This window comes from Pseudarthrobacter polychromogenes (assembly GCF_014644495.1).
In the GTDB taxonomy this organism is placed as follows: Bacteria; Actinomycetota; Actinomycetes; order Actinomycetales; family Micrococcaceae; genus Arthrobacter; species Arthrobacter polychromogenes.
The window spans coordinates 54,724-110,829 of record NZ_BMKU01000007.1 but is presented as its reverse complement, the minus strand read 5'-3'; the positions used below and the strand labels follow the sequence as shown (position 1 = coordinate 110,829).

Sequence of the window (56,106 nt, the reverse complement as noted above, 5' to 3'; positions counted from 1 at the left end):
CGAAGCCGGGCCACTGGCGCAGCGGAATCCAGAGCAGAAGCACCAGGAAACTCACGATGATGACCACCACGCCGATGCTGAGCCCTGTCCTGCCGGCCACGCCCTGGTGGAAGACGTCCCAGGGGTCCAGGCCCAGTCCTGCACGGATGAACATGGCCAGCGAGACGCCGTACATGGCGAGGCCGGTAAAGAGCTGGAGGAGTCTGCGGGTCAACATGAAGACGACTCTGGCAGAAAACTGGCCTTGAATTACATAGCCAGTTTGAGATACTGGCCTGATGTCATCCCTCACCGCCTCCGGTCTTTCCCGTCTCCTGGGCGAATGGAACGCCGGCGCAACGCCCGGCTACCGCGAGCTGGCCGACGTCGTACGCCTGCTGGTGCTCGACGGCCGGGTGGCCCTGGACACTGCGCTGCCCAGCGAGCGCGCCCTGTCCGAAGCCCTGGGCGTCAGCCGGACCATGGTGACTGCCGCCTATGGGCTGCTCCGCGAGCAGGGCTTCCTGACCGGCGGCCAGGGCAGCAGGAGCCGGACGCGGATCCCGCGCCTCACCCCGGCTGGCACCACGCTCTTCACGGGACCGGCGCGGAACGATCCGGCGCTGACCGCCCCCGGGCTCGCCGCTCCGGAAGGACTGATCGACCTCGCGTACGCCTCGCTTCCTGCCAGCGGCGAGGTGGTGCACCGTGCGTTCGCCGCCGCCCTCACCGAGCTGCCTGCTCTGCTCCCCGGCTTCGGCTACGACGCCTTGGGCCTGCTCCCGCTCCGGGAGGCAGTTGCGGCGCGCTACACGGCGGCCGGGGCGCCCACTACCGCCGGCCAGATCATGGTGACATCGGGGGCGCAGCACGCCCTGAACATCATCCTCCGCTCCCTGGCCGGCAGGCAGGACCGCGTACTGGTGGAGCATCCCAGCTACCCCAACGCCCTCGACGCGATCCGGGCTGCCGGCTGCAGGCCGGTCCCGGTGGCATTCTCCGCCGGTCCCGGGACAGGCACCCGCGGCGCCCGTGCGCACGGCGCCCTGGCCGGGGCTGCGCAGGCGTGGGACATGGCCGCCCTGCAGGCCGTCCTGCAGCAGCAGCGGCCCCGGCTGGCCTACGTGGTGCCCGATTTCCACAATCCGACAGGCCAGCTGATGCCCGACCTCCAGCGCCGCCACCTGGTCCGGGCAGCTGCTGCCGCGGGAACGGTTCTGGTGGTGGACGAGACGCTGCGCGAGCTTAACCTCGATGGCGTGGAGACCGCTCCCGTCGCGGCGTTCAGTCCGGCAGTGGTGACCATCGGTTCGCTCAGCAAGTCCCATTGGGGCGGGCTGCGCACCGGTTGGATCAGGGCCTCGGAGGACCTGGTCCAACGGTTTGCCGCGGCCCGGACCTCACTTGATCTCGGCGGCCCCCTCATGGAACAGCTGGCCGCAGCGCACCTGGTCCGAGCCCTGGACGAGCCGCTGCCGGCACGGATTGCCGCCCTCCGGGACAGCCGCGCTGCCCTCCTGGAACTCCTTGCCGGCCACCTGCCGGAGTGGGAGGCGACCTATCCTTCCGGCGGTCTGTCCGCATGGTGCCGGCTGCCCGCTCCCATCAGCACTGCGCTGACCGTCATCGCCCCCGACTTCGGGATCCGGCTGGCGGCAGGCCCGCGCTTCGGGATAGGCGGCGCCTTCGAGCGCTACCTCCGGGTGCCCTTCACCCTGCCGCCGGACAAGCTCGAGGCCGCGGTCCTGGCCCTGCGTTCAGCGCAGGACCGGCTCGAGGCCGCCCCGCAGCTCCGCCGGACCCTGAAGAGCGCACCAGCCGTGGCCATCGCATGACCGGCGGGAGAACATGCCCTGCCGGCCACCACGCCCCGGACTCCTACGCGTAGGCCTTTTCCAGGAAGCCGCCCCAGGCCTTGGCCGTGGCATCCGGGTCCCCGGTGCCGCTGAAATCGTGCACGGTCATCCCCACCGGAGCGCCCCAGGCGTTGCGGCCGAAGAACCGGTACATGGCGTCGGATGTGCGCAGGCCCAGGAAGTACTCGTTGGAGAAGTCCACTTCCCCCGAAAGCCGGCCCACGCCGTCGAGCTTTAAATCCACCCGCGAACCCTGCCCGGCGGAGTCCACCCCCAGCGCGTTGCGAAGCCGCACAAAGCCGTCCGGAGCCTGGGACGCTGCCGGCGCCTGGATGTCCGTGAACACCACGGGCTGCCCGTCGAAGTGCTTCAGGTACTGGCCCAGGGTGTGGAGGTAGAACTCCGTGTGGCGGCTGGCGCCGTCGTACTGCTCATCCCAGTTGTCCGCGAAGATGCCGCTGTGGACATAGTGCAGGCGGGCGCGGCCGCCGTCGAGCGGTTCCAGCACATGCTCGAGCTGGTTGAACCAGCCGTCCGGGCCCTCAATCCGGGAGACCAGGTGGGTGGGATACTCCTGGACGGTCTTGACGTCCGGCCACCCGTCCGTAGGGAACATCCACGCGGGCGTTCCGGTGGTCACAGCCTCCCAGACCCGCTCCGGCGTGCCCGGAAGTTCGGTGTCGTAGACGATGTCGAAGTTGCGGTTGTCAGTCATTGCCCTGCTCCTTGCCTGAAGGGGTTTCTGTAGGTTCTTTGGCCGGTTTGAGAACGGGGTGCAGCGCCACCACCAGCCGGTGCCGGCGCCCGCGGGGTGCGTCGCCGGCGTGGTATTTGTCCACCAGCCGGGTGACCGCCACGCCGAGCTCTTCGGCGAACGCTGCGCGGTCGGCCGCAGTCCGGAACGTGACTTCACCGTCCACCGCGAAGGTGGCCAGCTTCTGGCGGGCAGCGGCCGCGCCGGCGATCAGCTTTCCCATCTCCTGGACCATGCGGCCCGCAAGCGCCAGCAGCCAGAACGCCGAAAAATGGCCTGAGAAGCGGCCCGGATCCGGGGACACCGAGGCCAGCGCCTGGGGTGAGATCAGGTAGGACGACGCTGTGGCCTGGAGGATGCGTTCGGTCATGTTGCCTTTGCGCCGCTCCTCCACCAGCTCCACCAGGCCGTGCTTTTCCAGGGCCTTGAGGTGGTAGTTGACCTTCTGCCGCGGCAGGCCCACCCGCACCGCGAGCTGGGTTGCCGAGGCCGGCTGCACCAGTTCGCGAAGGATCCGGGTACGGATCGGGTCCAGCGACGCCTCGGCCGCGGCGGGATCCTCGATGACGGCTATCTCCAACATGCTTCAAGTATCGCTACCGACAAATTTTATTGTCAAGAACTTTTTTGTGTTCGGTGACCGGTTCGCTGGAGGCGCCGCAGGGGCGGCAGGACCCGCCGGTAGAATGGTCCGGTGATGCAATCCCCTCTTCCCGTGCGCGACGGCGTCAACGCCACCCGGCTGCGCCTCCCCGGAGAGGGCCCCTGGGACACGGCAATGGACTACATGATGCACCGCTGGGGGCACATCGACCCGCAGGGCATCGAGGACAGGTTCGACGCCGGCGAGATCGTTGGCGAGGGCGGGGTGCCGCTGGACCGCACCACTCCCCTGCAGGACCACACGTTCATCTGGTACTACCGCAGCCTCCCGCCGGAGACGCGGATTCCGGTGGAGATCACCATCCTCCACCAGGACGAACACCTGCTGGTGGTGGACAAGCCGCACTTCCTGCCCACCACCCCCGGCGGCACCTACATCCAGGAGTCGGCGCTGGTCCGGCTGCGCAACCAGCTGGAGCTGCCGGACCTGATCCCCATGCACCGGCTGGACCGCATGACGGCCGGGGTCCTGCTGTTCTCCACCAATCCCCGGACCCGCGGCAGGTACCAGGTGCTCTTCGAGAAGCGGCAGGTCCAGAAGGAATACGAGTGTGTGTCCGCCGCAGACCCCGCGGAGGGTTATCCCGCCGTCGGCTTCCCGGTGGTGGTCCGCAACCGGATGACCAAGTCGCGCAGCTACCTGCTCGCCGAGGTCATCGACGGCGAACCTAACGCGGAAACGCGGATCGAGCGGCTGGAAACGTTCGACGGCGGCGCTGCGTCGGGTGCGGCCGGCACCTCTGCCGCGACACCGGACAGTCCCCGGCGGCTGGCCCGGTACCGGCTCGAGCCGCACACCGGAAAGACGCACCAGCTGCGGGTGCACATGGCGTCGCTGGGGCTGGGCATCGTCAACGACGCCTTCTACCCGGACCTGCTGGACAAGGCTCCGGACGACTACACCCGGCCCCTCCAGCTCCTGGCCCGCGGCATCCGGTTCGTGGATCCCATGAGCTGCGAGCCCGTGGAGTACCGCAGCGGGCTGGAACTCAGCGAGGCAGGTCCGGGCCAGGCCTGATCCGCCGTCGCCCCCTGGATGGCCGGTCCGGACAGGACTATCCTGAGGGGTACCTGGGGCAAGGCAAGGAACCATCATGGACGCATTGGCCTGGATCCCGGGCGACCGCACCGCAGCCAGGGCCGCCTATGCCGCCGCGGGCCTGGGCGCAGTGGGGGTAGCCACCCTCGGCGCCATGTATGCAGTGGAAGTACCCCGCAACGGCCCCTACGTCTTCGGCACCATCAATGACGCAACAGGTGCCCTGTTCAACCTGGCGGCCATCCCCGTGATCCTGCAGGTGCACCGCCGGCTGCCGCGGACGGGTGCCTCGGAGGCCGGCAAATGGGTGGTTACCGCTTCCTGCGCCGCCGGATCAGCAAGCTCGTTCCTGCTTGTTTTCAAACAGCTCGACTTCAAGAGTTCCACAGTTGTCTCGGTTGCGGCCATGACGGTCCAGGCCGGGTGGTTCCTGCTGGCACACCGGGCGCTCCTGGCCTCCGGCGCCTACCCGCGGAACCTCGCCCGGCTTGGACAGGCCATCGGAGGCACACTGCTGGTGGCGCTGCCGGTGGCTGGCCTGACCTGGGCTGAGCAGCTTCCCCTCTGGGTCCGCTACGGCATCGGCGGGGCAGGGGTCGCGGCGGGAGCAGCCGCCTGGGTCGCCTGGCCCTACTGGTACTTCCTGGCGGGGCAGCACCTCAGCCGGTCACCGAACTCCGAACCGTAAGGGCAGGGCCGGCCGGCCGAATCTGCGGTACGTTGTGGCCATGGACTTCGGCAACGCTGAGAGCTGGGGGTCGGCGATCTATTTCTGGATCATCCCCGTGGTCCTCGGCGACGCCATTTTTCCCCTGATCCCCTCCGAGATGGTGGTGATCACCGGCGGCGCCCTGTCCGCGGACGGCCGGACCAACGTGTTCCTGGTGGGGTTCCTTGCCGCCGTGGCGTCCTGGGTCGGCGACATGGTGGTTTTCCAGCTCTTACGGCGGCGGTTGAGCCACGTACTGGACCGCTGGGCCTGGGGCCGCAAGGTCCACCGCGGGATCCATGACGCCATTGCCAGGGCCGGCCGGTCCTCCACGTACGGGACCATCATCGGCGCCAGGTTCATCCCGGGCGGCCGCCTTGCCACCTCCGCCGCAGCCGGCATCGCCAATGTCGCCGTCCGGGGTTTCAGCCTGTGCGCAGGGATCGGGGCGGTGCTCTGGGCCTGCTGGCTGGTGGGCCTGGGCTACTTCACCGGCTCGGCCACCGGGCTGCCGTTCTGGGCCAGCTCCCTCATCGGGGTGGTGCTCGGCCTGGTGGTGGGGGCCGCCGTCGGCGTTATTGCCACGCGCCGGCGCGGCAATCCGTCCCCGGTGGAGGAACCCGGCCCGCTGGCTCCCGAAGCCTGAGCCTCCGCCTTATACCACCCGCTACACCGGCGTCCAGCGGCCGCGGCTGCGGCGCAGCACGGTCAGGGATCCGGTCAGGGCCACGCGTTCGACGGCGTCACGCATCATGGCTGCCGAATCCCGCGCCTGCCGGTTCTCGCCGCTGTACTCGGTGGCGTCAACGAGAAAGCGCAGGTTCAGCTGCGGCACTCCCCCGGCAAGCTGCAGCTGGTGGGCCTCCACATGGTGCCGGGTCCCCAGGGCTTCCACCGCGGTGTCCATCACGGCCTCGGGCGGGTTGCCCGGCCGCAGCCCGGTGATTTTCAGTCGGGTCTGGAAGGAAGGCATGCCCTCCAGCCTATCCCGGCTGCTCCCCTGTCCCCCAAGGGCCTGCAACGCTCTCTCACTTTCTGCAGGAAAACCACCAACGCTCTCTCACCGGTGATAGAGCGTTGGGGAAAAACCTGCATTAGGTGAGAGAGCGTCGGGTACTAGCCGGTGTTGCGGAGGCCTGCCGCCACGCCGTTGACGGTGATGAGCATGGCCCGCTGCAGCCGTTCGTCGATCTCCGCGCCGGTGATGCCGTCCGCTTTTTCAGCGGCTTCGGCCGCTTCCGCCCGGACACGGCGGAGCAGCTCCACCTGGAGGTAGCTGATGGGGTCCAAATACTGGTCCCGGATTTCCAGCGAGCGCTTCAGCGTGGGCTGGGCGTCCAGGAGCAGGTTCTCACCCGTCAGGTTCTGCACCTCGGCCACGGTGAGCTCGTATTCCTCGCGGATGGCCCGGAAGATGTGGTGGAGCTCTTCGGGGACCAAGGTGGAGACGTAGTAGCCGGCGATGTCCAGGTCAGTCTTGGCCAGGGTCATTTCCACGTTGGAGAGCACCGACCGGAAGAAGTTCCAGTTCTCCCACATCTCCACCAGCTGCGCGGTGTTGCCTGCCTCGCGGGCGGCCTTGAGGCCGGAGCCAACGCCGAACCAGCCGGGCACTATCTGGCGTGACTGCGTCCAGCCGAACACCCAGGGGATGGCGCGCAGCCCGCCTAGCCCCGCGCCGGAGTCCGGGCGCTTGGACGGGCGGGAGCCGATGTTCAGGGAGCCCAGCTGCTCCACCGGAGTGGAGGCCATGAAGTAGGCGGGAAGGTCCGGATGGTCGATCAGCTTGCGGTACCGCTCGAAAGCGGCGTCGGAGATGGTTTCCATGACGTGCCCGTACCGTTCCCGCTGGTCCGCCGAGGTGCGCGGATCGCGGTGCAGGGCCGAGCCCTGCAGCACGGCGGCGAGGGACAGTTCCAGGTTTTCGCGGGCGAGTTCAGGCAGAGAGTACTTGTCCGAGATGACCTCGCCCTGCTCGGTGAACTTGATTTCGCCTTCCAGGACGCCGTTGGGCTGGGCCAGGATGGCGTCGTAGGTGGGTCCGCCGCCGCGGCCCACGGATCCGCCGCGGCCGTGGAACAGGCGCACGCGCACGCCGTGCTTGGCGGCGATGTCGCGCAGTTTGCGCTGGGTCTTGTGGATCTCCCACTGGCTGGTCATCACGCCGGATTCCTTGTTGGAGTCCGAATAGCCCAGCATGACCTCCTGCACGTCGCCGCGGAGGCGCACGAGTTCCCGGTAGGACGGATCGGACAGCAGCTGGTCCACGATTTCGGCCGAGGCGCGCAGCTCCTCCACGGTCTCCAGCAGCGGCGCGAACCCGATCTTGGCGTAGGGCTTCTCCCCGAAAAGGTTCACCAGGCCGGCCTCACGGGCCAGGACGGCGGCGGCAAGCACGTCATCGGCGCCGCGGGTCATGGAGATGATGTAGGTCTCGATGACGTCAGGGCCGTAAGCGCGCAGGGCGCGGCGGATCTCACGGAAGACGTCGTACGTGCCGTCGGCGGCGCCGTCGAGCTTAATGGGGTGTCCGGACAGCGGCCGGCGCGAGGCGAGCTCGGAGCCGAGCACCTCGAGCCGCTGCCCGCGGCTGAGTTCCGCGTACCGCACGCCCGGCCCGCCCAGCCGGTCCATCAGCTGGCCGACGGCGTCGTGGTGGTGGTCCGCGTGTTCGCGGATGTCCAGGGTGGCCAGGTGGAGTCCAAAGGCGGCAATGGCGCGGCGGACCCGGGCGAGCGCGCCGTCAGCAGCCAACGACGCCGAGTGGTTCCGGAGCGAGAGTTCCACGAGCTCAAGGTCCGCAAGGAGTTCGCCGGTTCCGCTGTAGTCGCGGCCGTGCTCGTGGTTGGAGTTTGCGGCCACCCGCTTGCCCGTGTTGATCAGCTTGGCTTTGACGCAGGTGAGCTTCAGCCGGTAGGGCTCCTGTGCATTGAGCTCCAGGACGCGCTTGTCCAGGCCGGGCAGTTTCTCCAGGTCCGCCTCGATGGAGTCCAGCAGCTCCTGGTCCGCGCCGGCGAGCGCGGTGGAGTTGGACAGGATGGAGATCAGTTCATCGATCATTCCGATGCTGATCCGGACAGCATGCTGGTTCTGGATCTGCAGGATCTCGCGGGTGACTGCCGCGGTGACGTTGGGGTTGCCGTCGCGGTCGCCGCCGATCCAGGAGCCGAAGCGGATGGGCGCTTCCTGCGAGGCAAGGGTCACGCCGTGCTCGCCGAGCAGTTCAGAGAGTTCTGTGAGCATCTCCGGCATGGCGTCCGTCAGGATGCTGCTGAGGTAATAGATGGCGTTGCGGGCCTCGTCCACCGGCGTGGGCCGGACCTGGCGGAGTTCGTCGGTCTGCCACATCTGGTCGATGATTTCGGCCAGCTGGCGGTCCTGGCGGCGCCGGGCTGTGGTGCCCTCGGCGCTGGGCTGGGCCAGGACGTCGGAAAGCTTGCGGATCTTGTCCAGCACCGAACGGCGCGAGGCTTCGGTGGGGTGCGCGGTGAAAATGGGGCGGACGTCCAGCCCGTTGACCACTTCCTGCAGCACGCCGGAGCCCGCCTGCTCTGCGATGTCCGCTACGGTCTTGGCCAGCCAGCCGTCTTTTTCGGCGCGGGTCCGCAGGCCGCGGACCCGGTGGACCTGTTCCGCCGCGTTGGCGAGGTGGAAGTAGAAGGCGAAGGCACGGACCAGGTCGGTGGCCTGCTCGATGGGCAGTGAGCCCAGGAGTTCGCGGACCTGGGCTACGACGTCGTGTGCGCTCCACGGGCCGGTGGCATCGGCGCCGCCCCGGGCGGCTTCCTTGGATTCCTTGGTGAGGAGGCGGACCTGCTCCACCAGGTCAAGGAGTTCGGGACCGTGCTGGCGGACGAGCGATTCACCCAGCAGGGTGGACACGCGGCGGACGTCTGCCCTCAGTTCGGAGGCAAGATCGGTTTCGGGATTCGTTGCAGTGTGAGCCATGGAAACTATCTTTCGAGGGTTCGGACTTGGCTCGTACACTGCGCTGGATACTGTGAGCCACGTAACTAGCTAAAGATGCTACCCGCAGTGCGGCGCCGTGGGTGAATCCGTCTCAGATAATGTCGCGTACGGGGTAACCTACATGCCGTTTGACGTGGTCCAGCTCCTTTCGGAGTTGTTCAACTTCAGCCCGGTACGCAGTCAATTCCGCGGTGCGGCGCCGGGCAGCCCTGGCACCGGCTGCCATGCCCACCAGGGCCAGCGGCACTGAAAGCGCCAGGGCCCAGCCCGCGGCAGCAAAGAACTCCAGTGCCACCGGCAGGGCGGAGCGGAAGTCAACGAACTCGTTGACGCCGTCGGCCACGCCGCCCAGCATCCCTTCCAGCGGTTCCAGGAACTGCCCCACCATGGGTGCATCGGAAAGCGGGGGCGGGCTCATCCGGGACTGCCGGTCACCGCCCCAGCGGCCGTCCCCCAAGTGGTTCAGCACGTAGATTCCGGCGCCCGCGCTGGCGGCCATGAACACCAGTACTGCGGCCAAACCTGCAAGGTGGGGCCGCCTCGGGCGCCACAGGAGGACCGCCAGGCCGGCTGCGGCGGCGGCGATCCAGGTCAGGGCCCTCAGCCACTCAGTGCTTACTCCAGCAAGTATGTCCACGGCACCTATTCAACCGCGCGGACCACCTTGATATTGAAATTGGGTGTGCCCAGGGCGGAGTAGAGGCGCAGCCAGAGCGGAAGCAGCATCTCGGCGCCGCGGGCGGTGGTGATGTCGCCCAGGTCGATCACATCGCGGTGGCCCAACTCCTCCAGCAAACCCCTGACCACGGTCTTTGCGTCCGGATCATCCCCTGACAGGAAGACGGAATGGTCGCCGCCGGCGAGCCGGCGCGGATCCACCATCAGTCCGGCATTCATCGTGTTGAGGGTCTTTACAACCCGCGCGCCGGGGAAGGCCCGCTGGATCCGCTCGGCGAGGCTGTCCGTGTTCACGGGGTTCAGTACCGGCGGCATGCCCCGGGAGAAATCCAGGGGGTTGGAAACGTCCATCAGCACTTTGCCGGCAAGCCGTGCTGCCCCGGCCGAGCTTAGTGCCTCCAGCGCTCCAGCGCCGTTCGTGGCATTAACCACCAACTCGGCGGCCCCCGCAGCCTCGGCGAACGTTGTCAGCGGGATGTGACAATTCGCGGCATGCCATTCGCTGAACGCAGGCGCACCCATCATGTCCGGCCCGGTCCTGGCGAACGTGGCGCCTGGATCCCGGGTTCCGATGTCCGCGTCATGCCCCAGCGCGGTGAACGCACCCGCGAGGGTCCGCCCCACCATGCCTGTGCCAAGCACCGCAATCTTCATGGCCTCCTCCTGTGGAAAGCAGACAGCTTGAAAGTCGTGTGAAATGCAGGCGCGAAGGCTGTGAAGCAACCTGCCTGCTGGTTCCGAGAGTACTCCCCGGCCCGGACAAGGCAAGCGCCGGAATGAACAACGGCGCGGAGCGGTTGTAGCCGGGGCAAACCGAAACGCTCGAAAGGAACCATGGGCACCCTCCCGGCCGCCAAGGTGGAACGCTGGCAGCGCTTCCGCGACAACCGCAACAAGGCCCTCGCTGCCCCCCACGGCTGGCTCACCCTCACCTCGTTCCAGTGGCTGGAGGACTCTCCCGCCGCCGTCGAACTGGCACCCGGCCTCTGGTCAACGGATGGTACGACGGCGTCACTCACCGCAGTGCCCGCGGACGGGCTGTCCCTGGTGGAGTCAGGGGACGCTGTGCCCGCTACCATCACGGCGGCCCTTGCCGATGAGGAGTCCCTGATGTGGGTGCAGTTCGGCGGCCCCGGCGGGGACCAGGTGGTGGTGGAACTGGCCAGGCGGGCCGGGCGCTACGCCATCCGGACCCGGGACGCGGCCTCGCCGGTGCTCACCGAATTCACCGGCGTCCCCACTTACGGATACAAACCGGAGTGGGAGGTGGCGGGCCGGTTCGAGCCGTATCCCGAACCCGTGGACGTTCCCATCGCCACCGCCAACCCCCTGGTGGACGGCGTCCACCGGAGCGTGGGTGAGGTGGTGTTCCGGGTCCCCGGCAGCGGCCACGAGTTCCGGCTGCAGGCGGAAGGGGAGAAACTCGGAGCACTGACCGTCACGTTCCATGACGAGACCAACGGGGACACCACGGATGACTGGCGGAAGCTCGCCGTGCCCCGCCCGCGGCCGGACCATTCGGTGGTCCTGGACTTCAACCGCGCCATCAACTATCCCAGCGCGTTCACCCCCTACGGCACGTGCCCCATGCCCGTGAAGAACAATTCGCTGGATGTGCGCGTGGAGGCGGGCGAGAAGCTGCCCGCCTCCGATTGAATGATTGGCTGAGTCAGGCGATGGCTGACATTCCGGTGACGGCGCGGCCTGCGATCAGGGTGTTGATTTCGAAGGACCCTTCGTACGTGTAGATCGCTTCGGCGTCGGAGAAGATCTTCGCCATCCGGTAGTCGGTGACAATGCCGTTGCCGCCCAGGATGGACCGGCCCAGAGCCACCGTCTCCCGCATCCGTGCGCTCACGTACGACTTCGCGAGTGCCACCTGCGGCATGTCCGCGGCGCCTGCGTCCTGCAGCCGGGCAAGCCCGGCCATCATCCCCATACCCGCCACGGCGTTGCCCAGCATGGTCACCAGCTGCTGCTGGATGAGCTGGAACTGGGCCAGCGGCCTGCCGAACTGATGCCGCTCCACGGCGTACCGCCGGGCGACGTCAAAGGCGGCAAGCTGCTGGCCTACGGCCTGCCACGCCACCATGATCCGTGAACCCCGCAGCAGCTCCCTGGTGTCGGCGAAACTGCTGATATTCGCGAACCGGTCGGCCTCGGCCACGTGCACATCCGCCAGGACAATGTCCGCATTCTGCACCGTCCGCAACGCGATCTTGTTTTCGATCCGGGTCCGGCTGACGCCCGGCAGGGTGGCGTCCACAATGAACCCGCGCACGGACCCGTCAGCCTCGTCGCGGGCCCACACCAGCATGTAGTCGCAGAACGTCCCGTTGCCGATCCAGCGCTTCGCGCCGTTCAGCACCCAGGTATCGCCGCCGTCGTCCGGCTCTCCGGTGGCCGACGAGATCCGCCGCGCCCGCGTCTCCATCCCGCCGGCAACGTCCGAACCGTGGTTGGGTTCGGTGAGGGCAAACGCACCGGTGATGCGCAGGCTGGCGGCGTCGGCCAGCAGCCGCTGTTTCTGGTCCTCACTGCCGAAGTCATAGAGCGACTGGACGAACAGGTCGTGGTGGACCATAAAGAACGTGGCGATCGACGTGTCCACCCGCGTCATCTCGGCAATGACCAGGCCGGCGAACAGATGGCTGTAGCCGCGCTCGGCGGGAGTGCTCAGTTCCAGGGCAGCCAGTTTGGGCAGGATCTGCGCCGGGAACTCGGCCTTGTTCCACCAGTCGCCCGCATGGGGTGCGATCTCCGCGGCCAGGAATTCCCGCAGTTCGGCCAGTTTGTCCCGTTCCTTCCGGTCCAGCAGGGACTCAAAATCAAAAAAGTCCGCTGAGGGCAGGTCCGGCATGCTGTCCCGCACTGTTTCGGAGCCCGCCTTGTCAGCCCCCATCATTTCGGTCCCATCCGGATGGCCCCGTCCAGGCGGATGGTCTCTCCGTTCAGCATGGCGTTCTCCACGATGTGCGCCACGAGGGCCGCGTATTCGCCGGGTTTGCCGAGCCGGGAGGGATGCGGCACCTGTGCGCCCAGGGAATCCTGGGCGTCCTGGGGCAGCCCGGCCATCATGGGCGTTTCGAAGATGCCGGGGGCGATGGTGACCACCCGCACAAGCGAGCGCGCCAGTTCGCGTGCGATGGGCAGGGTCATGGCCGCCACGGCACCTTTGGAAGCAGCATAGGCGGGCTGGCCGATCTGCCCCTCGAAGGCGGCAACGGAGGCGGTGTTGACGATCACGCCGCGTTCCGGGCCGCCCAGTTCCGTGACGGCCGGCTCCGTCTCAACCATCGCGGCCGCCGCCAGCCGCAGGACGTTGAAGGTGCCGATCAGGTTCACCTGGATGACGCGGCTGAATGCTTCAAGGGGAAGCACGCCGTCCCGGCCAAGGACCTTTCCGGGAGTGGCGATCCCGGCGCAGTTCACCACAATGCGCAGCGGCCCCAGTCTGGCGGCGGTGCCGACGGCGGCCTGCACCTCGGCTTCGTTCGTCACGTCTGCGGGGGAAAAGACGGCGGTCCGCCCTTGAGTCCGGGACGCATTGAGCTCTTCTGCCAGGGCCGCGCCGCCGGAGGACGGGAGGTCGACCAGCACCACGGAAGCGCCGTCGCGGAACAGCCGCCGTGCAGTAGCCGCCCCCAAGCCGGAGGCTCCCCCGGTCACCAGTGCAACAGCGCCTTTGACGTCCATACATCCTCCTTGATGCGGGCCCGCGGCGGCTTAAGGCCGCCAGGTGTTAGTTAGTGAATGTTAACTGAAATACCGGTAACCCGCACCAGCGGCCGGCCGGGACCGGGCCGGGGCCGCGCGTTAGGGTGGAAAGCATGACCCGCCTGGACCCCGCCCCCGCCCGCCAGGACCCGTTCCGCTGGGACGCCAGGGCCAACCAGGCTGCACAGTCCGTAACCGCGCTCTTCGGGCGGAGGCTGTTCTTCCTGCCGGGCACCCACCTGGGGGCCGTGAAATGGCCTTCCCCCGCATGGCACAAGGACCCCATGGGAGCGCTGGCAGGCCCCTGGCATTACTGGTGGCAGGCACATTATGTTGACTGCCTGGTTGATGCGGGTCGGCGGGAACTGGCCAACGGCGCCACGCCGGCCGCCAGGTTCAACGGCCCCGGACACCCCAGCGCCGGTCGCCTGGCTTCCCGGCTGGTTACGGGAATCCGCCTGCGCAACGCCTTCACCTTCGTCAACAGCTATTACGACGACATGGCCTGGCTCGCACTGGCCACCCACCGCCTCGACACCCTCGCCGGGGAGGCACGCAGGCGCGGCCGCCGGCGCAACGCCCGCGTCCGCAGGTCCCTTACCCTCCAGTTCGAGGCCGCCTGCACGGATGACCTGAACGGCGGCGCCTTCTGGAGCAAGAAACGGGATTTCAAGAACACCCCGGCCTCGGCGCCCATAGCGCTCCACTTTGCCCGGACCGACCACCCGCAGAAAGCCCGGGCGCTGCTGGACTGGCTGGATGCCACCCTTTTCGACCCGGACCAGGGCCTGTACCTGGACGGCGCACGGCTTGGCCCGGCCGGGGAAGTGTTGGTGGAACGCACGGTCTACACCTACAACCAGGGCCCCGTACTGGGCGCCCTCCTGGAAATGGGCGGAGAGGCAGACCTTGCCCGGGCAGCAATGGTGGTGGACGCCGTGGACCGGCTGCTCACAGTCCCATCCTCCACCGGAAAGCCACAGGCTCCTTCACCGGTGCGTACAGCCGGCAGCGCGCCATCCACCGGCGCCGTGGCCAGCAGCCCCATGACCAGCAGCGGGGGCCGGGTGCTGCGCTGCGAGGGATCGGGCGACGGCGGCCTGTTCACCGGCATCCTGTGCCGCTACCTTGCCCTCGCCGCTGCCGACGGCCGGCTTCCCGCGCAGACCCGCACCACCGCCGCCCGGCTGGTGGCAGGAACGGCTGAGGCCTTGTGGTCCGGAAAGCGCACCGTGCAGGCCGGCGAGGCTGCGGACAGGGGCCACGGCGCCGTCATTTTCTCCCAGCACGCCGCGCAACCGGGGGGCGAAACATACCCGCCGGGGGCCGCCGTCGAACTGTCCACCCAGCTGCAGGCGTGGATGGTCCTGGAGGCAGCGGCAACCCTGCCCGGCAACGCCGGCAACGCCAGCAGCAATTAGGGCACGCAATAGTTTTGTAATTGTTGTGACCCTCGTCACTTAAAGCGGTTTCTGGTTTGTTGCTTAGGTTTGCCTACCCTACAGTTCCAAGCGTGGGCATCCTTCCCCGACGCCCAACAGGACCCCGTCCGCCCGACGTTTCCCCAGAAAGCAGTCCCCCCATGAAGATCCGCAACAGCGCCCTGGCCGGCATCGCACTCGCCGCCACCGCAGCACTTGGACTGACCGCCTGCGGCGGCAGCACCACCCCCGCAGCCACTGGCTCGTCCGACGCCTCCGCTGGTGCGGGCAACGGCGAAATCACCGTGTACAACGCACAGCACGAGAGCCTGACCAAGGAATGGATCGATGGCTTCACCGCCGAGACCGGCATCAAGGTGACCATGCGCCAGGGCTCGGACACCGAGCTCTCCAACCAGATCATCCAGGAAGGCGCAGCATCCCCGGCTGACGTGTTCCTGACGGAGAACTCCCCGGCCATGACCCAGGTGGAGAACGCCGACCTGTTTGCGGACGTGGACGAAGCCACCATCGCGCAGGTGCCTGAAGAGTTCCGCCCGTCCACCGGCAAGTGGACCGGCATCGCTGCCCGCTCCACCGTCCTGGTGTACGACAAGAACAAGCTGACCGAAGACCAGCTGCCCACGTCCATGCTGGACCTGGCGAACCCGGAGTGGAAGGGCAAGTGGGCTGCCTCCCCGTCCGGCGCCGACTTCCAGGCCATCGTCTCGGCACTCCTGGAGCTCAAGGGCGAGGCCGCCACGGAGGAATGGCTCAAGGGCATGAAGGAAAACTTCACGGCCTACAAGGGCAACAGCACAGCCATGAAGGCCGTCAACGCCGGCGAGGTTGATGCCGCGCTGATCTACCACTACTACTACTACGGCGACCAGGCCAAGACCGGCGAGAACTCCAACAACGTCACCCCGTACTACTTCAAGAACCAGGATCCGGGCGCGTTCGTGTCCGTATCCGGCGGCGGTGTGCTGAAGACCTCCAAGAACCAGGAAGCTGCCCAGGAGTTCCTGAAGTACGTCACCGGGAAGAAGGGCCAGGAAATCCTGAAGGACGGCACCTCCTTCGAGTACGCCATCGCCTCCGACGTTCCCGCGAACGAGAAGCTCGTTCCCATCGCAGAGCTGCAGGCTCCCACCGTGGATCCTGCCAAGCTGAACTCGGAGAAGGTCACCGAACTGATGACCTCGGCAGGACTCCTCTGATTTCGTGACTCCTGATCTATCGGCTCCCCCACGGGGGAGCACGACGACGGCGGGCCGGGGCAACAGCCCCCGCCCGCCTTTCGGCGTTTCTGCGGTGTCCGCCCTGGCGGTGCTGATTGCCCTGTTTTCGGTCGTCCCGCTGGGCTACGTGGTCTACATGACCGTGGCAACGGGCTGGGACACCGCCGTCGAACTCATCTTCCGGCCGCGCGTGGCCGAACTGCTGCTGAACACCGTCCTGCTGATGGTCTTCACCGTCCCGCTGTGCCTGGTCCTGGGGGTTGCCGGCGCCTGGCTCGTGGAACGCACAACCCTGCGGGGCGCGCGGGTGTGGGCCGTGCTGCTGGCTGCGCCGCTGGCCATCCCGGCGTTCGTCAACAGTTACGCCTGGGTTTCCGCCATTCCTTCCCTTGGTGGCCTGGGCTCCGGAGTCCTGATTGCCACCCTGTCCTACTTCCCGCTGGTCTACATCCCGGCCGCCGCTGCCCTCAGCCGGCTGGACCCGGCCATTGAGCAGTCCGCGGCCGCGCTGGGCCTCGGAGCCTGGCGCACGTTCTTCCGGGTGGTCCTCCCCCAGCTCCGCATCGCCATGACCGGCGGCGCGCTCCTGGTGGCCCTGCACCTGCTGGCCGAGTACGGGGCGTTCGCCATGATCCGTTTCGATACGTTCACCACGGCGATCATGGTCCAGTACCAGTCGACCTTCAACGGGGCGGCAGGGAACATGCTGGCCAGCGTGCTGGTGTTTTTCTGCCTCCTCCTGCTGCTGGCCGAGGTCCGGAGCCGCGGTACTGCACGGTATGCACGCATTGGCCCCGGAGCGCAGGCCAAGGCGCTGCGCCTGCCGCTGCACGTGTACCAGCTTCCAGCCCAGGCGTTCCTGCTGGCGCTCACGGCACTGGCTTTCGGCCTGCCCCTGTTCTTTGTGCTGCGCTGGGTGGCTTCCGGCGGAACGGCCGCCTGGGCTGCGGACGAGTTCCTTCCGGCGCTGCTCACAACGCTCGGCTACGGCCTGGTAGGCGCCCTTGCCACCATTGTGGTGGCGTTCCCCATGGCCTATCTTGCTGTCCGCCATCCCGGCTGGTTCAGCAAGTCGCTGGAGCTCTCCAACTACATCACCAGCTCACTGCCCGGAATCGTGGTGGGCCTGGCTTTCGTCACGGTAAGCATCCGGGTGGTCCCCGGGATCTACCAGACCGCAGGGGTGCTGGTGGCGGCGTACGTGCTGCTGTTCCTGCCCCGCGCCCTGGTCAACCTCCGGGCCGGCCTTGCACAGGCGCCCAAGGAACTGGACGAGGCGGCGCAGGCGCTGGGCAAGCCGCCGCTGGTGTCCTTCATCAGGGTCACCCTGCGGCTTACGGCGCCGGCAGCGGCGGGCGGCGCAGCGCTGGTGTTCCTGGCCATCGCCAACGAACTCACCGCCACCCTGCTGCTGTCCCCCAACGGAACGCGCACCCTTGCCACCGAATTCTGGAGCAAGAGCAGCGAAATCGACTACGCCGGCGCCGCGCCGTATGCGCTGTTGATGATCCTGCTCTCCGCGCCCATGACGTACCTTCTCTTCCAGCAGTCCAAGAAAGTAGCCGGACAGTGACAGAACAAGCCCCTTCCAGGTTGCCGGAGCCGCGGGTGGCCCCGTCCGTGGCACCCACCACGAACAGCCACCTGGAGATCACCGACGTCACCAAGAACTTCGGCAACCAGGCCGTCCTGAAGGGCGTCAACCTTTCCGTGGCCAGGGGCGGAACCACAGCCATTGTGGGACCCTCCGGATCGGGCAAGACCACCCTGCTGCGGCTGATTGCCGGGTTTGAGCACCCGGACACGGGCAGCATCGCGCTCAACGGCGCCAAGGTGGCGGGCGACGGCGTGTGGGTGCCGGCGCACAAACGGCACATTGGGTACGTGGCACAGGACGGCGCCCTGTTCCCGCACCTGAGCGTGGGGAAGAACATCGCGTTCGGGCTGGACCAGGACCGCCTGCCGGGCGGCCGGCGGGCGGTGGCCGGACGGATCAGCGAGTTACTGGAGATGGTGTCCCTGGACCCGGCCATGGCCAAGCGCCGCCCGCACCAGCTGTCCGGCGGCCAGCAGCAGCGGGTTGCCCTGGCACGGGCCCTGGCGCGTGAACCGGAACTGATGCTCCTTGACGAGCCTTTCTCAGCACTCGATGCCGGACTCAGGGTGGCCACCCGCCGTGCCGTGGCCAAGGTCCTGAACGAGGCGGGGGTCACCACCATCCTGGTCACCCACGACCAAGCCGAGGCACTGTCCTTCGCGGACCAGGTGGCCGTAATGCGCGGCGGCAAGCTCGCCCAGATCGGCAACCCGTTCGTGGTGTACACCCGCCCCGCAGACCGTGCCACGGCGGAGTTCCTCGGAGACGCCGTCATCCTCGATGCCTGGCTTGAGGGCTCGCTGGCCACCTGTTCCCTGGGTGCCATCCCCGTCCGCAGGCCGCCGGCGCAGGGCCGCGTGCAGCTGATGCTGAGGCCGGAGCAGATCCGGATCGCCGAGGACGCAGCCATCCGCGGGGTGGTGGTGGACACGGACTACTTTGGCCCGGAAACCACTGTCCGGCTGAAGCTCTCGGTCCCGCCGCAGCTGGCCTCCAGTCCGGACCACCGCTATCCCGGCGGCGGCGAGATCATCACCATCCGGCACTGGAACGCCTCCATCGCCCGCCCGGGCATGGAGCTGTGCCTGCGTGTGGTGGGCGAAGGTGTGGCGTTCCCGCTCGATTCCTGAACACGCTCGATCCCTGAACACGCTCAGTTCCTGAACGGCGGGCCCGCGCACAGGCACAGGCCCACGTTCCCCACGGGACGGCCGGCTCAGCGGATGGCGGCCAGCGGCGTGACTGCGCCGCCCCTGATGCCGACGGCAGCACCCGAGGCCGCAAGCCGGGCGTCTCTGGCCCCCGCCGGCGGGAAAACCAGCGACGTCAGCGTCTCGCGGCCGCCATCCACGAACACTTCCACGGAGGACCGGTCAATGTAGGCGGTCAGCTGAACCGTGTCCGCGCCGGTGTTGCCACTGGCCGAGCTCACCGTCCGGTAGCCCTCCGCCGGGCCGCCGGCAGCCTGCGCCACCGAATCCCCGTCCCGGACCACAAAGGCCTGCCCGGTCCCAAAGTCGTAGCCCACCGTGGCGTAGGCCTTGCCGCCGCTTTGCAGGAGGACGCGCGCTTCACCACTGCCGGATGCAGGCTTTTCCAGTTCCAGGTCCACCTTGAACGCACCGCTGTCCGGAACCGGCAACTCCTCCCCCGCGCCTTCCCGGACGGTGCCCGCGGGGATCTGTTCCGGATTGCCTTCCAAGGCCTCCAGCGCAGGGGTGGGCGCCGAGGCCAAAGCCGGACGCCCGCCGTCGGACACCAGCCGGATGTCACGCACCACGGAAGCTGCCCCGAACCATTCCCCGGTGGGCAGTTCCCGGGCGTACGCCCAGTTGTTCATCCAGCCGATGGCGTGCCGCGAAGCCTTCCGCTGGCCGTCCGTCAGGCGCGGGTCATCCCAGGTGACGGCGGCGTAGAAGTCCGTCCCGCCGTCGAGCCACTGGTGGTCTCCGGAGTCCGGCGCGAAGGTCTTCCCGTCCCAGCTTCCCGTCCAGTACGCCAGCCCCGTGGTGCGGCCTTCCCCGGAACCGTTGGCACTGGCGGCCAGCACCCACGTCCGTTTGGACGGGTCGCCGTCGACGTCCAGCTGGAAGAAGTCCGGGCACTCAAGGATGCCCAGTCCGTCGCGCTCAAAAGCCGAAACATAGGTCCAGGCTTTGAGGTCCGGGGACGTGTAGAAGCCGATTTTGTGGCCTTCGGCCAGCAGCATCAGCCACTGGTTGTTGGCGTCATCGCGGACAATGCGGGGATCACGCCAGTGTTCTTCGCCCGGGTTGTCCATCACCGGATTCTGCCCGTAGTCCTGGAAGCTGTAGCCGTTGTCCGTGGAGTAGAACAGTGACTGCCGCTGGACGCCCTCATGCTGCTGGGTGAGGACCGCGATCACGGCTCCCTTGCCGAATCCTGCGGTGCCCTCCGTATCCACCACTGCTGTGCCGGTCTCGATATCGCCGAGCCCGTTGCGGAACTTCTCGATGGCCACCCCCTCGTTTTTCCAGTTGACCAGGTCGGTGCTGGTGGCGTGGAACCACTCGGTGCCGTTCCCCTCCGGGTAATCGGCGTTGTACAGGTAGTAGTAGTGCCACTGGCCGTCCAGGAAGAAAGGCTTCTGGGGATCGTTCATCCAGCGCTGGTCCGGGGTGAGGTGGTAGGCCGGGCGGTACTCGCCAGCCGGCGCCTCGAAGCGGTCCGCAGCCGGCTCCGGCCACGTCCTTTCCACGCCGAGGTCAGCCAGCAGCGCATCGCGCGCCTCGGAGCTGATGCAGTCAGGAAGGCGCACCGCAGCAGCATCCCCAACCGTGTCCGGGGCCGCGCTGCTTCGCAGGAAAACCTTGCCGTCCACGCGCGCTCCGGCCAGCCAGCCCGCACCGCATTCAATGCTCCGCACATCCTCCGCACCTTGCGTATCGAGCGCGCGCCCATGGTCCACCAGAGTGGTGTCGCCGCCTTCCAGCCACAGCGTCGCGTAGCTGCCGGTGGAGTCCCTGGCCGTTGCCTGCGCCGACGCAACACCGTCCAGAACACGGCCGGCAACGGCGGCCGGGCCCGTCCGGGCGTTGCCGGCGAGCACCAGGGAGACCACCAGGACCAGGGCAGCAGCCAGGGCGGCAGCCACCCAGATCAGGGGCCGGCGTTTAAGGGCAGGGAGTACGGGTCCGAGGATTTTTCGGGGCATGGTTTTCGATCCGTCGCTGAACGCACAAGTGCCGCTCCCCAGCAGGGGAACGGCACCAGCGCAAGTGAACCGTCAATTTTACAGGCATGCCGGCGGGAACCCAACCGGGCACGGATTCCCGGATCCATTGCCCGCGCGGTCAGTTCACGCCGCCGGGCCGTTTCTTTTGCGGATACAGCGATTCTCCGCGCGCCAGCATCTCCACGAATTCGGCGATCCTCTTCTCGCGGGTGGCAGGCCGGACAGCGGAGTTGACCCGGTAAATCATTGCAAACCGGTTTGTCCCCGTGAGGACATCGAACATCGCCTGGGCGGCGGGAACCGCGGCGATGGCCGCCGCCAGGTCAGCTGGAACTTCAGCCACCGCCTGGCCGCCGTACGCATTGTCCCAGCGGCCGTCGGCCTTCGCCGCGTTCACAGCTGCCCAGCCGGCATCGGTCATCCGGCCTGCCGCGTCCAGCCGCGCCACATGGCCGACGTTCCGGGCAGACCACGGGCTCCGGGGCCGGCGGGGCGTCATCCGCTGGAGCGACGTCTGCTCATCTCGGCGGCGCGCCTGGCCATCGATCCAGCCAAAGCACAGGGCCTCATCCAGCGCCGCGGCGTAATCCAGTTCCGTGACGGTTCCGCCCTTCTTATGCAGGACCAGCCACACCCCCGGGCTGGTGCTGTGGTTTGCCTCCAGCCAGCTGCGCCACGCCGCCGCGTCCGGCAGCAGCAGCTCCTCAAGTTCAACGGCCATGCCCCTATTCTGCCCCCGCATCACGGCGCCACGGCAGCCCCTCTCCACAAGCGCCGGTGCCGTGGCATCATGGGCCTAAGGTCCCTGGCTACCGAGGAAAAAGGAATCCAAGATGCTCCGTGTGCGCCCCCTTCACTTCACGTCCAGACTGGATTCCTGGGACAGGCTCCTCACCGCCCTGGGCATGGTCCGGACCGAGAACGACGCCGGCTGGCAGGTTTTCGACGCCGGATCGGGACGCCTGGCCCTCCACGCCGTCCCCGAGGGGGCCGCGGAGGACGGCAGCACCGCGCTGGCAGTGGAGGTGGGAGACCTCGCAGAGTTCGCCCGGCGCACCAACCTGGCTGCCGAGGAAGACGGAACCACACCCGCAGACCTCGTCGCCGCGGACCATGGCGACGCCTGCCGGATCACGGCGCCCGACGGTTTCAGCTTCCTTGCGGACAAAGCCGCCCACGGCGCCCAGTGCGCCGACGCCGATCCTGCCCTGGCCGTCGTCGGGGTCTGGTTCACGGAGGACCCCGCATCTGCCTCCCGCACCCTGCAGCAGGTGGGCGCGCGGCCCCGCCCGGTCCCGGACCAGGACGACACCGCCGACTTCACCGCAAAGAACGGCGGGGTCCTGATGGTCCGTCCGGCCTCGGGAGCGCCGCGTTCCGGCCTGGGTTTTGAGTACGACGGCGGGCTGGAGCCTTTGCGGGAACGCCTCGCCTCAGCAGGCATCGAGGCCAGCATCACGGAGGAAGCCTTCGCGCACACCCTCCACGTTGCCAGCCCCGATGCCGGGGCCGGGGCAGCCGGGCACGTGCCGGCGACTCTCTGGATCTCCCAGCGTCACGAATGACAGGTCGGACACAGAGCGGCCGGATGAACCGACGCATTCCGCCGGCAGCTGAGTTCCACCCGTCACGCAGCGTCCCATGGGGTAGAACTTAACCATGAACGTGCGCACCCCTGACCCGAATCCCGGCTGGCTCTCCGAAGAAGACCTCTTTGAGGCACGCGGGCGGCTGCCCATGGTCTATGTGGAGGCTGTGCCGGTCAGGCTGGACCCGCTGGGCTTCGTCAATGAGGTGGGGACCCTGCTCCAGGCCGACGAGGACGGGACCATGGTCCGGTCCCTGGTCTCGGGCCGCGTCATCTACCGCGAGACCATCCGCGCTGCCCTGCTGCGGCATATGGAAAAGGACCTGGGACCGCTGGCGTTCCCGCAGCTTCCCATCAGCCCGGTGCCCTTCACCGTGGCGGAATACTTTCCTGCGCCGTCCCAGACCGGATTCACGGACGAGCGGCAACACGCCGTGGCCCTGGCCTACGTCATCCCGGTGACGGGCGAATGCGAGCCCCGCCAGGACGCCCTGGAACTGACCTGGATGACCCCCGAGGAAGTCCTCAGCCCCGGCGTCCAGATGGAGTTCGTCGGCGGCCGCGGCAGCCTTATCCGCCAGGCGCTGGCCTTCGCCGGCGTTGGCTTCTGACACATACGCCGGAACCTGGGGGTCCCCGATTTTAGGTGCCCGCCTTTGTAGACTGTAGGGCGGACCGCAAGAGAACTTAAGGACTCCCATGACCGAAACACCAGCCGCCAGGCACCATCTTGAACAGCAGGCTGGATCTCTGACCACCGGCACCCACATTGTCCTGCCCGACGGCGGGCGGACGGCGGAAGTCCACCAGGTCGAGCTGGAGCGGGACGACTTCGGAGCCCCCGCACTCGTGCTCGCCAGCCTTACCGGCGGCGGAACCCTGCGCATCGCAGTGGGCACCACTGTGACGGTGGTGGACGGAAACGCCGACGCCGTCACCCAGCTTCCACGGACAGCCCGCCCTGGGCAGGACTCAGGGCAGAAGGCAGCGCAGGACGCAGGGCAGGAGCAGCCCAGGCAGCTCCGCGAAGAGGCGGCGACGGCTGCGGCGGCTCCCGCCGTCGTCGTACCTCCCCTTCCTCCAGTCCCGCCGGCACTCAGCGGACCCAGCGAAGAGGACCTGGCACTGATTCCAGCACCGCAGGGTACCCCGGAGTCCGTTGTGGAGGCTGCGGCGGAGGCGCATCCCGATGCGATGGGTGTCCTGTTACTGTCCGACCGGCTGGCGAAGGGCGTCAACTTCAAGTCCGGCAGCTGCCTGAAGGACCTGAGCGACCTTGCCCACGAGCTGTTCATCACGCTCAAGGACGCCGATGGCTCGCTGGCGGTGGCCGACCTCCTCAACGTCCTCCCCTTCGACGGGAACCCCGGCCGGTGGTCATCCGTGGAAGCATCCCTGGCGCTCTCCAGCTACATCTGCCGCCAGAACGGCCAGTCGGAACGGGCCGAGGTGTACGAGAAGCTGATCCGGACCCCGGAAAACCAGGAGACGGACCCGTTCAAGGCCAGGATGGCCGCCAAAGTACGGCAGCGATCGCTGAATGAGCCCAACCTGTACGACAAGGAAATTTTCCGCTCCATCGACAACTCGAACCATGACGCCGAACGCGAATGGAGACTGCTGCGGCTCGAGTCCCTGCTGTTCCTGCGTGCCCACGGCGGCTCCGAAACCATCGGGATGGTCGAATTGGAGCGGCGTATCAGCAATGAGCTTGAGGCCGTCCGCGCCTGAGGGTGCCTGACTTTTGGGCACGGCGCCCGGTTGGGTAATTTGCCCCTACCCGGCGCCCGGCCGGAGTTGTACATTCGGGGCTATGACGAACAATCTCAGCGTAGTGATCAACGCCGACGCGCCGCAGGTCTGGACCATGCTGCGTGAACCGTCCAAAGTAGCCCAATGGCATGGCTGGCAGGCAGAGGACCTGGACTCCGAGATCAAGGAGATCTACTTCTCCGGCGATGTTGAGGAGTCACCGGACCACACCAGCCTGACTGTCCATGGCGGGGACGTCTTTGAGCTGAAACCCGTGCCCAACGGAACGCAGGTCAGCGTGACCCGCGGGGCGCTGGACCACGATTCCGAATGGGCTGCCTGGGACGAGGACATCACCCAGGGCTGGCTCACGTTCCTGCAGCAGCTCCGTTTTGCCTTGGAACGCCATCCGCACGGCAAGCGCCACACCCTGTTCCTGCACCTCACGGAGGGACAGGGCTCCGCGATCGAAAAGCTTGGGCTTTCCGATCTCCCGGCGCCGGGCGAAAACTACCAGGTGCGGCTGGGGACCGGCGAGGAGATCAGCGGCAGGGTCTGGTACCGGACCAGCCATCAGGTGGGCCTCACTGTCCACAGCTATGCCGAGCATGGGGAGGGACTCCTGGTGGTGGCCGACCATCCCGCGATCAAGGACGTACGCGAGGACGGCGAAGGCTCGCTGGTCATCGCCTCCACCTACGACCTGGGCGCCGCAAGGCTCGAATCGGTACGCTCCTCCTGGGATTCCTGGCGGGCTGAGAACTACCCGGCATCCGAACCGGTCAGCTGACCGGGTGAGCTGACAGCCCGGTTGCCGGGCGGCAGCCGGGCGGTAGCCGGTGCGGTTGCCGGGATGGCGCAGAATGCTGGCACACTGGTACGGTGCCAGCCAACCCTGCCCCAGCTCCTTTCCCTGCCGCCGCCACGGCTGAAACGGCCCTTACTGGAACGGCCCCGTGGACTGCGGCCGGCGCCGCAGCGGACCGGCAGTCGGAATTCTCCTTCCGGGTGGGCACCCGGCTCAGCGAGAACTGTCCGCCGTCCGCTGCCCAGGTGGCTTCCAACGGCGGCCAGTTCCTGGGACGGACCGGGACCATCTCCACGCCGCACGGTGAGATCCAGACCCCGGCGTTCATCGCCGTCGGGACCAAAGCCACCGTCAAGGCAGTGCTGCCTGAGGCCGTGGCGGACCTCGGCGCGCAGGCTGTGCTGGCCAACGCCTACCACCTGTACCTGCAGCCGGGCGCGGACATCCTGGACGAGGCAGGCGGCCTTGGCGCCTTTATGAACTGGTCCGGACCCACCTTCACGGACTCCGGCGGGTTCCAGGTGATGAGCCTGGGCTCGGGTTTCAAGAAGGTCATCGACATGAACACCGTTACTGCCGCGGGCGCGCCCGGCCCGGATGACGCCGTTGCCCCCGGAAAGGAACGCCTGGCCCACATTGACGACGACGGCGTGTGGTTCAAGAGCCACCTCAACGGCGACCGGCACCGGTTCTCCCCCGAAATTTCCATGCAGGTGCAGCACCAGATCGGCGCGGACATCATGTTCGCCTTCGATGAGCTGACCACCCTCCAGAACTCGCGCAGGTACCAGGAGGAATCGCTGGAGCGCACCCGCCTGTGGGCGCTGAGGTGCCTCGAGGAGCACTTCCGGCTGACCTCGTCCCGGGCGGGCAAGCCGTACCAGGCCCTGTTCGGCGTGATCCAGGGCGCGCAGTACGAGGACCTGCGCCGGAAGGCCTGCCGGGACCTGGGCGCCATGCCGTTCGACGGGTTCGGCATCGGCGGGGCACTTGAGAAGGAGAACCTGGGCACCATTGTCCGCTGGTGCAACGAGGAACTGCCCGAGGACAAGCCGCGCCACCTGCTGGGCATCTCCGAGCCGGATGACATCTTCACGGCCATCGAGAACGGCGCGGACACCTTCGACTGCGTCTCCCCCACGCGGGTGGCCCGAAACTCAGCCTTCTACACGCCGCAGGGACGATTCAACCTCTCCGGCGCCAAGTACAAGCGCGATTTCGGCCCCCTCCAGGACGGCTGCGACTGCTATGCCTGCACCAACTACTCGCGGGCCTACATCCACCACCTCTTCAAGGCGAAGGAGATGCTCTCCGCCACGCTGATCTCCATCCACAACGAACGGTTCGTGGTGAAGATGGTGGACGACGCCCGCCTGGCCATCGAGGATGGGACCTTCTTCGACTTCAAGGCGGAGACGCTGGGGCAGTACTACTCGTAGCCTGCCCGGCGCACGCAGGCGCCGGGCCGCCGTCGCCGAAATCGCCGGAACAGGGCGAGTTCGCCGGTGCGTTCCGGCGGGCCTGCAGCTTTCCGGCGATCCCGCTGCAGGTGGAAGGTACGACGCCGGGCGGCGGCTACGCTGCGTTCGTCACCGCTGCCGTCGGGGCCCCGTAGCTCGGTTCGCGCTTCTTCACCGAACGGATCACCAGCGACGTCACCGGGACCAGGATGAACTCCACCAGGGTCTTGTACACGAAGCCCACCACCACGTAGTTCACAAACGTCGCGGCGTCGGTGATCCCGATGACCGAGGCGGCGATGCTGCAGAAGATCAGCGTGTCCACGAACTCGCCGGCCACCGAGGAACCCATGATGCGGGCCCACAGGGACTTCTCGCCGGAGCGCGCCTTCATCCGCACCATGATCCAGGAGTTGATGGTCTGCCCAGCCAGGAAGGCCAGCAGCGATGCCAGCACAATCTGCGGAACCGGGCCGAGCGCGCCCTCCAGGGCGGCCTGCTTGGACGTTCCGAACTCGTCATCGAAGCCGGGAAGGGCAATGATCGCCCAGTAGCAAAGCGATGCGAAGACGGACAGCGCAAAGGTGGTGAGGATGGCTTTGCGCGCCACCTTGAAACCGTAGACCTCGCTGATGACGTCCCCCAGGATGTACGCCAGCGGGAAAAGGAAGAAGCCGCCGTCCGTGATGATCGGCCCGATCGCCACCCCCTTGGACGCCCCGATGTTGGACAGGATCAGCACCACCGCCATGATCGCCAGCATGATGCCGAAGAACGGGGAGCCAATCGAAGCGAACCGTGCGCGGTCCGGAACTGAAGGGGTCGGGGGCAGGGCGTGGTGGCCTGAAGCTGAGGTCATTGCAGAGGTCCGTTCGTAGTGGTTCGCTCGGTACCCGAAGGGCGGGAACACCGGCTGTATTAGCACTGTCCCCCAATTCTCCCACTGCGGGAGCGGCAGCTGTGCAGCGGCTCTACGGGCCTAATCTGAACGTGTTCAAATCTGTGGTACTTTTCTTGAACACGTTCAATTTTAGGGAAGCCCATGACCGTAAAAAGCGAGCAGACGCGCCAATTGGTGGCCGACGTCGCCCTGCGGATGTTCCGGGAGATCGGCTTCGCCAAGACCACCATGCGGGCCATCGCAGCCGAGGCCGGCATCTCGGTGGGCAATGCCTACTACTACTTCGCATCAAAAGACGACCTGGTCCAGGAGCTGTATCTGCAGGTACAGGCGGAGCATGCGGCCAGGGCTGCCGAAGCGCTCAAGGATGCTGCCGACCTCACCGGCCGGCTCAAGGCCACCCTCCACACAGGCCTGGACGCCATGGCCCCCTACCACCGGTTTGGCGGCGACTTCATAGCTACGGCCATCCGCCCGACGTCCCCGGTCAATCCCTTCGCCGCCGGTTCATCGGCGGCCCGCGAGGCGTCGCTGACCATCTTCCGCACGGCAGTTGAGGCAGCGAAGCCTCTGGCACCTAAAAAGCTCAGGCCCGATCTTCCGGAACTGCTGTGGCTTTGTTATATGGCCGTCACCCTCTTCTGGGTCTACGACACCTCCGAGGGGCAGCAGCGAACCAGGCGGCTGGTGGACGGCGCCGTCCCGCTGATCACACGGGGACTCTCACTGGCACGGATGCCGGGCGTAGGCAGGATCCTCGACGACTTCCTGAGCCTGAGCCGCAGCATCCGCGGCTAATCCGAAACAAAACACATTGGGGGGAAAATGAGCGGCACCAGAACGGTGGTACTGGCTGGAGCTTCCGGATTCATCGGCAGATATATCCGGGCCCGCTTCGAGAAGGATGGCTGGACCGTGCGCACCATTGGCCGTGAAGGCGCCAAGGGTTCGCCAGCGGCCACGTGGGATGACGACGACGGCCGCCTGGCCCAGGTGCTGGACGGTGCGGAGTTTCTCGTGAACCTCGCCGGACGCTCCGTCTCCTGCCGCTACAACGACCGGAACAAGGCAGCCATACTGCAGTCCCGCGTTGCGACCACGGCGGCACTTGGCCGCGCCATCGCACTTTGCCGGCAGCCGCCGTCGACCTGGCTCAATGCGAGCACCGGCACCATCTACCGCAACGCCGTCGACCGCCCGCAGTCGGAACGTGACGGCGAACCCGGAACGGGATTCTCCGTGGACGTTGCCCGCGCCTGGGAAGCGGAACTCGACGCCGCCGTGACGCCGGGGACACGCAAGATTCCGCTGCGGATCGCCATCGTCCTCGGCCGCGGAGGAGGAGCACTGCGGCCCTTCGTAATCCTGGCCCGGCTGGGTCTGGGCGGCCGGATGGGACCAGGCACGCAGAAATTCAGCTGGATCCATGTGGAGGACCTCTACCGGTGCGTGCGCTTCGTGCATGCGCGGAAGGACATCACCGGGCCGGTGAACGTGGCTTCACCGGATGTGGTGACAAACCGCGAACTGATGCGCATGGTCCGCCGCGCGTACGGGGCCCGGTTCGGCATCCCCACTCCCGCCTGGCTTCTGCGGCTGGGTGCCGTACTGATCCGGACAGAGACGGAGCTGGTCCTGAAGAGCCGCTGGGTCCAGCCGGAGAAGCTGCTGGACGCGGGTTTCGTCTACAGCCAGCCAGAACTGGGCCGCGCGCTCCAGCAGATCGCCAAAGCCAGGTGAGCCGGCCGCGCCGGGTGACTTTTGGCCCCGCCGCCTTCCTCCTCGGCGCCGCCCTTACTGTCTTTGTCTTTGGCCTGCCATTCGGTCCCCCGGGGTACGTATTCTCAATTGGAGCGGCCCTGCTATTCGGCATGCCGCTGGCTCTTCTGGTGGGGATGCTTCTGCGGTCTGTCCGCAACCAGTGGATTCATATCCTCGCTATAGGCGGGGCCGGCATCGTCACCGGCATGGTGACACTTCTCTTCCTCGTTGGCACCCGGTGGTATTCGATGTGGGGCTTAGCGCTATGGGCCGGATTTTGCGCCGCGCTGGGCCGCTCGGCCGTGGTACCAATCGTCAAGGCGCACGATGAAACGGAACAGGGCCACGACGCTGGGCCGTCGCCAGCAGCGGCGGTCTTGGAACCCTGACCAGCCGCACGTCCAGATGCTGTACGGCCCCACAAAGCGGGCGTTCGACGCCGGATGGCAGGATGGTGCCATGACTTCCGTTTCCGCTGATGTCCAGTCCCCCGCTGCCGCTCCCGCCGTTGTCCTGACGATCGCCGGTTCAGAGGCCACCGGCGGCGCCGGTGCCCAGGCCGACCTGAAGACGTTCCAGGAGCTGGGGGTCTTTGGCATCGCCAACCTGACGTGCATCGTCTCGTTCGACCCGAACGACGATTGGAACCACCGGTTTGTCCCGGTGGACCAGCAGGTCATCGCGGACCAGCTGGAGGCGACCACGGCCGCTTACGGGCTGGCATCAGATGGTCAACCACTGCCCGGCCGGCCGGTGCTGGACACCGTCAAGATCGGGATGCTGGGCAGCCCCGCCACCATCGCCACCGTGGCTGGTGCACTGGAAGCCAACAGTTTTGGCAACGTGGTCCTGGATCCGGTCCTGATCTGCAAGGGCCAGGAGCCGGGGCACGCGCTGGACACGGACCAGGCCCTCAAGGCGCAGATCCTGCCGCTGGCCACGTTTGTCACACCCAACCATTTTGAGGCCGAATCGCTGTCTGGCCTGGAAATCACCGATGTCGAGTCCCTCAAGGCCGCCGCCATCCGCATCCACGAAATCAGCGGCGCGGCCGTACTCGCCAAGGGCGGGGTGCGGCTGGAAGGCCCGGACGCCGTCGACGTGTTCTACGACGGCGAAACCCTGGAAGTCCTGAGCGCACCCAAGGTGGGCGAGGTGGCTGTCTCCGGCGCCGGCTGCTCGCTGGCTGCCGCAGTGACAGCGGAACTCGCCAAGGGGGCATCGCCGCTCGACGCAGCCCGCACAGCCAAGGACTTTGTCACCGCGGGGATCCGCAATCGCGTGGCCTCCGGCGCCCCGTTTGATGCACTGTGGCAGGGCGGCGCCCGCTAACCCGCCACCCAGCCCCGGACGCTCTCTCACTAGATGCGCGTTTTCCCGAAACCCTCTTGCACTGTGCGCGAGAGGGTTCCGTATTTTCCTGCATTAGCTGATGGAGCGTCGTCTGGGAGGGACGACGGCGCGGGGCAGCCCTAGACGTTCGTTCACCTGGGGTCGGTTACAGTTCCCATGAACAGCGGCAGCCCGGTTTCGCCATGAACGATCTGGTAGTGGAACGGCCGGTCGAACGCGATGGTCCGCTCGGGCTCCGGTGGAGCGCTGGTGGCCTCTCCGTTGATCTGGGTTACAGCGGCGGCAATGGTGCCCTTTTCGGCCACCGTGATGTTGGCAGCCTGGGCGGCTTGGGTAATCATCATCTGCGGCTGGATGTTGTTGAAGTCCTCCGTGGTACCGAGCATGTTCTCCAGGCCCAGCGCATCGAAGACCTGGCGGAGATCAAAACTGGACTTGTGGTCCCAGCGGGGCAGCTGGATCTGGACTGACGCGGGCCGGGCGGTATCAAACGTGTCCGCGACTTCCGCAAGTTTCTCCGCGTCGAACGCCACAGGGGCGGCCGTGCCGTCGGGAGCGGTTTTCCCTGCGGGCAGGACCAGCCGCATGACGAAACCGTCGGCATAGGGAAGATCCACACCCTGCCAGCCGGCACCTTCCGCATATTTCATCGTGAGTTCGTTGTGCATGGCTGGCACGATGATTTCCTCGCCCACCGCTGTTGTGAAGGGCAGGTCAGAGGTGGCGTTCGGATCGAACGGTGCGCTCCAGGCAGAGGCGAAGTACAACGAGTTGAGCAGGCTGAAAGTGTTGTTGGGGTCGTACTCCGCCGGGGCTTCCTTGATCCTGCCGCCGGTGTTCCTGTTCACCCAGGCATCAATGGCGGGCTTCGTTGCACCCTCATCACTGAAATCCACGGGATAAACGCCTGTCCCATAGTGCCGGGCCAGGGTATCCAGGAAGGGCTGCCCGGTAGGCACGTCCGTATCTACAAACAGGCCGTTGGCCGAGTGCATGACCGGCTTCTGCGGCGGGTTCTCCTCATCCACCGCACCGGGGTCACCGTCGAACCTTTCGAGCGAGCGGAGGACCGCGTTCATGGCCTCATCGCGCGTCTCGGGAGGAAATTGCAGGATGCTGTCCATCTCGGCCGCGGTCTTACCGGTGGCACCTGCACGGAGCATGGCGAGGGCAATTAGGAGGCTCCCGGGCGAGGACACCACGTTCCCGTTTGCGCCGTCGCCGCCGTCGGCCAGCAATGCTCCGCCGAGGAAGAGCGCCGAAGCCCGGAAGGAGCGCAATTCAGCGGCGTACTCCTCCCGGTCCACATAGACCCGCTCGACGCCGTCAGCCGTGAGGAGCTCCGGGGCCGGGGACGGGCCCGGCGCCGCGCACCCTGCCAGTCCCATCAAGGCACCCCACGCGATCATCCGCTGAAAACGAAACATCTCTGTTGCCTCCCCGGCATGCCGCGGGCGGGAATCCGCCTCCTCCCAGTGAAACAGCGACGACGGCGCGGGACGATGCCGGCAGGGTCACGCTTTGCGCTCGATTTGGTCTCACCCCGGGACGCTCTCCCACTTAGCGCAAGAAAACCCGGCACGCTCTCCCACTTAGCGCAGGAAAACCTGCGGCGCTCTCTCACTTTCCTGAAGAGAGTGATAGAGCGTTCAGGTATTTCCTGCAGGAACTGATAGAGCGTCCTGGCGTGGTGGGCGGACGACGGCGGGTGGGCACCCGCCGTCGTACGTCAACTGTCCTGCCGCAGGTTCGGGCGCGCAGTTCCTCAGCGCGGAAAGCCTCATGAATACCGTCGGAGTCCCCCTGCACCCGGCGGCAGCGGACGCGTACCGGGCGCTGCAGGGCTGACCCAAGCCCCATCACTTCCCGCCGCGTATCCGCCAACGCCCCATGCCCACCACAAGCGGGCAGGCATTGGGTCAGGTTTCGCCTTCTTATCCACATACGCGCTTCAGGCTGTCGCAGGGCTGAGGGTTTCCTCCCTACTGTTTGGAGGACCAGGAGAGCAGGAAGGAAGCGAGGATCACTGTGGGCAGGAACCAGCGCCGACGGGCGGGACGAACGAACCATGTGCGGAACCAACCAGGAGACCCTTTCAAAGCCTCCGCACCGCAAGTGGCCACCCCTTCATCGGGCAACGTCCGGGAGTTGGAAACCCTGGCCCCGGCCTTCATGTGCTGGTACGTCCAGCGCCCCTTCAGCACAGACGTGGAAGAGGTGCTGGCGAGCCTGAAGCTCTTCTTCCGCTTCTACCCTGAGTTTGGTGAAAAGCGTTCCATCACTGCCCTCGACCCGGCCGAGGTCGCAGCAAGATTGGCGTCCCTCATCATCCATACCGTCTATGAAGGCATCGTGGCCACCTATTCGCTGACGACGTTCCTGCGCTTTCTCCACGATTCCGGCCGGTGGTCCGGCAAGCCTGAATCGTACCGGGCAGTAAACGGCATCCTGACGGACATCATCTGCCTGGACATGCGCTCGGCACCCGGCGGCGCGGAGACGGCTAACGTCGTCACGGCTGCCCCCGCTGGCTAGCTCCCCGAGTGCGCCTGAAGGAAGCTGTACACCTCGGTCTCGTCCACGCCGGGGAAGGCCCCGGGTGGCATTGCAGCCAGCAGGTGCGAGTGGGCCCGCGCGGAAGGCCACGCATTGCCGGCCCAGTGGGACGCAAGCTCGGCCGGCGGTCGCTTGCAGCAGTTTGGATCCGGGCAGGTGGACTTGGCCCTTGCCGTCGTCTCCCGCCCCCGGAACCATTTCACGTGCTGGTACGGAACCCCGATGCTCAGCGAAAACTCTCCGGTGGCGGAGCGTTCGGTGCGGGCGGTGCACCAGTAAGTCCCCGAGGGCGTGTCGGTGTACTGGCTGTAAGCACTGAATTTGTCCGGCACGTCGAACACTGCACGGGACGTCCACGCCTTGCACGACGGCTGGCCCTCGATGGCGCCGGTGTGGTCCTGGGGGAACGCCACGCCGTCGTTCTCGTAGGCCTTGTAGATGATCCCGCTCTGGTGGGTCTTCTGGAAGTGCGTGGTGATGCCCAGGTGCTGGGTGGCGAGGTTGGTAAACCGGTGGGCGGCCGTTTCGTAGGACACGGCAAAAGCATCGCGGATGTCTTCCACCGCGATCTCCTTGGCGGCCTTGGCCTGGTGCAGGAATTCCATGGTGGCCTGCTCGGGGAGCAGGAGCGCGGCGGCAAAATAGTTCGTTGCTACGCGCTGGGCCAGGAAGTCGCCGTAATTCTTGGGGGTTTCATGGCCCAGGACGTAGTGGCCCAGCGCCTGCAGCAGCACCGACCGGGGGTCATGGTCCGTCCGCTGGTTCTGGGTGAGGTAAATTCTGCGGTTCTTCAGGTCGGTTACGGACCGCGTTGAATGCGGCAGGTCACCCACGTGGTGGAGCGTGAATCCAAGGTTCTCGGCGATGTCCGCGATGACGTGCTGGCTGAGCGGACCGGTGGTGTAGCCCACGGCCTTGAGGACCTTCTGCGCCTCGGCCTCGTACTCAGGGAAATAGTTGCCGCGCTCGCGCATCATGGCCCGCAGTTCACCATTCGCCCGGCGGGCTTCCTCAGGGGTGGCCACCTGCTCGTTCATCTTGCGTTCCAGCTCGTGCAGCAGGCCCACCTGGGCCTCCAGCACATCCAGCGGAAGCCGCGAACTGATGCGGATTTTGGGCAGGTTCAGCGTCTCGTACAGCGGGCTGCGCTGGTAGCGTTCCAGCTCGATCTCCAGGGCGGCGCGGCGGCTGGGCGGTTCGGCACCAAGAAGTTGGTCCATGCTGACGTTGAGCGCGGAGGCCAGGTGCTGGAGCAGCCCCAGCTTGGGTTCCCGCTTTCCGTTCTCGATCAGGCTCAGCTGGCTGGGCGCCGTACCGACGGCGGCGCTGAGGTCATCGAGGGTCAGTCCAGCCTGCTTGCGCAGATGCCTGACCCGCCGGCCCAGGCTGATGACGTCCAGTCCAGCGGGCGCGGCGGAGGGTGTTTGCGGCGAGACTTCTCTGTTCCAGCTTCCAGGCGTCATTTCTGAAGGATACGTGAAGAAATGCATTTCTTTCCATACTTTTTCCCTAGAAAGGTGCTTGAAAGTGCTGAAAAGTAGTGATTACGGAAAGAAACACCGCACCGGGAAGCCGGCGGGAACTGCAAAGGCGCAGTTCCCGCCTACCGATTCCGGAGCTCAATCAAGGAGATCAACGATGACTGCAGCATTTGAGCCCACCCAGCAGACGCCCGCAGAGCAGGCCGCCGCCCTGGAGCTCGAGTGGGCCGCCAACCCGCGCTGGGAAGGTGTGACCCGGGACTACAAGGCTTCCGACGTCGTCCGCCTCCGCGGCCGCGTCTCCGAAGAACACACCCTGGCCCGCCGTGGCGCGGAGAAGCTGTGGAAGCAGCTGACCGAAGAGCACAAGACGGGCGGCTACACCAACGCCCTTGGTGCCCTCACTGGCAACCAGGCCGTGCAGCAGGTGAAAGCCGGCCTCCGCGCCATCTACCTCTCCGGCTGGCAGGTCGCAGCCGACGCGAACAACTCCGGCCACACGTACCCGGACCAGTCGCTCTACCCGGCCAACTCGGTCCCGACGGTGGTCCGCCGCATCAACAACGCCCTCCTCCGGGCAGACCAGATCGAGTTCTCCGAAGGCGTCCAGACGGTCGAGGACTGGATGGTCCCGATCATCGCCGATGCCGAGGCAGGCTTCGGCGGACCGCTCAACGCGTACGAACTGATGAAGTCCATGATCCAGGCCGGCGCCTCAGGCGTTCACTGGGAGGACCAGCTCGCCTCGGAGAAGAAGTGCGGCCACCTCGGCGGCAAGGTGCTTATCCCAACCCAACAGCACGTCCGCACTCTGAACGCCGCCCGCCTGGCCGCCGACGTCGCCGGCACCCCGTCCGTGGTCATCGCCCGTACCGACGCAGAGGCAGCCACCCTGATCACCTCCGACGTCGACGAGCGGGACCAGGAGTTCATCACTGGCGAGCGCACCGCAGAAGGCTTCTACAAGGTCCGCAACGGCATCGAACCCTGCATCGCCCGCGCCAAGGCCTACGCCCCGTACTCCGACCTCATCTGGATGGAAACGGGCACCCCGGACCTCGAGCTGGCCCGCAAGTTCGCCGAAGCGGTAAAGGCCGAGTTCCCGGACCAGATGCTCTCCTACAACTGCTCGCCGTCGTTCAACTGGCGCAAGCACCTGGACGACGCCACCATCGCGAAGTTCCAGCGTGAACTTGGCGCCATGGGCTTCACGTTCCAGTTCATCACCCTGGCCGGCTTCCACGCCCTGAACTACTCGATGTTCGATCTCGCCCACGGCTACGCCCGGGAAGGCATGAGCGCCTACGTCGAACTGCAGGAGAAGGAATTCGCCTCCGAATCCCGCGGCTACACCGCAACCAAGCACCAGCGCGAAGTCGGCACCGGCTACTTCGACGACATCGCCACTGCGCTCAACCCGAACGCATCCACCCTCGCACTGGTCGGATCGACCGAAGAGGGCCAGTTCCACTAAATCTTTCCCAAGTAAGTAGCAGTAGGTGTCGTTTTGAAGGCTCAAAACGGCACTTACTGCTACCCAGTTGGGCCCTGCACCAGGAGACCGAAATGAACAGCTTCACTGACAGTTTCACCATCAATGGAATCACCATGACCGCGCAGCCGATTTGCCGGCAGGACGAGGTGCTTACCCCGGATGCCTTGGCTTTCATAGCAAAGCTGCACCGGTCGACGGCGGCCCGGCGGCAGGAACTGCTGCAGGCACGCCGGACGCGGCGGGCGGAGATCGCTGCCGGGCAGGACCCGCGGTTCCTCCGCGAAACCGAGGAAATCCGCAACGACCCGTCCTGGCGCGTCGCTCCCCCGGCCCCGGGGCTGGAGGACCGCCGCGTGGAAATCACCGGACCGGTGGACAAGAAGATGACCATCAATGCCCTGAACTCCGGGGCCAAAGTGTGGCTCGCTGACATGGAGGACTCCTCCACCCCTACCTGGCGGAATGTCATCAAGGGCCAGCTGAACCTCACCGACGCCCTGGAGCGGCGCATCGACTTCACCTCCCCCGAGGGCAAGGAGTACAAGCTCCGCCCCGCCGGTGACCTGCCCACCATCGTGGTCCGCCCCCGCGGCTGGCACCTGCCCGAAAAGCACATGCTGATCGACGGCGAACCCATCGCCGGCGGCATCGTGGACTTCGGCCTGTTCTTCTTCCACAACGCCCGCCGCCTCCTGGCCCAGGGCAAGGGCCCGTACTTCTACCTGCCGAAAATTGAGAACCACCTCGAAGCCCGCCTGTGGAACGACATCTTCATCCTGGCCCAGGACCTGCTCGGCATCCCGCAGGGCACTATCCGCGCCACCGTGCTGATCGAAACCATCACCGCGGCCTTCGAAATGGAGGAGATCCTCTACGAACTGCGGGACCACGCCGCCGGACTTAACGCCGGCCGCTGGGACTACATCTTCTCGCTGATCAAGAACTTCCGCACCCGCGGCCCCCGTTTCGTCCTGCCGGACCGCAGCCAGGTGACCATGACGCAGCCCTTCATGCGTGCCTACACCGAACAGCTGGTCCGTGCCTGCCACAAGCGCGGCGCCATGGCCATTGGCGGCATGGCCGCAGCTGTCCCCAACCGCAAGGACGAGGCCGCCAACGCCAACGCCCTGGAGAAGGTCCGTGCGGACAAGACCCGTGAGGCCAACGACGGCTTCGACGGCTCGTGGGTGGCCCACCCGGACCTGGTGCCGGTCTGCCGCGAGGTGTTCGACAGCATCCTGGGCAGCAAGCCCAACCAGCTGGACCGCACCCGCGAGGACGTGGTCCCGGACGACCGCGCCCTCATCAACGTTGCTGCCACCACCGGCACCATCACCGAGCAGGGCATCCGCAACAACATCGAAGTGGGCATCCGCTACATCGAATCCTGGCTCCGCGGCAACGGCGCGGTGGCCATCCACAACCTCATGGAGGACGCCGCCACCGCGGAAATCTCCCGCTCGCAGCTCTGGCAGTGGATGTTCTCCAGCGCCATCACGGACCGGGGAGAAATCGTCACCCACCACTGGATCGAGGAACTCCTGGACGAGGAATTCGCGCGGCTGGAACGCTTCGACGGTGACCGTTTCGAAGACGCCCGCGACATCTTCGAGGAGGTCACCATGGCCCAGGACTTCCCGTCCTTCCTCACCCTCCCCGCCTATGCGCGGTACCTGACCGAAGCCCGCGAGAAGGCCACGGTCGAGGAACTCGCCGCCGCATAACCAGAATTCCGTTCGCCGGGCCGGCACGCCCTTCGCAACAGGCACCTCCGAAATCCGGAGGGCCGCCCGGCGACGGAACATCCCCACCCCGGACGCTCTCTCACTTAACGCAGGGAATTTCCGATCGCTCTCTCACTTTCCCCCGGAAAGTGAGAGAGCGTTTCTCGTTAAGCTGCGTTAAGTGAGAGAGCGTCCCCAAGTAGGGGAAGGACGTACGACGGCGGCGCCTGGCTCAGCGGCCCTTTGGCACCTGCCGCACGGAGAGGGCAGTGCTGGCAAAAAACGTCAGCACGGACGCCAGGATCACCAGCAGTGCCGGGGTCCAGGAGCCCGAGACGTCGTGGATGTAGCCCACCAGCGGCGGGGCGGAAGCTCCGATTGCGTAGCCGGCGCCCTGCACCACGGCGGACATGCGTCCAGCCGACGCCTGGTCCCTGGCCAGCCGGATGATGGCGATGAAGATGACGGTGATGCCGCCGCCCTGGGCGATACCGCCGGCGGTGGACCACAGCCACCAGGCCCCGGGAGCCAGCAGCAGCCCGGCGGGCACGGTAATCCACAGGACACCCAAGGTGACCGCCAGGGACGCCATGCTCATGTATTTGGCGGCAAACGGCACTCCAAGACCGCCCAGGATGGCGAGGATCTGGAAGATGGAGGAAGCAGCGCCGGCCTCGGTTGCGGACATTCCCAGCTCGTCGTTGAGGTAACTGGGCAGCCAGGCTGTCACCCCGTAGTAGGAGAACGCCTGCCCGGCGAAGCCCGCTGTCAGCCCCGCAGTGATCCAGCGCGAGCCCCGGACCGGCGCCAGGCTGCTGTTCGCTGTGCTTTCGGGCGAGACCAGGAATGCGCTTCGCGGACCCACCGCCAGGGTCCAGAACGCCACCGCTGCCACCGCCAGGACCGCCACGGATCCCAGTGCGAACCTCCACCCCGCCACGCTGGCCAGTGGCGCCGTGATCACCGATGTCAGGAACGAGCCGATGTTGAGGGCTGCCGTGTAGATGCCCATCGCGGTCCCCTGCCGGGCCGGCGCAAAGTCGCGGCGGATAATCAGGGGCACCGCGATGTTGCCCACTGTAATGGCCAGGCCGATCACAACCGTGCCGGCCATCACCAGGACCGGGCCTCCCGAGGAACGGACCAGGACGCCGGCCAGCACCCCAAGGATGGTCAGCGTCACTGCGAACTCGGCGCCGAACTTCCTGGCTGCCAAGGATGCCAGGGGCGCGGCCAGGGAGAAGCAGAGGACCGGGATGCTGGTCAGCAGCCCCAACATCACCGGCGAGAAGTTGAGCTCGGCCTGCATCAGGTCCACCACCGGGGCAACGGCTATGAACGGGCCCCGAAGGTTAAGTGCCAACAGGCCTATGCAGGCCAGCAGGATCCAGCTGTAGGGAATCCGGGCGAGGATCCGGCCGCTCACAGGGCCAGGGACCGGTCTGGGGGTGGTTTCATCACTCCCATTGCTATCACGGCCGGCGGTTCAGCGGTTCCAGGCGTCCCCGCAGGACCCGCGGGCTTACGATGAACTTCACGCCAGAGAGATCCGGGACGAAGGACAACGCCATGCAGCACCGCCTCGCCATCCTTGATGACTACCAGAATGTGGCCCATGGTTTTGCCGACTGGGCAGCCCTGGAAGCGGAAGGGGTAAGTGTTGTTACCTACCGTGAACCTTTCGCCTCACCCGAGTCCTTGGTGGCAGCGCTGGCGGATGCCACCATGGTGGTGGCCATGCGCGAGCGGACCGCTTTTCCGCGCGAAGTGCTCGAAAAACTTCCCGGCCTCCAGCTCCTGGTGACCACCGGGATGGCGAATGCCTCCATTGATGTTGCCGCCGCTGCCGAGCAGGGCATCACTGTCTGCGGCACTCCGGGTTCTCCCACCGCCGCTCCCGAGCTGACGTGGGCACTCCTGCTGGCCATCGCCCGGAACCTGACGGCCGAGGAAAACTCCCTGCGGGCGGGTAACTGGCAGACCTCGGTGGGGTTCGAGCTGGCAGGAAAAACGCTCGGCGTTGTGGGGCTTGGCAAGATCGGGCGCCGCATTGCAGCCTACGGGCAGGCCTTCGGGATGGAGGTGCTGGCGTGGAGCCAGAACCTGACGGCCGGGGCGGCGGAGGAGGCCGGTGCGCGGCTGGTGTCCAAGGAAGAGCTGTTCCGCCAGTCCGACGTCGCCACACTCCACCTGAGGCTCTCCGCACGCTCGGAAAACATCGTGGGCGAACCGGAGCTGCGCCTGCTGGGACCCGAAAGCATCCTGGTCAACACCGCCCGGGGCCCGCTGGTCAGCCAGGACGCACTGCTGAAGGCCCTCAGCGAGGGCTGGATCCGGGGGGCGGCGCTGGACGTGTTCGACCAGGAACCGCTGCAGGCAGGGCATCCGCTCCTCACCGCGCCCAATACGGTGCTCTCGCCGCACCTCGGTTACGTCACGCGGGAAAGCTACCGCCAGTTCTACGGCGGGGCATTTGAGGACATCACCGCCTGGCTGGCCGGCGCGCCCGTCCGGACCATCACACCGTAGCCGGGTCTCAGCCGGCCATGGCGTTTCCGGCCAGAGTTGCCTCGATAACCGCCGGGGAAAGGACATGCTGGGTCACCAGCTGGCTGGCGCCGAGGATGGCGGCCTTGTCGCCCGCATGGGACAGCCCGATCCGGAGCTGCGACGTGGCAAGGGGCAGCGAGCGCCGGTAGACAACCTCCCGGACGCCGGCCACGAGGTGCTCACCCGAGTCTCCTATGCTTCCTCCGATCACGATGACGGAGGGGTTCAGGAGGTTCACCACGGTGGCAAGCACATCGCCCACGTCCCGGCCTGCCTGGCGCAGGGCCTGGATTGCCTGCTGGTTTCCCTGGGCCACCAGGCTGACCACGTCCGCCCCCTTGGCCGCCTCCAGCCCTTCACCGCGCAGGGCTGCGGCGATCGCCGGTCCTGAGGCGAGGGCTTCAAGGCAGCCGTGGTTTCCGCAGCGGCACAGGACGTCGTCTCCGCGGGGGACGCGGACATGGCCCAGGTCGCCGGCTGTGCCGTTGGCTCCGCGCTGCAGCTCGCCGCTGCTGATGATGCCCGCGCCGATGCCCGTGGCCACTTTCACGAAGATGAAGTTGTCATGGTCGGGCCAATGGGCGGTTCGCTCGCCCAGTGCCATGATGTTGACGTCATTGTCCACCAGCACGGGGACCGGCAGCGAGCGCTGGACAAACCGGACCACATCGAACCCGTCCCAGCCGGGCATGATGGGCGGCTTTACGGGGCGCCCCGTGTCATGCTCCACGGGTCCGGGCAGCCCGATCCCCACACCCGCAAGATCCGCCACGCCCCGCGATGCCGCCGTCAGCAGTTTCACTGCCTCGCGGACCACCAGCCCCAGGACTTTCTCCGGCCCGTCCGCCACCTGCTGGTCCACCCGCCGTTCAGCAAGCACAGAGCCGCCCAGGTCCGTCACGGCGAGCGCTACGTGCGTTGCTCCGACGTCCACCGCCAGCACCACCCGGGCGGCCGGGTTAAAGGCAAAGCGCGACGGCGGCCTCCCGCCGCTGGAGGTTGCCTCACCGGCCGGGCCAACGAGTCCGGAAGAGATCAGGGCGTCAATCCGGGCGGCAACGGTTGACCTGGCCAGGCCTGTGGTGCCGGCCAGCTCGGCGCGGGTGCGGGCCCTGCCGTCCCGCAGCAGCTGGAAGATGTCGCCGGCGCGGCCGGGCAACGCCTGGGGCTCAGCGGGAGCCTGCCGGGCGGTGGTCTTGTTCATAGGACATGGATAGCAGATCTACTTATTTATGTCACGGCAGCAACTTTTGCTTGACGTTCGGCAAAAGTGATCCTAGCTTTGCAGGTAGACCTGCATCACAGCACTTGCCATCGCGGCCAAGCAACCGGGAGACACCTTGTCCTACTCAATTCAGCTCTACACCCTGCGTGACGCCATCCAGGAGGACCTCGAAGGAACCATCCGCAGGGTCGCGGACATCGGCTTTACCCAGGTGGAGCCCTACAACTTCGTGGCCACCGCAAAGGAACTGGGCGCTGCCCTGAAAGAGAACGGACTGACGGCACCGTCCGGCCACGCACCGCTGCTCAGCCAGGACCAGGACCAGATCTTCGCGGCGGCCAAAAGCCTGGGCATCACCACGGTGATCGATCCGTTCATCCCCGCCGACCGCTGGCAGACGGCAGAGGACATCCAGGCCACGGCAGCGGCATTGAATGAAGCCGCCAAGAAGGGTGCCGAATACGGCATCCGGGTTGGCTACCACAACCACCAATGGGAGCTGGAGTCCACCATCGAGGGCCGGACCGCCCTGGAGTACTTCGCCGGCCTGCTCGATCCGGAACTGGTCCTTGAAGTGGACACCTACTGGGTGGCTGTCGGCGGGCAGGACCCCGTGGACATCCTCGCCAAGCTCGGCGACCGGGTGAAGCTGATCCACATCAAGGACGGGCCCCTCACCACAGATACCAAGGCGCAGCAGCCTGCAGGCAAGGGCCGGGTTCCGGTCCTGGACGTGATCGCCGCCGCCACCTCCCTGGAGGTGGGCGTGGTGGAATTCGACGACTACGCCGGGGACATCTTCGAGGGCATCGCGGAGAGCCTTGCGTTCCTCAAGGCCGCCGGGAGCACCGCAAAGAACGCCGCCGCCAACACCGAAGGAGCCCAGGCATGAGCATCCCCTCCATGGCCAAGGGCCCGGTTGGCGTCGGCGTCATCGGCGCGGGCAACATCAGCAAGCAGTACCTGGACAACCTCACCACGTTCCCTGACCTCAAGGTCCACGTCATCGCGGACCTCTTCGAGGAGGCCGCCGAGGCCCGGGCCAAGGAATACGGAATCGCCGAGTGGGGCGGGGTGGAGAAGGCACTGCACCATCCCGACGTCGAAATCATCGTCAACCTGACCATCCCGGCAGCCCACGTGGAGGTGGCCACCGCAGCCGTCAACGCCGGCAAGCACGTCTGGACGGAAAAGCCGTTCTCCCTGGACCGGGAATCCGGGCTGGGGCTCCTCAAGACGGCCGACTCCGCAGGCATCCGCCTGGGCTGCGCCCCCGACACCTTCCTTGGCGCCGGCCTCCAGACCGCGCTGCGCCTGATCCAGCGCGGCGACATCGGCACCCCGCTGACGGCCATGACCACGTTCCAGACGCCCGGACCGGAGTCCTGGCACCCCAACCCGGCCTTCCTGTTCCAGTACGGGGCGGGCCCGCTGTTCGACATGGGCCCGTACTACCTCACCACCCTGGTGCAGGCCTTCGGCTCCATCCGCAAGGTGGCCGCCGTCGGCTCTAAATCCAAAGAAGTCCGCGTGATCGGTTCCGGCCCCAAGGCCGGCGAGGAATTCACGGTGGAGGTCCCCACCCACGTCTCAGCGATGGCCCAGTTCGAGAGCGGAGCATCCTCCCACAGCGTCTTCTCCTTCGAGTCCCCGCGTACCCGGATGGGCTTCGTGGAGATCACCGGAACCGAGGCCACCCTTTCCCTGCCGGATCCCAACAACTTCGACGGCGACGTCAAGCTCTGGCGGGCAGGCGACGAGGACTGGACCACCGTCCCGGCCACGGGGCCCGCGAACGGCCGCGGCATGGGCGTCCTGGACATGGCGCGCTCGCTCCGCGCCGGTGTCGCGCACCGTGCCACCGGCGACCTGGCCTACCACGTGCTGGATGCGATGGTCTCCATCTCGGAGTCCATGGATTCGGGAACGTTCGTGGACGTGGCAAGCTCCGCGCCGGCGTCGGCACCCCTCCCCGAAGACTGGGCACCGGAAACCCTGACCCTCGGAGACTCCGCATGAGCCCGGGCGCAGGCACTACCGCGCCGCTGGGCGTGGCCATGATCGGCTACGCCTTTATGGGCAAGGCACACTCCAACGCGTGGCGGAACGTCGCCAGCTACTTCGACGTCCCCGCGTTCGAGCAGAAAGTCCTGGTGGGACGGGACGCCGAAGCCGTTGCGGAGGCCGCCGCCAAATACGGGTGGGCAGAAACCGCCACGGACTGGCGGACTGTCCTGGACCGGGACGACATCCACATCATCGACGTCTGCGCACCCGGCTGGATGCACGCCGAAATTGCCATCGCCGCCCTGGCTGCCGGCAAGCACGTACTGCTGGAAAAGCCGCTGGCCAACACAATGGCGGAGGCTGAGGCCATGACCGCTGCCGCCGGCGCCGCCAGGGCCCGGGGCGTGCAGTCGATGGTGGGGTTCAACTACCGCAGGGTTCCGGCCCTCGCCCTGGCCAGGGAGCTCATCGGCGAGGGCAGGATAGGAACGGTCAGGCACGTCCGCGCCGCCTACCTGCAGGATTGGCTCGCGGATGACCAGGCACCCATGACCTGGCGCCTCCGCAAGGAAACCGCCGGGTCCGGGGCCCTCGGCGACATCGCCTCCCATGCGATCGACCAGGTCCTGTTCCTGCTCGGAGACCAGGTCACGGAAGTCTCGGGCCGGACCCACACCTTCGTGAACCGCCGCCCCGGCACGGGCGGTCCCGCAGGCGGGCTCGAGGACGTAACGGTCGACGACGCCGCCTGGGCAACGCTGTCCCTCGCCTCCGGGGCAATCGCCTCAGTGGAGGCATCCCGGGTGGCCACCGGCCGGAAGAACTCCCTGCAGCTCGAGGTTTTCGGCGACAAGGGGGCCCTGCGCTTCGACCTGGAAAACCTCAACGAACTCCAGTTCCTCGACGCAACCGCACCCGCCCGGGAGCAAGGCTTCCGCAGGATCCTGGTCAGCGAACCCGAACACCCCTACCTTGACGCGTGGTGGCCGCAGGGCCACATCATCGGCTGGGAGCACACGTTCACGCACGAGGTCCGCGACTTCCTGCTGGCCGTCAGCTCCGGAACCGCGCCGTCGCCGTCGTTCGAGGACGGACTGGAAGTCCAGCGCATCCTGGACGCCGTGGAGCAATCAGCCGCCTCCAACAGCACCCTGGTCCAGCTCTCCCCCGCCACCGAAGGAGCCTGACATGCCCCGCCCGTTTACCCTGTTCACCGGCCAGTGGGCCGACCTGCCGCTCGAGGAAGTCGCCAGGCTCGCCTCCGGCTGGGGCTACGACGGCCTGGAAATCGCCGTCTCCGGAGACCACCTGGACGCCTGGCGCTGGGACGAGCCCGGCTACGTCGAGTCCAAGCTCGCCCTGCTGGAGAAGTACAACCTCAAAGTCTGGGCCATCTCCAACCACCTCAAAGGCCAGGCCGTCTGCGATGACCCCATCGACTTCCGCCACCAGGCCATCGTGGGGGCCAAGGTCTGGGGCGACGGCGACCCCGAAGGCGTCCGCCAGCGTGCCGCCGAGGAAATGCAGCACACCGCCCGGCTCGCCAAGGCACTCGGCGTGGACACCGTCGTCGGCTTCACAGGCTCTTCCATCTGGCAGTACGTCGCCATGTTCCCGCCCGTCCCCGAAAAGGTCATCGACGCCGGCTACCAGGATTTTGCCGACCGCTGGAACCCCATCCTGGACGTCTTCGACGAATGCGGCGTCCGGTTCGCCCACGAGGTCCACCCCTCCGAAATCGCCTACGACTACTGGACCACCGTCCGCACCCTCGAAGCTATTGGCCACCGCGAAGCGTTCGGCTTGAACTGGGACCCGTCGCACATGATGTGGCAGGGCATCGATCCCGTCTCCTTCATCTGGGACTTCAAGGACCGGATCTACCACGTGGACTGCAAGGACACCAAGGTCCGCCAGACAGGCCGGAACACCGTCATGGGTTCCCACCTCCCCTGGGGCGACCCCCGCCGCGGCTGGGACTTCGTCTCCGCCGGACGCGGCGACGTCCCCTGGGAAGCGTCCTTCCGCGCGCTGTCCGCGATCGGCTACGACGGCCCCATCTCGGTCGAATGGGAAGACGCCGGCATGGACCGCCTGCACGGCGCCCCCGAAGCCCTCGCTGCCCTCAAGAAGTTCGACTTCCCGCCGTCGAACACTTCCTTCGACGCCGCTTTCAAACAGTAACCCCAAGAGTTTTTGTCCAGATATGCAGGGTTGTGAGGCCTTGAAACCTGCATATCTGGACAAAAACTCCGACGGCAGGGACGTAAAATCCCTGCATGACCTCTTCCATCCGAAAGGCGGCAGCGGACGACGCCGGCGCGCTGGCCGCGCTGGCGGCTGTCACCTTTCCGCTGGCGTGCCCGCCGTCGGCGTCACCTGATGACATCGCAGCGCACCTTGCGAACACGCTCAGTGAACGCCACTTTCAGGACTACCTGGCCGATCCGGACACCACCATCCTGGTGATCGACGGCGGCGGGCTGCGTGGCTACAGCCTGCTGGTGAACCGGCCGCCCGAAGACCCGGACGTCGTTGCGGCGCTGGGAATCGTTCCGTCCGTGGAGCTGAGCAAGTGCTACGTCCACCCGGAACACCACGGGCTCGGGGCCGCCGCCGAACTGATGCACGCCAGCCTCCAGGCGGCGGGGGAAGCCGGCGGCCGGGGCGTCTGGCTGGGAGTCAACAGCCAGAACGCCCGGGCCATCCGGTTTTATGGGAAGTCCGGGTTCCGCAAGGTGGGAACCAAGTCATTCCGGCTGGGCAGCGCGGTTGAACACGACTTCGTGCTTGAGCGGGAGGTTCCCTGACTGGTCCGCGCTGCTCCTGTCAGGCGCCCTGGGCCGGATAGACCTGGGGCGGGTAGGCCAGGGGCGGACGTGGCTCGGCGAGGAGTTTAAGGCCGGGCGGCAGCCCATCAATGCTGCCGCCCGTTCCGTGGGCCCTGATGGTGATCCGGGAGGTGTCCAGCAGGACGTTCGCGGCCTGGAAGTCGCCCAGGGCCTCCGGCAGGATGGGCGCGAGGTGCACCACTCCGCGGGTGAACACGGGGTCGAACCGGAGGAGCGCGCGGATCAGCTGCACCGGCGCAGCAGCAGCCCAGGCCTGCGGCGAGCATGCGGTTGGGTACGGCACAGGAGCTTCGAACTCGCCGCGGTCAAAGCCGCAGAAGAGTTCGGGCAGCCTGCCATCGAAGTGTTCGGCGGCGTCGAAGAGACCGGTGGCCAGCTGCCGGGCCTCCTCCACGAACCCGTAGCGCATCAGCCCGGTGGCAACCAGGGCGGAATCATGGGGCCACACTGAACCGTTGTGGTAACTGACGGGGTTGTAGGCGCCCATGTCGGAACCCAGGGTGCGGATCCCCCAGCCGGTAAACATCTGCGGCGACATCAGGTGCTCCACGACGGATGCCGCCTTATCCTCATCCACGATGCCCATCCACAGGCAGTGGCCCATGTTTGAAGTACAGGCGTCCACGGGCCGCTTGTCCTTATCCAATGCCACGGCGAAATAGCCCTTGTCCGGCAGCCAGAACTTCTCGTTGAAAGCAGCCTTCAACTCGGCGGCGCGCGCCTCCCAGTGCTGTTCCAGGGCGCGGTCGCCGCTCCAGCGGGCCAGCAGGGACCGGCCCACGTAGGCGCCGTAGACGTAGGCCTGGACTTCGCAGAGGGCAATGGGCGCCTCTGCCATGGTGCCATCAGCGAAGTTGATGCCGTCCCAGGAGTCTTTCCAACCCTGGTTGACGAGCCCGTGGTCATTGGGCCGGATGTACTCCACGAACCCGTCACCGTCGCGGTCGCCGTAATGCTCGATCCAGTCCAGTGCACGGTCCACATGGGGAAGCAATGGTTCAACGATGTCCCGTGACAGGCCCCATCTGCTGAGTTCCCCGACGAGGGCCGCGAACAGCGGGGTTGCATCCGCGGTTCCGTAATAGGCTGTACCTCCCAATGCCAGGCCTGCGGTGACGCCCAGCCGGACTTCGTGCGGGATGCGCCCCGGTTCCTCCTCTGAATCCTGGTCCACCTTCGTCCCCTGGAGACCGGCCAAAGTCTGCAGCGTCCCTGCCGCCAACGTGGGATCAACCATGAGGCTCATGTAGGAGGCCAGGATGGAGTCACGCCCGAACAGAGCCATGAACCAGGGTGCGCCGGCCGCCACAGCTGCACGCTCGGGGTGGTGCGGATCAAAAATGCGGAGTGAACCCAGGTCGCTCTGGCTGCGGTTCAGGACGTTCTGCAGGTTGGCGTCCGCCACGGTGATCACCGGGACCTTCTGCTCCCAGTTGCGGTGCCGGCGGACGCCTTCCCGGTGGTGTGGGGGCCCGGCCTCGGAGAAGGCTCCGGCCGGAGCCTCGCCGTTGATCAGGGGAACCACGATGACGCTGGTGGCCCACTTGCCGCGGGGCGGGACGGTCACGTGGAAGCGGAGCCCGTCTGTAGTTACGTCGGCACCGCGGGCGCGGACAGCGGTGCCGCGCCGCTGCCCGTTGCGGGCGCTTTCGATCACAAGCTGGCCGTCGCGGACCGTGCGGACAGAGTCCGGGTGCCGGGAGCTCCGCCCGACCTTGACATCAAAAAGGTCGGACTGGTCTGCGTCCACAAAAAGCTCAACCTCGCACTCCACAGGCTCCGCCGAGTAGTTTTCCAGCGTGATGTCATCCTGCAGGCCAGGGCCGACGTGGCGGTGCTGCCGCACCACCAGGGGGCCATCAAACTGGCGTCGGGACCCTTTTGCCCTGCCAACGAACACAGCTTCGAAGGGTTTGGGCCGCTGCGCGCCCAGAGGCTCGCGGAGGGAGCCATTGATTCTCAGGATCCAGTGGGAAACAATGCGCGTGTCCTGGAAAAAGGCTCCGTAGGTACCGCTGTCAGCGCTGATGTCCCCCGTTCCGGAAGAAATGCAGAATGAGGACCCCTCCACCACCGTGACCGAACCTGACTCTGAGGCAGCGGCTTCGGTGTCGGCGTTCCATGCAGTCATGAAGGGGCTCCTTCGATTAGGGGCGGGCTCCTGCCGGGGATCCGAAGACTGCCCGCCCCTTAAAGATTCTGGTGCAAGCCGGCGGCATGCGGAACCCCTGCGGGCATCTTGCCCCCAAGGAGATCCCCGAACAGCCGCAAGTAATCGTTCACCATGCGTTCTTCACTGAACCGTTGCTCCACCGTCCGCCGGCACAGCGCGCGGTCCAGGCCCGCTGCCTTATGGACAAGGCCGGCCAGCTGGTCGGTGGACCCCAGGAATCCGGTCCGCCCGTGATCGATGATTTCGGGCGCTGAGCCTGCTGGGGTGCCGATGACCGGCGTGCCGGTGGCCAGTGCCTCAATCATGACCAGGCCGAATGGTTCGGGCCACTGAATCGGGTTCAGGAACGCGATTGCCTCCCCCATCAGCCGGTACTTCGCCGCGTCATCCATTTCCCCCATAAAGTCTTCGTTCGGCCCCAGAATGGGTTCGATGACGTCGCGGAAATAGGTGACCTCATCCTGCTCGCGCACTTTGACCGCGATCCTCAGCGGTATTCCTGCCTCCCGGGCGATCCTCACGGCTTCCAACAGCCCCTTGTCCCGGGAAGCCCTCCCTACGAAGCAGAGGTACCCACCGCGGCCGGACCCTACAGGCACCGAGGCGATATCCATCCCATGATGGATCACCCGGGTCACGGGCACGTCCGGAGCGTGCGAAGCCTGGTCACGGGAAATCGCAATCACCGCGGCCCTACGGGCAATTGCACCGTAGATGTCAGCCGCGCCGGCGTCGAGCCTGCAGTGGATCGTCGTCACCACGGGGATCCCCTCTGGCCTGTGCAGATACAAAGGCCCGGCCAGAGTGTGGTCATGGATGATGTCCACGCCACCCATTCCCGCATAGGCGCGTGCTACCTGGCTGAGTTCGGAGAGTGTCCGGTTCAGCTGGTGCGGGACCGAGGTCCTCATGCCAGGAGCCAGGGGCACCGGGCAGGAGCTGTCCGACGGCGCCGCCAGCAACACCTCGTGCCCGGCAGCGGCAAAGCCCCTGGCCAGGCTGTCCACAACCCGCTCAGTTCCGCCGTAAGTAGATGGTGGAACCGGTATCCAGGGTCCAGCAACGAGTCCTATCCGCATCCCTGACCTCCAGGAAAAATGACAGGCCGGGCTCCCCAGTGGGCCGGGCGCCTCCGCGGAACCTGGCCAGGCCCGCGGCGCTGTTGGAGTGCGATACCCCGAGGGCGTCTGCATAACCCACAATCTGACTATTGCCCACGAACTGTACGGGGACAAGGCCTACTGAGAGGTATCTAACACGGGGCCAAGGAATGACCGCAGCCTCGGCGGGGTTGTTGGGACCATGAAGATTGAAATCTGGTCCGACGTCGCGTGCCCGTGGTGCTACATCGGCAAGCGCCGCTTTGAAGCCGCCCTGGCAGCGTTTCCGCACCGGGACGCGGTGGAGGTGACCTGGCGGAGCTACCAGCTCGACCCAACCCTTCCCGAACACTACGACGGAACCGAGCTGGACTACCTGAGCACCCGCAAGGGCATGCCGCCGCAGCAGGTTTCACAGATGTTCGACCACGTAGCCCAGGAAGCGAGGGGCGAAGGGCTGAACTACCGCTTCGATTCCGTGGTTGTGGCCAACAGCTTCACGGCACACCGACTGATCCACCTCGCTGCCGCGCACGGCAAGCAGGACGCCGCCAAGGAGCGCCTGCTCAGTGACCACTTCGAGCATGGCAAGGACATCGGCAGCCGCGAGTACCTGACGTCGCTGGCGGTGGGCCTGGGCATCGGCGTGGCCGAGGTGGACGAGCTGTTCACCACGGACAAGTATGCGGATGACGTCCGCTTCGACGTCGAAGAGGGGCGGTCCCTGGGTATCAGCGGTGTCCCGTTCTTTGTCATCGACCGGAAGTTCGGCCTTTTCGGGGCCCAGCCTACGGAGACGTTCTCGGCAGCCCTGGACCAGGCATGGCAGGACGCCAACCCGCTGGTGCTGGTCAATTCCGCGGAGGGCGGAGCCTGCGGGCCGGACGGCTGCCCCGCCTAGGAGAGCGCCAAGGAAATGTCAGGGCGTTTACTGACACATCGCGGTAAAGTGTCTGTATGCCCAGGATTTCAGCGGCCAGCAACGCCGAGCAGCGAGCGGACACCCAGCGCCGCATCCTCACCGCCTTCGGCGAACTTCTCTTCTCCCACGGCCTGCCCGGCCTGACCATGACGGACGTGGCCCGGCATGCGGGCGTGGGCCGGACTGCCGTGTACAACTACTACGCGGACATCGAGGAGCTGCTGATCTCCTACGCCCTCGATGAGACCGAGAAGTTCCTCTCCGAACTGCGGGACTCCCTGGGGCAGCTGGACAACCCCGTGGACCGGCTCGCCCTGTACGTCCGCGCCCAGGTGGTCGACCTCAGCCGCCGCCACCTGCCGCCGGGACCCGCAATGGGAGCCGTGCTGTCGCCGTCGTCCTTTGCCAAGCTCGCTGACCACGTTGGCGAGCTCAGCGTCCTGCTGCAGGGCATCCTGCGGGACGGAATGGAGCAGGGCTACCTGCCGGCGGCCGACATCAACCAGCAGGCACAGCTCATCCTGGGCACGTTGTCCTCCAGCGCAGCCAGGGGCAGTGACGAGCCCGCCGAACTGGAAGCACGCGTGGCCCGGACCGTCCGCTTCATCCAGCTCGGTGCCGGCGCCAGGTTCGACGACGACGGCCGCCCCATCAGGGTAAGCCCCCTTCCGGCTGTGGCCGGCTGATGTACCCGCCGAAGTTCACGGGGTGGGCGCCGCCGACGGGAAGACTGGCCACTTGTCGTCGTCCGCAACTCGGCGGCTTTCCCGCGGACAGCTGAGGGTTCCCGGCGTCTGGTCAACGAGGTCCGGCGGCGTGAGCGCCGAGTAGTCCTGGGCAAGGATCACGTCCACGCTCCCGTCCGTCCTGCTGTCCTGGAAGTAGTCCGAGCCCGGCAGGTTCCGCTGGACGCTGAACGCCGCAGACTGCCCGGCCGCTCCCGAAATCACGGCAGCGGCCCCGCGGTAGCCCGCATCAACGTTGGACACGGCGCCCACCACGAACTTCCTGGCCAGGAACTCATCCGCCACTGAACGTGCCAGCCCGGGCCGGCTGGTGGAGTTGTACACGTTCAGGTTGATCTGGTCGTTCGGGGTGTAGTCGAACGTTGCGGCCGGGCAGGTGGAGACTGATTCTTCCGCGGGCGCCGCTGCGGGAATCTTCAGCTGCCCGTTGATGATCGCCAACGCCGTGATGATGGCCGCCGCGATGAGGCCCACAAGCAGGACCAGGACAACCCCGTGCAGCACGCGCCGGCGCACCCGGGCTGTTTCGTCGGCCTGGGCGGCCCCAAAAGTGGCACGCAGTTCCGGGCCGGTGACGACGTGGTGGCCGTGGAGGACGCTGACATCCTGCTGCTTCTTCCTAGCCATCTATCACCAGGACACGGGCGTGGATTGCGGTGCGCTGGTGCAGGGCGGTGCGGACGGCACGGTGCAGCCCGTCCTCCAGGTAGAGGGTTCCCTGGTACTGCACCACGTGCGGGAACAGGTCACCGAAAAAGGTGGAATCTTCAGCCAGCAGCGCTTCCAGGTCGAGGGTGCGCTTGGTGGTCACCAGCTCGTCCAGCCGGACCGGACGCGGCGGGAGCGACGCCCACTCCTTGGGCGTTGTGTAACCATGGTCGGGGTAAGGGCGGCCCTCGCCCACAGCTTTGAATATCACCTTGCCACACTAGGCATCCTGCGGGCCCAGCGAAAGTACCCGGCGGTTCCTTCCGCAGGTTGTGGCCAAACAGTAACCATGGCCTGCCTGCAGCCACCGCCGGTACCGGCCGCCGTGGGCGCTGTGGAAGGTTCAGCTGACAGAATGGGGGCATGACAGCCTCCGAGTCCCCTGCCGTGTCCGCACCCGGAATCCACGCGCCTGCCATGCCGCCGCTGGCACTCCTGCTCGATGTGGACGGGCCTGTGGCAAGCCCGGTGACCCGGGACGTGAAGCGGGAGATCATCGATGACCTGGTGGCCCTCGCGGCTGCGGGGATTCCCGTTGTTTTCAACACAGGGCGTTCCGACGCTTTCATCCGGGAACAGGTGATGGAGCCCATGATCGCCGCCGGCATCCCGGCAGGGACCATCATCCACGCCATCTGCGAAAAGGGCGCCGTGTGGTTCAGCTACACCGCAGCCGGACCCGGCCCCGTCCACGTGGACCGGGAGCTCGCCGTGCCCGCGGCTTACGGGGACGACATCCGGCGCATGGTGGCGGAGGACTATGCCGGGCACATGTTCTTTGATGAGACCAAGCGCGCCATGGTGTCCGTGGAGCAGCACATCGAGGTACCCAGCGCCGATTACCTCGCAGAGCAGAAACTCTTCGACGCCGACGCCATGGAACTGATGGCCCGGCACGGGCTTGGCGTGGTCCGGCTGGACCACCACGCCCCCAATTCCGACGACGAGGTGGACTACCGGGTGGACCCCACCATCATCTCCACGGACATCGAGTCGGTGCGGCTTGGGAAGGACCTGGGCGCCAGCCGGGCAGTGGAACTGCTCGCCGCGCAGGGCATCACCCCGGCGGCCTGGCGGACAGTGGGCGATTCGCGCACCGACTACGCCATGGCCGACTGGCTTCACCACAACGATCACGCGGTTAAGCATGTGGACGTCCGCCCGGCCGACGGCATCCCGGAGAAACCGTACCCGGTCCTGACGGCCGGGGACCTGGGGCTTGAGGCGTCCGTTATCCACGACGACGCCGGCGGGGCTTTCCTGCGCAGCTGGCGGGAGGCGCTGGGCGCCTAAGCCGGTTCCCCGGCCCCGGGAACCTGCCCGAAACCTGCTGTTTAAGCCGCCCGGCTATCATGCAGGTAAGAACGCTTACTTTGACGAGCACGGAGACGACCATTACAGAAGCACCGGTTCAAGACGAGGTCTACTACGGAGGCCAGGCATCCGTAGAGGAACAATTCCACGCGGAGATCACTTCCCCCGAAGCTGAGCAGCGGCTTAACCCCCGCCCTGATGTCATCACGCATAAGGGCCGCATCGCGCTGATCAACCAGACCAGGACCCCTTACCAGGCCATGGTGGAGGACCTCCTGTTCGTGCGCAACGTGCTGGCCAATGCGGACCTTGCGTACCTGCTGGTCAGGGGCAACAACGACCGGCCGGTCATTGCCCTGGACTGGAAAGACCGGAAGAAGCTGCGGGTGGCCCTGGTGGAAGCCTGCCGGGACGAGCCGTTCTACTCCATGACGGTGGATGCCAAGAAGAAGACCTCGCTGCTGGTTGCGGACGGCGAGCTTTCCACCAACCGGCAGGCGCGCATCTTCCGCCTGTACCGGCCCCGTGTGGAACCCAACGGCGGCTTCGAGTTCGGCTCTTCAGCGGGTGTGCAGATTGAGCTTTGGTCCTTCAAGGCCAATGAGATCATCCTGCCGATCGAGAACTCCCTCACGCGCAGGACCCTGCTCCGCCAGGATGCCGTCCGCGGCACGGTGGAGCGGTACGGCCACACCTGGCCCACCATCGAGAACATGTTCGCCGACCACGCCAGCGACATCAGCTTCGACATCGACCTGGTGTTCTCCTGGGTGGACGGAAGCTCCCCCGAGTACATTGCCGCCCGGCGTGCCCAGCAGAAGGACGTTGTCCTGGGCGAGGGCGACGACCACGAGGCCCGTTTCCGGCAAATCAACGAACTTAAATACGCACTCCGGTCCGTGTACATGTTCGCCCCGTGGATCCGCCGCATCTTCATCGCCACGGACTCACCGGCTCCTGAGTGGCTGGCGGACCATCCCTCGGTGACCATTGTCCGCAGTGAAGAGTTCTTCTCGGACCCCTCGGTGCTTCCCACGCATAATTCGCAGGCGGTGGAGTGCCAGCTCCACAACATCGAAGGACTCTCGGAGCACTTCCTGTATTCGAACGACGACATGTTCTTCGGCCGGCCGGTCAGCCCGGACCTGTTTTTCACGCCGGGCGGCATCACCAAGTTCGTCGAGGCGGAAACCCGGATCGGCCTGGGTGAGAACGCCGTTGAGCGGAGCGGGTTCGAGAACGCAGCCCGCGTTAACCGCAAGCTGCTGTGGAACCGGTTCGGGCGGATCACCACCCGCCACCTGGAGCACTGTGCGGCACCGCTGCGCCGCAGCGTGGTGTCAAAGATGGAGCGCGAGTTCCCGGAAGAGTTCCGGAAGACGGCTGCCAGCCGTTTCCGGGCGGCGGACAACATCTCCGTCACCAACTCGTTCTACCACTACTACGCACTGCTCACCGGCCGGGCGGTAACCCAGACGGCGGCGAAGGTCCGCTACATCGACACCACCATGAAATCGGGGCTGAAGTACCTGCCCAAGCTCCTGGCCAAGCGGAACATGGACTTCTTCTGCCTGAACGACGGCAGTTTCCCGGAAGTGCCGGCCGACGAGCGCGCTGCACTGGTCACCGATTTCCTGGACAAGTACTTCCCCATCAAGGCGCCCTGGGAAAAATAGGGCTTAAGACAAAGGTCCGTGCCGCTGGCGGCACGGACCTTTGCTTTATGCTCCTAGCGGCTGGTGGGCAGCCCGAGCTTCGCGCTGCTCCGCTGCTTGGCGCTTTCCGGAATCCGGACCCCGGCGGCGTCCAGGCGCCGCTTTGTCTCTTCCGGGGAGACGTACTCGCCCACCGTCGTCGAACGTCCCATGGGAACCACCGAGTGCACGATTGTGTGCTCGTAGACGTGGACCAGGTTGAAGGACTGGCCGCCGTCCTGCCCCCTGGTGCCTCCGATGGGGACGTTCAGGTCCTGGGTGTAGCAGCTGGCTGAGGCCACGGAAACGGGGATACCGGCAAAGCTCGCCGTCGTCGAGTAATGCAGGTGGCCGGCAAGGATGGTGCGGACATCCGAGTTCCGGACCACAGCCTCCAGCGAGGCCTGGTCCCGCAGCTCCACCAGGACCGAAAGATCCAGGACTGACGGAACGGGCGGGTGGTGCAGCGCCAGGATGGTGCCGTCGGGGGCCGGAGTGTCCAGTTGCCGTGTGAGCCACTCAAGCTGGGAGGTGCTCAGTTCACCGTGGTGGTATCCGGGCACGGTGGTGTCCATTGTGATGACGCGGAGCCCGTTGATGAAGTAGCTCTTGTCCACGGGCCCGTCGTCGGCGGGCTCATCCAGCAGGCCCGTCCTGAAGTTGGCACGGTTGTCGTGGTTGCCCATCGCCCAAATGACCTTGGCCCCGAGCTCCTCGCAGGCTGGATCAACGATGGCCCGGAGCTTGACGTAGGCCTCGGGATCGCCCTTGTCGGCAAGGTCCCCCGTGAAGATGACGGCCTCGGGCCGCGCACCGGAGGCCTTGACCTCTTCGAAGAGCTGAATGAGCCGGGCTTCGCTGTCAACGACGCCGTAAAGGGGGTCCGGACCTCCCATCAAGTGGGGATCGCTCAGGTGGAGAAGGAAGTGGCGTGGCCGGGGATGTTCGGCCTCGATGTGCTCCATTGCTGCCTCTGTGGTCGGTGGGAAACGGCGCTTCCCTTGTACCCTTCAGTAAGGTTTATCCAATCAGACATTTGGCAAACTTTGGGTAAATCGCCGTGGCTGATGTGGAAAAAGTTGCAAGAACTGCGCTTTTGCGTGGCTGCGTTCGGCGC

51 protein-coding genes (1 of these 51 only partly in view) are annotated in these 56,106 nt (G+C 66.5%); 30 read left to right on the top strand and 21 right to left on the bottom strand.

All coding sequences use genetic code 11. From position 1 onward, the window contains the following. Positions 1-217, bottom strand: the 5' portion of a protein-coding gene (yczE, locus tag IEX43_RS12645) for a membrane protein YczE (RefSeq protein WP_188811511.1). 440 nt of this gene lie to the left of the window's left edge; 217 of the gene's 657 nt are visible here — the first part of the coding sequence; the start codon lies at positions 215-217; the stop codon falls past the left edge of the window. 61 nt (positions 218-278) lie between these two features. On the opposite strand from yczE, the gene yczR reads away from it, so the two are divergent. Then, on the top strand, positions 279-1,814 hold the full coding sequence (yczR, locus tag IEX43_RS12640; protein WP_377102772.1) for a MocR-like transcription factor YczR: 1,536 nt from the start codon (positions 279-281) through the stop codon (positions 1,812-1,814). Between the two features lie 43 nt (positions 1,815-1,857). Here the strand turns inward: yczR and IEX43_RS12635 are convergent, their stop codons facing one another. Next, positions 1,858-2,550 (bottom strand): SRPBCC family protein, encoded by a 693-nt coding sequence (locus IEX43_RS12635; RefSeq protein ID WP_188811510.1) that lies wholly within the window; start codon positions 2,548-2,550, stop codon positions 1,858-1,860. After that, a complete protein-coding gene (locus IEX43_RS12630) occupies positions 2,543-3,172 on the bottom strand; it encodes an ArsR/SmtB family transcription factor (protein WP_188811508.1) in 630 nt (209 codons plus the stop codon). The genes IEX43_RS12635 and IEX43_RS12630 overlap by 8 nt, the downstream gene beginning before the upstream one ends. Positions 3,173-3,286: 114 nt before the next feature. Between IEX43_RS12630 and IEX43_RS12625 the strand changes: the two genes are divergently transcribed. From IEX43_RS12625 to IEX43_RS12615, 3 genes are all read left to right on the top strand, one after another. Beyond that, on the top strand, positions 3,287-4,270 hold the full coding sequence (locus IEX43_RS12625; RefSeq protein ID WP_188811670.1) for an RluA family pseudouridine synthase: 984 nt from the start codon (positions 3,287-3,289) through the stop codon (positions 4,268-4,270). A gap of 76 nt (positions 4,271-4,346) precedes the next feature. Next, positions 4,347-4,979 (top strand): hypothetical protein, encoded by a 633-nt coding sequence (locus IEX43_RS12620; protein WP_188811506.1) that lies wholly within the window; start codon positions 4,347-4,349, stop codon positions 4,977-4,979. Positions 4,980-5,019: 40 nt separating this feature from the next. Continuing rightward, on the top strand, positions 5,020-5,646 hold the full coding sequence (locus tag IEX43_RS12615) for a DedA family protein (protein ID WP_188811504.1): 627 nt from the start codon (positions 5,020-5,022) through the stop codon (positions 5,644-5,646). Positions 5,647-5,667: 21 nt separating this feature from the next. Here the strand turns inward: IEX43_RS12615 and IEX43_RS12610 are convergent, their stop codons facing one another. The 4 genes from IEX43_RS12610 to IEX43_RS12595 form a co-directional block, all read right to left on the bottom strand. Then, positions 5,668-5,973, bottom strand: coding sequence for a hypothetical protein (locus IEX43_RS12610; protein ID WP_066273735.1), 306 nt, complete (start codon positions 5,971-5,973; stop codon positions 5,668-5,670). Between the two features lie 143 nt (positions 5,974-6,116). After that, the gene (gene ppc / locus IEX43_RS12605; protein WP_188811502.1) at positions 6,117-8,948 is read right to left on the bottom strand and encodes a phosphoenolpyruvate carboxylase; all 2,832 of its coding nucleotides are present in this window, start codon (positions 8,946-8,948) and stop codon (positions 6,117-6,119) included. Between the two features lie 112 nt (positions 8,949-9,060). Next, a complete protein-coding gene (locus IEX43_RS12600) occupies positions 9,061-9,606 on the bottom strand; it encodes a hypothetical protein (RefSeq protein ID WP_188811500.1) in 546 nt (181 codons plus the stop codon). A gap of 5 nt (positions 9,607-9,611) precedes the next feature. Further along, positions 9,612-10,301: an NADPH-dependent F420 reductase gene (locus IEX43_RS12595; protein WP_188811498.1), complete on the bottom strand. Its 690-nt coding sequence runs from the start codon at positions 10,299-10,301 to the stop codon at positions 9,612-9,614. 180 nt (positions 10,302-10,481) lie between these two features. Between IEX43_RS12595 and IEX43_RS12590 the strand changes: the two genes are divergently transcribed. Beyond that, positions 10,482-11,303 carry a DUF1684 domain-containing protein gene (locus tag IEX43_RS12590; RefSeq protein WP_188811496.1) on the top strand — a complete coding sequence of 274 codons (822 nt, stop codon included), beginning with the start codon at positions 10,482-10,484 and terminating at the stop codon, positions 11,301-11,303. A gap of 13 nt (positions 11,304-11,316) precedes the next feature. Here the strand turns inward: IEX43_RS12590 and IEX43_RS12585 are convergent, their stop codons facing one another. Both IEX43_RS12585 and IEX43_RS12580 read right to left on the bottom strand, forming a co-directional pair. Then, the gene (locus tag IEX43_RS12585; protein ID WP_229666445.1) at positions 11,317-12,552 is read right to left on the bottom strand and encodes an acyl-CoA dehydrogenase family protein; all 1,236 of its coding nucleotides are present in this window, start codon (positions 12,550-12,552) and stop codon (positions 11,317-11,319) included. After that, on the bottom strand, positions 12,549-13,343 hold the full coding sequence (locus tag IEX43_RS12580) for an SDR family NAD(P)-dependent oxidoreductase (protein WP_188811494.1): 795 nt from the start codon (positions 13,341-13,343) through the stop codon (positions 12,549-12,551). The genes IEX43_RS12585 and IEX43_RS12580 overlap by 4 nt, the downstream gene beginning before the upstream one ends. A 134-nt stretch (positions 13,344-13,477) precedes the next feature. On the opposite strand from IEX43_RS12580, the gene IEX43_RS12575 reads away from it, so the two are divergent. From IEX43_RS12575 to IEX43_RS12560, 4 genes are all read left to right on the top strand, one after another. Then, on the top strand, positions 13,478-14,785 hold the full coding sequence (locus IEX43_RS12575; RefSeq protein WP_188811492.1) for a glycoside hydrolase family 76 protein: 1,308 nt from the start codon (positions 13,478-13,480) through the stop codon (positions 14,783-14,785). 161 nt (positions 14,786-14,946) lie between these two features. After that, the gene (locus IEX43_RS12570) at positions 14,947-16,005 is read left to right on the top strand and encodes an iron ABC transporter substrate-binding protein (protein WP_188811490.1); all 1,059 of its coding nucleotides are present in this window, start codon (positions 14,947-14,949) and stop codon (positions 16,003-16,005) included. A gap of 4 nt (positions 16,006-16,009) precedes the next feature. Then, a complete protein-coding gene (locus IEX43_RS12565) occupies positions 16,010-17,599 on the top strand; it encodes an ABC transporter permease (RefSeq protein ID WP_188811489.1) in 1,590 nt (529 codons plus the stop codon). Then, a complete protein-coding gene (locus IEX43_RS12560; RefSeq protein ID WP_188811486.1) occupies positions 17,596-18,753 on the top strand; it encodes an ABC transporter ATP-binding protein in 1,158 nt (385 codons plus the stop codon). The genes IEX43_RS12565 and IEX43_RS12560 overlap by 4 nt, the downstream gene beginning before the upstream one ends. An 86-nt stretch (positions 18,754-18,839) precedes the next feature. Here the strand turns inward: IEX43_RS12560 and IEX43_RS12555 are convergent, their stop codons facing one another. Together IEX43_RS12555 and IEX43_RS12550 are read right to left on the bottom strand one after the other, a co-directional pair. Continuing rightward, positions 18,840-20,798 (bottom strand): glycoside hydrolase family 32 protein, encoded by a 1,959-nt coding sequence (locus IEX43_RS12555; protein ID WP_188811484.1) that lies wholly within the window; start codon positions 20,796-20,798, stop codon positions 18,840-18,842. A 139-nt stretch (positions 20,799-20,937) separates the two neighbouring features. Next, positions 20,938-21,540, bottom strand: a complete 603-nt coding sequence (locus tag IEX43_RS12550) for a YdeI/OmpD-associated family protein (RefSeq protein WP_188811482.1) — start codon at positions 21,538-21,540, stop codon at positions 20,938-20,940. 112 nt (positions 21,541-21,652) lie between these two features. Here IEX43_RS12550 and IEX43_RS12545 point away from each other — a divergent pair, with 112 nt between their 5' ends. The 5 genes from IEX43_RS12545 (at position 21,653) to tgt (ending at position 26,406) form a co-directional block, all read left to right on the top strand. Continuing rightward, on the top strand, positions 21,653-22,384 hold the full coding sequence (locus tag IEX43_RS12545) for a VOC family protein (protein ID WP_188811480.1): 732 nt from the start codon (positions 21,653-21,655) through the stop codon (positions 22,382-22,384). A 94-nt stretch (positions 22,385-22,478) separates the two neighbouring features. Next, entirely contained in the window at positions 22,479-23,018 is a 540-nt protein-coding gene (locus IEX43_RS12540; RefSeq protein WP_066273708.1) for an NUDIX hydrolase family protein, read from the top strand. Positions 23,019-23,106: 88 nt separating this feature from the next. Next, positions 23,107-24,138: a DUF6707 family protein gene (locus IEX43_RS12535; protein WP_188811479.1), complete on the top strand. Its 1,032-nt coding sequence runs from the start codon at positions 23,107-23,109 to the stop codon at positions 24,136-24,138. A gap of 82 nt (positions 24,139-24,220) precedes the next feature. After that, complete coding sequence (locus IEX43_RS12530; protein ID WP_188811478.1) at positions 24,221-24,949, top strand: SRPBCC family protein; 729 nt, start codon at positions 24,221-24,223, stop codon at positions 24,947-24,949. 92 nt (positions 24,950-25,041) lie between these two features. Further along, complete coding sequence (tgt, locus tag IEX43_RS12525; RefSeq protein ID WP_377102770.1) at positions 25,042-26,406, top strand: tRNA guanosine(34) transglycosylase Tgt; 1,365 nt, start codon at positions 25,042-25,044, stop codon at positions 26,404-26,406. Positions 26,407-26,542: 136 nt separating this feature from the next. Here tgt and IEX43_RS12520 read toward each other — a convergent pair whose 3' ends face one another. Continuing rightward, the gene (locus IEX43_RS12520; RefSeq protein ID WP_188811477.1) at positions 26,543-27,286 is read right to left on the bottom strand and encodes a queuosine precursor transporter; all 744 of its coding nucleotides are present in this window, start codon (positions 27,284-27,286) and stop codon (positions 26,543-26,545) included. Positions 27,287-27,469: 183 nt separating this feature from the next. Between IEX43_RS12520 and IEX43_RS12515 the strand changes: the two genes are divergently transcribed. The 3 genes from IEX43_RS12515 (at position 27,470) to IEX43_RS12505 (ending at position 30,421) form a co-directional block, all read left to right on the top strand. Beyond that, entirely contained in the window at positions 27,470-28,126 is a 657-nt protein-coding gene (locus tag IEX43_RS12515; protein ID WP_188811476.1) for a TetR/AcrR family transcriptional regulator, read from the top strand. 27 nt (positions 28,127-28,153) lie between these two features. Continuing rightward, entirely contained in the window at positions 28,154-29,068 is a 915-nt protein-coding gene (locus IEX43_RS12510; protein ID WP_188811475.1) for a TIGR01777 family oxidoreductase, read from the top strand. Between the two features lie 480 nt (positions 29,069-29,548). Continuing rightward, the gene (locus IEX43_RS12505) at positions 29,549-30,421 is read left to right on the top strand and encodes a hydroxymethylpyrimidine/phosphomethylpyrimidine kinase (protein WP_188811473.1); all 873 of its coding nucleotides are present in this window, start codon (positions 29,549-29,551) and stop codon (positions 30,419-30,421) included. Between the two features lie 152 nt (positions 30,422-30,573). Here IEX43_RS12505 and IEX43_RS12500 read toward each other — a convergent pair whose 3' ends face one another. Continuing rightward, positions 30,574-31,869 carry a serpin family protein gene (locus IEX43_RS12500; RefSeq protein ID WP_188811471.1) on the bottom strand — a complete coding sequence of 432 codons (1,296 nt, stop codon included), beginning with the start codon at positions 31,867-31,869 and terminating at the stop codon, positions 30,574-30,576. A gap of 688 nt (positions 31,870-32,557) precedes the next feature. Between IEX43_RS12500 and IEX43_RS12495 the strand changes: the two genes are divergently transcribed. Next, complete coding sequence (locus IEX43_RS12495) at positions 32,558-32,977, top strand: hypothetical protein (protein WP_188811469.1); 420 nt, start codon at positions 32,558-32,560, stop codon at positions 32,975-32,977. On the opposite strand, the gene IEX43_RS12490 is transcribed toward IEX43_RS12495, so the two are convergent. Further along, complete coding sequence (locus tag IEX43_RS12490; RefSeq protein ID WP_188811467.1) at positions 32,974-34,488, bottom strand: XRE family transcriptional regulator; 1,515 nt, start codon at positions 34,486-34,488, stop codon at positions 32,974-32,976. The genes IEX43_RS12495 and IEX43_RS12490 overlap by 4 nt on opposite strands. Before the next feature lie 148 nt (positions 34,489-34,636). On the opposite strand from IEX43_RS12490, the gene aceA reads away from it, so the two are divergent. Together aceA and aceB are read left to right on the top strand one after the other, a co-directional pair. Further along, on the top strand, positions 34,637-35,953 hold the full coding sequence (gene aceA, locus IEX43_RS12485) for an isocitrate lyase (RefSeq protein ID WP_188811465.1): 1,317 nt from the start codon (positions 34,637-34,639) through the stop codon (positions 35,951-35,953). Positions 35,954-36,045: 92 nt separating this feature from the next. Continuing rightward, positions 36,046-37,698 (top strand): malate synthase A, encoded by a 1,653-nt coding sequence (gene aceB, locus IEX43_RS12480; RefSeq protein ID WP_188811463.1) that lies wholly within the window; start codon positions 36,046-36,048, stop codon positions 37,696-37,698. Positions 37,699-37,930: 232 nt separating this feature from the next. Here the strand turns inward: aceB and IEX43_RS12475 are convergent, their stop codons facing one another. Then, positions 37,931-39,124: an MFS transporter gene (locus tag IEX43_RS12475; RefSeq protein ID WP_188811460.1), complete on the bottom strand. Its 1,194-nt coding sequence runs from the start codon at positions 39,122-39,124 to the stop codon at positions 37,931-37,933. Between the two features lie 143 nt (positions 39,125-39,267). On the opposite strand from IEX43_RS12475, the gene IEX43_RS12470 reads away from it, so the two are divergent. Beyond that, positions 39,268-40,227, top strand: coding sequence for a D-2-hydroxyacid dehydrogenase family protein (locus IEX43_RS12470; RefSeq protein WP_188811459.1), 960 nt, complete (start codon positions 39,268-39,270; stop codon positions 40,225-40,227). A gap of 7 nt (positions 40,228-40,234) precedes the next feature. On the opposite strand, the gene IEX43_RS12465 is transcribed toward IEX43_RS12470, so the two are convergent. After that, positions 40,235-41,452, bottom strand: a complete 1,218-nt coding sequence (locus IEX43_RS12465) for an ROK family transcriptional regulator (protein WP_188811456.1) — start codon at positions 41,450-41,452, stop codon at positions 40,235-40,237. 136 nt (positions 41,453-41,588) lie between these two features. Here IEX43_RS12465 and IEX43_RS12460 point away from each other — a divergent pair, with 136 nt between their 5' ends. From IEX43_RS12460 to IEX43_RS12440, 5 genes are all read left to right on the top strand, one after another. Beyond that, positions 41,589-42,365 carry a sugar phosphate isomerase/epimerase family protein gene (locus IEX43_RS12460; protein ID WP_188811454.1) on the top strand — a complete coding sequence of 259 codons (777 nt, stop codon included), beginning with the start codon at positions 41,589-41,591 and terminating at the stop codon, positions 42,363-42,365. Then, on the top strand, positions 42,362-43,492 hold the full coding sequence (locus IEX43_RS12455; protein ID WP_188811452.1) for a Gfo/Idh/MocA family protein: 1,131 nt from the start codon (positions 42,362-42,364) through the stop codon (positions 43,490-43,492). The genes IEX43_RS12460 and IEX43_RS12455 overlap by 4 nt, the downstream gene beginning before the upstream one ends. Then, complete coding sequence (locus IEX43_RS12450) at positions 43,489-44,667, top strand: Gfo/Idh/MocA family protein (RefSeq protein ID WP_188811450.1); 1,179 nt, start codon at positions 43,489-43,491, stop codon at positions 44,665-44,667. The genes IEX43_RS12455 and IEX43_RS12450 overlap by 4 nt, the downstream gene beginning before the upstream one ends. A 1-nt stretch (position 44,668) precedes the next feature. After that, positions 44,669-45,664, top strand: coding sequence for a sugar phosphate isomerase/epimerase family protein (locus IEX43_RS12445; protein WP_188811448.1), 996 nt, complete (start codon positions 44,669-44,671; stop codon positions 45,662-45,664). Positions 45,665-45,759: 95 nt separating this feature from the next. After that, complete coding sequence (locus IEX43_RS12440) at positions 45,760-46,290, top strand: GNAT family N-acetyltransferase (protein ID WP_188811446.1); 531 nt, start codon at positions 45,760-45,762, stop codon at positions 46,288-46,290. A 19-nt stretch (positions 46,291-46,309) separates the two neighbouring features. On the opposite strand, the gene IEX43_RS12435 is transcribed toward IEX43_RS12440, so the two are convergent. Further along, positions 46,310-48,463: an amylo-alpha-1,6-glucosidase gene (locus tag IEX43_RS12435; protein WP_188811444.1), complete on the bottom strand. Its 2,154-nt coding sequence runs from the start codon at positions 48,461-48,463 to the stop codon at positions 46,310-46,312. 59 nt (positions 48,464-48,522) lie between these two features. Continuing rightward, positions 48,523-49,584, bottom strand: a complete 1,062-nt coding sequence (locus IEX43_RS12430) for a glycosyltransferase family 4 protein (RefSeq protein WP_188811442.1) — start codon at positions 49,582-49,584, stop codon at positions 48,523-48,525. Between the two features lie 223 nt (positions 49,585-49,807). On the opposite strand from IEX43_RS12430, the gene IEX43_RS12425 reads away from it, so the two are divergent. Continuing rightward, positions 49,808-50,506 carry a DsbA family oxidoreductase gene (locus IEX43_RS12425; RefSeq protein ID WP_188811440.1) on the top strand — a complete coding sequence of 233 codons (699 nt, stop codon included), beginning with the start codon at positions 49,808-49,810 and terminating at the stop codon, positions 50,504-50,506. Between the two features lie 56 nt (positions 50,507-50,562). After that, positions 50,563-51,213 carry a TetR/AcrR family transcriptional regulator gene (locus IEX43_RS12420; protein WP_188731871.1) on the top strand — a complete coding sequence of 217 codons (651 nt, stop codon included), beginning with the start codon at positions 50,563-50,565 and terminating at the stop codon, positions 51,211-51,213. Between the two features lie 15 nt (positions 51,214-51,228). Here IEX43_RS12420 and IEX43_RS12415 read toward each other — a convergent pair whose 3' ends face one another. Both IEX43_RS12415 and IEX43_RS12410 read right to left on the bottom strand, forming a co-directional pair. Continuing rightward, positions 51,229-51,900, bottom strand: a complete 672-nt coding sequence (locus tag IEX43_RS12415; RefSeq protein ID WP_188811438.1) for a LytR C-terminal domain-containing protein — start codon at positions 51,898-51,900, stop codon at positions 51,229-51,231. Then, entirely contained in the window at positions 51,893-52,192 is a 300-nt protein-coding gene (locus IEX43_RS12410; RefSeq protein WP_102976783.1) for a type II toxin-antitoxin system VapB family antitoxin, read from the bottom strand. The genes IEX43_RS12415 and IEX43_RS12410 overlap by 8 nt, the downstream gene beginning before the upstream one ends. A 152-nt stretch (positions 52,193-52,344) precedes the next feature. Between IEX43_RS12410 and IEX43_RS12405 the strand changes: the two genes are divergently transcribed. After that, positions 52,345-53,274 carry a Cof-type HAD-IIB family hydrolase gene (locus IEX43_RS12405; RefSeq protein WP_188811435.1) on the top strand — a complete coding sequence of 310 codons (930 nt, stop codon included), beginning with the start codon at positions 52,345-52,347 and terminating at the stop codon, positions 53,272-53,274. Positions 53,275-53,333: 59 nt separating this feature from the next. Beyond that, a complete protein-coding gene (locus IEX43_RS12400) occupies positions 53,334-54,971 on the top strand; it encodes a stealth family protein (RefSeq protein ID WP_188811434.1) in 1,638 nt (545 codons plus the stop codon). 53 nt (positions 54,972-55,024) lie between these two features. On the opposite strand, the gene IEX43_RS12395 is transcribed toward IEX43_RS12400, so the two are convergent. Next, positions 55,025-55,954: a phosphodiesterase gene (locus IEX43_RS12395; protein WP_188811433.1), complete on the bottom strand. Its 930-nt coding sequence runs from the start codon at positions 55,952-55,954 to the stop codon at positions 55,025-55,027. Between the last annotated feature and the right edge of the window lie 152 nt (positions 55,955-56,106).

What these genes read in the sequence shown, in the direction of transcription:
- IEX43_RS12505 (WP_188811473.1), top strand. Translation starts at nt 29,549, where the DNA reads ATGACTTCCGTTTCCGCTGATGTCCAGTCCCCCGCTGCCGCTCCCGCC.
- IEX43_RS12420 (WP_188731871.1), top strand. Translation starts at nt 50,563, where the DNA reads ATGCCCAGGATTTCAGCGGCCAGCAACGCCGAGCAGCGAGCGGACACC.
- IEX43_RS12620 (WP_188811506.1), top strand. Translation starts at nt 4,347, where the DNA reads ATGGACGCATTGGCCTGGATCCCGGGCGACCGCACCGCAGCCAGGGCC.
- IEX43_RS12555 (WP_188811484.1), bottom strand. Translation starts at nt 20,798, where the DNA reads ATGCCCCGAAAAATCCTCGGACCCGTACTCCCTGCCCTTAAACGCCGG.
- IEX43_RS12545 (WP_188811480.1), top strand. Translation starts at nt 21,653, where the DNA reads ATGCTCCGTGTGCGCCCCCTTCACTTCACGTCCAGACTGGATTCCTGG.
- IEX43_RS12465 (WP_188811456.1), bottom strand. Translation starts at nt 41,452, where the DNA reads ATGAACAAGACCACCGCCCGGCAGGCTCCCGCTGAGCCCCAGGCGTTG.
- IEX43_RS12625 (WP_188811670.1), top strand. Translation starts at nt 3,287, where the DNA reads ATGCAATCCCCTCTTCCCGTGCGCGACGGCGTCAACGCCACCCGGCTG.
- IEX43_RS12535 (WP_188811479.1), top strand. Translation starts at nt 23,107, where the DNA reads ATGACCGAAACACCAGCCGCCAGGCACCATCTTGAACAGCAGGCTGGA.
- IEX43_RS12470 (WP_188811459.1), top strand. Translation starts at nt 39,268, where the DNA reads ATGCAGCACCGCCTCGCCATCCTTGATGACTACCAGAATGTGGCCCAT.
- IEX43_RS12430 (WP_188811442.1), bottom strand. Translation starts at nt 49,584, where the DNA reads ATGCGGATAGGACTCGTTGCTGGACCCTGGATACCGGTTCCACCATCT.
- IEX43_RS12630 (WP_188811508.1), bottom strand. Translation starts at nt 3,172, where the DNA reads ATGTTGGAGATAGCCGTCATCGAGGATCCCGCCGCGGCCGAGGCGTCG.
- IEX43_RS12435 (WP_188811444.1), bottom strand. Translation starts at nt 48,463, where the DNA reads ATGACTGCATGGAACGCCGACACCGAAGCCGCTGCCTCAGAGTCAGGT.
- IEX43_RS12615 (WP_188811504.1), top strand. Translation starts at nt 5,020, where the DNA reads ATGGACTTCGGCAACGCTGAGAGCTGGGGGTCGGCGATCTATTTCTGG.
- IEX43_RS12550 (WP_188811482.1), bottom strand. Translation starts at nt 21,540, where the DNA reads ATGGCCGTTGAACTTGAGGAGCTGCTGCTGCCGGACGCGGCGGCGTGG.
- IEX43_RS12400 (WP_188811434.1), top strand. Translation starts at nt 53,334, where the DNA reads ATGCAGGTAAGAACGCTTACTTTGACGAGCACGGAGACGACCATTACA.
- IEX43_RS12455 (WP_188811452.1), top strand. Translation starts at nt 42,362, where the DNA reads ATGAGCATCCCCTCCATGGCCAAGGGCCCGGTTGGCGTCGGCGTCATC.
- IEX43_RS12510 (WP_188811475.1), top strand. Translation starts at nt 28,154, where the DNA reads ATGAGCGGCACCAGAACGGTGGTACTGGCTGGAGCTTCCGGATTCATC.
- IEX43_RS12520 (WP_188811477.1), bottom strand. Translation starts at nt 27,286, where the DNA reads ATGACCTCAGCTTCAGGCCACCACGCCCTGCCCCCGACCCCTTCAGTT.
- IEX43_RS12530 (WP_188811478.1), top strand. Translation starts at nt 24,221, where the DNA reads ATGACGAACAATCTCAGCGTAGTGATCAACGCCGACGCGCCGCAGGTC.
- IEX43_RS12515 (WP_188811476.1), top strand. Translation starts at nt 27,470, where the DNA reads ATGACCGTAAAAAGCGAGCAGACGCGCCAATTGGTGGCCGACGTCGCC.
- IEX43_RS12590 (WP_188811496.1), top strand. Translation starts at nt 10,482, where the DNA reads ATGGGCACCCTCCCGGCCGCCAAGGTGGAACGCTGGCAGCGCTTCCGC.
- aceA (WP_188811465.1), top strand. Translation starts at nt 34,637, where the DNA reads ATGACTGCAGCATTTGAGCCCACCCAGCAGACGCCCGCAGAGCAGGCC.
- IEX43_RS12415 (WP_188811438.1), bottom strand. Translation starts at nt 51,900, where the DNA reads ATGGCTAGGAAGAAGCAGCAGGATGTCAGCGTCCTCCACGGCCACCAC.
- IEX43_RS12610 (WP_066273735.1), bottom strand. Translation starts at nt 5,973, where the DNA reads ATGCCTTCCTTCCAGACCCGACTGAAAATCACCGGGCTGCGGCCGGGC.
- IEX43_RS12450 (WP_188811450.1), top strand. Translation starts at nt 43,489, where the DNA reads ATGAGCCCGGGCGCAGGCACTACCGCGCCGCTGGGCGTGGCCATGATC.
- IEX43_RS12595 (WP_188811498.1), bottom strand. Translation starts at nt 10,301, where the DNA reads ATGAAGATTGCGGTGCTTGGCACAGGCATGGTGGGGCGGACCCTCGCG.
- IEX43_RS12440 (WP_188811446.1), top strand. Translation starts at nt 45,760, where the DNA reads ATGACCTCTTCCATCCGAAAGGCGGCAGCGGACGACGCCGGCGCGCTG.
- IEX43_RS12635 (WP_188811510.1), bottom strand. Translation starts at nt 2,550, where the DNA reads ATGACTGACAACCGCAACTTCGACATCGTCTACGACACCGAACTTCCG.
- IEX43_RS12575 (WP_188811492.1), top strand. Translation starts at nt 13,478, where the DNA reads ATGACCCGCCTGGACCCCGCCCCCGCCCGCCAGGACCCGTTCCGCTGG.
- IEX43_RS12570 (WP_188811490.1), top strand. Translation starts at nt 14,947, where the DNA reads ATGAAGATCCGCAACAGCGCCCTGGCCGGCATCGCACTCGCCGCCACC.
- ppc (WP_188811502.1), bottom strand. Translation starts at nt 8,948, where the DNA reads ATGGCTCACACTGCAACGAATCCCGAAACCGATCTTGCCTCCGAACTG.
- aceB (WP_188811463.1), top strand. Translation starts at nt 36,046, where the DNA reads ATGAACAGCTTCACTGACAGTTTCACCATCAATGGAATCACCATGACC.
- IEX43_RS12405 (WP_188811435.1), top strand. Translation starts at nt 52,345, where the DNA reads ATGACAGCCTCCGAGTCCCCTGCCGTGTCCGCACCCGGAATCCACGCG.
- IEX43_RS12445 (WP_188811448.1), top strand. Translation starts at nt 44,669, where the DNA reads ATGCCCCGCCCGTTTACCCTGTTCACCGGCCAGTGGGCCGACCTGCCG.
- IEX43_RS12540 (WP_066273708.1), top strand. Translation starts at nt 22,479, where the DNA reads ATGAACGTGCGCACCCCTGACCCGAATCCCGGCTGGCTCTCCGAAGAA.
- IEX43_RS12395 (WP_188811433.1), bottom strand. Translation starts at nt 55,954, where the DNA reads ATGGAGCACATCGAGGCCGAACATCCCCGGCCACGCCACTTCCTTCTC.
- yczR (WP_377102772.1), top strand. Translation starts at nt 279, where the DNA reads ATGTCATCCCTCACCGCCTCCGGTCTTTCCCGTCTCCTGGGCGAATGG.
- IEX43_RS12500 (WP_188811471.1), bottom strand. Translation starts at nt 31,869, where the DNA reads ATGTTTCGTTTTCAGCGGATGATCGCGTGGGGTGCCTTGATGGGACTG.
- IEX43_RS12490 (WP_188811467.1), bottom strand. Translation starts at nt 34,488, where the DNA reads ATGCATTTCTTCACGTATCCTTCAGAAATGACGCCTGGAAGCTGGAAC.
- IEX43_RS12580 (WP_188811494.1), bottom strand. Translation starts at nt 13,343, where the DNA reads ATGGACGTCAAAGGCGCTGTTGCACTGGTGACCGGGGGAGCCTCCGGC.
- IEX43_RS12425 (WP_188811440.1), top strand. Translation starts at nt 49,808, where the DNA reads ATGAAGATTGAAATCTGGTCCGACGTCGCGTGCCCGTGGTGCTACATC.
- IEX43_RS12585 (WP_229666445.1), bottom strand. Translation starts at nt 12,552, where the DNA reads ATGATGGGGGCTGACAAGGCGGGCTCCGAAACAGTGCGGGACAGCATG.